A 56,507-nucleotide genomic window follows, 5' to 3' on the forward strand; every position below is an offset into this window, starting at 1 on the left:
CGGCGTCGACGCCGATCGTCGCGGTGATCGACGGCGACGGGTCGCTGGATCCGCGGGAACTTCCCAAGCTCGTCGAGGAACTGGACCGCGGCGCCGACATGGCGGTGGGCCGTCGTCGCCCACTACCGGGGGTCGGCTGGCCGTGGCACGCCCGCCTCGGCACGCAGGTGGTGTGCTGGCGACTGCGCACTCGGCACGGCATCGAGGTGCACGACATTGCGCCCATGCGGGTAGCTCGCCGGGATGCCGTCGTCGGGCTGGGTGTAGAAGATCGCAGATCAGGGTATCCGCTGGAATTGTTGGTCCGAGCAGCTGCCGCGGGTTGGACAGTTGCTGAGCACGACGTCGCGTATGGATCACGTACGGGGGGCAAGTCGAAGGTGAGTGGGTCGGTGCGCGGCAGTGTCCTTGCAATACTTGATTTTTGGCGGGTGATTTCGTGACGGGGGAGTTGTCCGTTGCGGTGCTGGTCGTCGCGAAGGCGCCGGTGCCAGGGCTGGCGAAGACGCGCTTGGCGGCCACCATTGGCAACGCGGCGGCCGCCGACGTCGCCGCGGCTGCGCTGCTTGACACGTTGGACGCCGTCGCGTCCGCTCCCGTCGCCGCACGGGTGGTCGCCATGACAGGTGACCTGGCTGCCGCGAGCCGCAGTGCTGAAATCCGTTCGCGACTGGCCGATTTCACGGTCCTCGAACAACGGGGTGACGGCTTCGCCGAGCGTCTCGTCAACGCCCACGCCGATGCCGCGGTGGCGACCGGCGGGCTGCCCGTGGTGCAGATCGGCATGGACACCCCGCAGGTGACCTCGGAGCTGCTGGCCGAGTGCGGCACCGCGCTGCTGTCCACCGACGCCGTGCTTGGCATGGCCACCGACGGCGGGTGGTGGGTGCTTGGGCTGACCGATCCCGGTGGCGCCGAGTGCCTGCGGGACGTGCCGATGTCCACCGCCGAGACCGGCGCCGTAACGCTTGCCGCCCTTCGTGACACAGGACTCACCGTGGGATTGGTATCAGAATTGGCAGACGTCGACACCGTCGACGACGTCGAAGCGGTTCGTCGGGCGTGCCCGCCGGACAGTCGATTCAGTCGGGTGAAGCTGACCGTGGAGGTGGGACGTGCTGGGTAACCTGTATGACGAGGCGTTGACGGGCGAGCGATGTTGGATTCGCCACGACGACGGCAGCATTCAAGGGCTTCCCGTGCACAGCTGGCTGCCAGGCGGCAAACGGCTCGACAAGGCCTTCGACGCGGCGGTGCTCGACATGTGTGACGGGCCGACGATCGACTTGGGTTGCGGGCCTGGACGTTTCGTCGCCCACCTGACCAAGCTGGGCATCCCGGCGCTTGGCGTTGACCAGTCGCAGACCGCCGTGGAGCTGGCGCGCCGCAGCGGCGCTCCTGCCTTGCGGCGCGACGTCTTCGACCGGCTGCCCGGCATGGGCCGGTGGGGGACGGTGCTCCTGGCCGACGGCAACGTGGGCCTTGGCGGCGACCCGTCGCGGGTGCTCCGGCGGGCCGGTGAGCTGATGCGCACCGGGGGGCGTTGCGTCGCCGAATTCGACCCGAACATCAGCGGTGTGCAGTCTCGCTGGGTCCGGCTCGAGTCGGCAACCACCGTCGGGCCGTGGTTCCCGTGGGCGTCGGTCGGCGTCGACTGCGCCAAGCGGCTGGCCGAGGAGGTCGGGCTCGCGGTCAAGGAGGTTCTGCCGATTGGGCAACGGGTGCTGGCCAGCCTCGCCGCCGCATAGTCGCCTCGTCCGCGAGCGGGCGTGTCTGCGGCCGACACGCCGCTTCAGAAGAGGAGTTCGTGCACGCTCGGCGCGGGTCTGGCTACCAGTTCGTCAGAATCAGGTGGTTCAGCGCCAGCGCGCCAATCACGTTGAGGCCCAACCACCATCGCTGGGACCGCGGCGGCAGCAGCGCCCCGGCGGCGGTCAACCAGATGGTGTATGGCAGCCAGATTCGCTCCACCTCTGCCTTGCTGAGCATGCTCAGGTCGGCGCAGACGGTGGCCAGCAGCGCGCCGAGGATCAGCAGGTGGACGCCGGAGCGGCCCTTGACGAGCGTCAGGTCGAAGGCGCGTGACACCCCCGCCACGGTGCCGAGACCGACCGCGCACACCACCGAGGCGAAGTTGGCCCACGCCCAGTATTGGAACGGCCGATTCATCGCGATGCCCTGCCAATACCGTTCCTGCACCAGGACGTAACCGTCGAACCACCAGAACCCCGCCAGTGCGAAGACCCCGACGACGGCCAGCGCGGCGACCACGGCGGGGATGAGGGCCCGCAGCGCGGAGCGGACGTCCTTGGCGGCGATCAGCACGGCCACCGCAGGCAGGGAGATCAGGCCGAGTCCGTAGTTGAGGAAGATGCCCCAGCCCAGCAGCAGCCCAGCGCCGGCACCTGCCAGCAGGGACAGCCGCGTCGTGCCGCGGACGGCGAGCGCCAGCAGTGCCAGTCCCCACGCCGCCACCCCGGCGAAGTACCCGTCGGCCGACACCGCGATCCAGATGGCCGTCGGCGCCACGGCGACGAATGGTGCCGCGCTGCGGGCGATCTCCGCACCGGACAGTGCCCGCACCGCCACCACGATCGCTGCGGACGCACTCGAGCCGACGAGGAGGCACAGCAGTCCGGCCCATGCACCGCCGCTGAGTCCGATGCGGTCCAACCAGACGAAGGTCAGCAGGGCGCCGGGCGGGTGGCCGGAGACGTGCGTGATCCACGAATCAGGTTGGAAGTCGAGAATTCTCGACGAGAAGGATCGAAGTGCGTACGGAATGTCGGTGACCGACGGCACCTGGCGCAGGTACTCGTTCGACGTCTCGAGGCGGCGGGCGAAGCCGAGCGACCAGCCGTCGACCATCGCGAGTGCGAACGCCCATGCACACGCCGTCGCCCACGTCACCAACGGCACCGCCCGCCACGGCAGCCGCCGAGCCACCGCGGGTCCCCACAGTGTGGTCCCTAGGCCGATTGCGATCGCGGGGATGGTGCCCCACCCCACGTGAGCGTCCCACCACCCGAAGATCGGTGCGGCCTGGGCGAACATCTCGATCTGGCGCGGCGTGCTGTTGATCAGCGGCGTGACGATCCCCAGATTCAGATGGGGGACCGCGAACGCCGCGGCCACCAGCACGACGGCCAAGACGGCGGCGACGATCTCGCGGCGAGCTGACTTCACGCCTACCCACCCTAGGCGTGGTGGCTGTCGGGTTGCCGTGACGTCTCTCTGACGGCGGCCCCGCTAACTCAGCTGTCGCGCCACTTCACCATCTGTTCGATGGTCGTGAAGTCGTACCCGTCGGCGTCGGGGTGGATCTCGGTGGTGAACAGCGTGACGCCTGCGTCGCGGTAGGCGTCGGCACTCGCGGCGTCCTCCCAGACCGAGGAACGTTCGACGTCGGAGTCCTTGCGGCCGTTGGCTTCGGCCAACTCCCCGACGACGTCGCTGGCCTTGCGGAACCTTTCGACGGGCAGGAAGCTGTGCCAGATGTCGGCGTGCTTGGCGACCGCGGGGATGGTGCGCTTGACGCCCGATCCGCCGATCAGAATCGGGATGTCGCGAACCGGCGCGGGGTTCAGCGCACGCAACCGGCGCTCGATGCGGTCGAGGCTCTCGTCGAAGAGGTCGAAGCGCGACCTCACCGTGCCGAAGTCGTAACCGTATGTGGTGTAGTCCTTTTCATACCAGCCAGCGCCAAGGCCCAGGACCAGGCGGCCGCCGCTGATGTGGTCGACGGTGCGGGCCATGTCGGCGAGCAGGTCCGGATTGCGGTAGCCGACGCCGGTGACCAGCAGGCCGATTTCCGCGTGCGAGGTGATCTCGCCCCAGGAGGCCAGGGCCGTCCAGCCCTCGAAGTTCGGGATGTCCGGCTGCACCTGCGACAGCACCGGCGAGCCGTCGACCCTGCCGTCGAAGGCCGGGGCGTGGAAGTGGTCGTAGCCGAAGATGACGTCGACGCCGATGTTCTCGGCGCGCAGCACGGCCTCCCGCCAACTGCGGTAGTCGGGGGCTCCACCCGGCCAGAGTTGAACGCCTACGCGGGTGGGTCGGGTCATGCGCGCTCCTGGGACTGGACGACGGGTCACCCAGGGTCAATAGGGCTCGTAGACCGTTTATTCCAAGACCGTCACGATGCTCAGACGTTCCACGAGGAACAGGAAGGCCGTCGCGCAGGGCATCTTGGTGGGTGGCCATATTGGGTACCTAGTACCCCATGCGGCTCGCGACATTCAACATCCTGCACGGCAGAACGGTGGGTGACGGCGTCGTCGACGTGCAGAGGCTCCAAGACTGCGTGCGGGCCGTCGACGCCGACGTGCTGGCACTTCAGGAGGTCGACGTCGACCAGCCGCGCTCCAACCTGGTCGACCTGACCGCCGCCGCGGCCGAGGCGATGGGCGCGGTCACCCATCGGTTCGTCGCGGCGATCGCCGGCACGCCCGGCGCCACCTGGAGCGCCGCCACCGGTGACGAACAGCCGGGGGCGGCGGCGTACGGCATCTCGCTGCTGTCCCGGTTCCCCGCGACGTCGTGGCAGGTGGTGCGCATGCCGCGCCTCCCGGTCAAGGTGCCGGTGTATCTGCGTGACGCCAACCGAGTGATCATCGTCGACGAGGAGCCGCGTGCCGCGGTGATCGGATGTTTCGAGACTCCGCTTGGCCCGCTCACCGTCGCCAACACCCACCTGTCCTTCGTGCCGGGGTGGAACCGGCGCCAACTGCGACGGCTCGTCCGCGACCTGCGTGGCCTGCCGGGCCCGCACGTGCTCGCCGGTGATCTCAACCTCGGGCCGGCCGCGGTGCGGCGCTACTCGGGTATGCGCGCTCTCGCCACGGCGCCGACCTTTCCCCATGACGCGCCGAGCCGGCAGCTCGACCATCTGTTGACCGACGACGACGGCCTGATCGCGACGGGAGCCCTGGCGCCGGAGATGCCGATCTCCGATCACCGGCCGCTGATCGTGGAGATCGAGCGCCGGTAGCTGCCGGTGCGCTCGGGCGATGACCGGACGGACCGAGCTGGCACCCGCACCCATAGGTGTTTGGGACCGTTCGACCGGGGTAGGACGCCAGAGCAGTCGCAACATTTCAGGAGCCATTCAGGAGCCCAGGTGCGGACGGACTTTCGACAGCAGCTCGAGTCGTTGCAGGCCGACCTCGGCGCGATGTGCGCACTGGCCGGTGATGCGGTCGGTCGGGCCACCCGCGGACTGCTCGAGGTCGACGCCGAGACGGCCCGCGAGGTGGCCGACGACAACGAGCGGCTTCGTTTGCTGCACAACACGGTGGAGCGTCGCACCCTCGGAATCCTGGCGAAGCAGGCGCCGGTGGCCGGTGACCTCCGCAGGGTGGTGACCGCGATCCGCGTCGCGGCCGACGCCGACCGCATGGGGGGACTCGCCGCCCACGTCGCCAAGGTCAGCCTGCGCCGTCATCCGGCATCGGCGATACCACGGGAGCTACACGCCCGGTTCGACGAAATGGGCTCCACGGCAGTGGGTCTCGCCGAGTGCTGCCGCGACATCCTGACCACGGGCGACTGCTCGCAGGCACTTCGGGTCAGAGCCGAGGACCGTGTGATGGAGACGATGCACCGGGAGTTGTTCGGAGAGGTGATGAGTCCTGGTTGGTCTCATGGTGCCGTCGTCGCCTCCGACGTCGTCCTCCTCGGGCGGTTCTACGGCCGGTTCGCCGACCACGCTGACGAGATCGCGCGACGGATGGTGTTCCAAGCCAGCGGTGCGGCGCTCGCCCGCGAACCGGCCATCTGACGCCGCGTCGCTACCGTTCACTAGCGGGCGGGGGTCGACGCTGGTCGGCTGCTCTAGGTTCCGGTTCGGGTGGTCTGCACCGGCGCGGGTCGGCCATCGGCGATCAACCCTTCGCCGAGGTCGTAGTCGTCGTCGGCATTGCACGTCAGCACGCCGACGGTCTTGCCTGCTGCTTCGTACCAAACCGTGAACCCGTCGTCGTGGTCGACGACCCGGCTGGCGTCGTAGCCGTCGCCCCAGGCGTGGTACTTGACCGCGGTGTCGCCGATCGTCGACCAGAAGCCAGGCACGGCGTGCCAAGTGGCCGTGACGCCTGCCGCCTGAGCGCCCGCGACGTCGCCGTGGTCGACGGCGTCCTGCCAGTGCTCGACGGCGACGTGTCGACCAGCGGCGGTGTTGAAGGCGAATGCGACGTCGCCGGCGGCGTACACGTCGGGAGCCGAGGTCCGCATGTCCGCCCCGACGACGATGCGGGAGTCCCGCACGTTGAGTCCGGCGGCGGAGGCGATCTCGCTGTGCGGTGTGACACCGGTCGCGGCGAGCACCAGATCGCAGTCGACTGTCACGCCGTCGTCCAGTCGCACACCCGACTCGTCGACCGACGTCACCGACGTTCCCGACACGTACCGCACGCCCGTTGCCGTCACCAGGTCGAGCAGGCGGCGGCCCGCCTCCGCGCCGAGACGCTTCTCCTGCGGCACGTCGTCGGGGGCCACCAACGTGACCGACAGTCCACGCATGGCCAGCGACGCCGCGGCCTCGCATCCGATGAAGCCAGCTCCGATCACGACGGCCGACTTCGCGTCGGCGGCGGCGTCGCGGAGCCGACGCGCGTCGGCCAGTGCGCGCAGCAGGAGCGCCCGCTCACCGCCGGGCACCGGCAGTGGCGACGGTCCGGCACCGCAGGCAAGCACCAAGGCGCCGTAGGGAATTCGCTCCCCGTCGACGGTGACCATGTGCGCGTCGACGTCAATCTCGGTCACGGGCTTGCCGTGGCGAAGGTCGACGTCACGGTCGACGAACCACTCCGGCGGGTGGAGGAACAGTTCGTCGCCGTCCGCCACCTCATCCAGGTCACCGCGTAGGAAGTCCTTGCTCAGCGGCGGGCGCTCGTACGGCAGGTCGGGGTCGGCGCTCAGCACCAGTACCGGTCCTTCGCCACCGTTGCGGCGATACGACCCGGCGGCGCTGATGCCCGCTGGACCACTTCCGACGACGACCAATCCCGCTGCGCTCATCCTGGGCTCATACCCACTCCCTGGCGCCACACACTCACCGCAGGCGGCGCTGCGGTCTGCGGCCAGCCGGTTGTCGTGGCTCTGGCAGCGACGGGGCGTGTTCCTGCAATCGCACCGTGGTGGGCTCCTCGCTGCTCAGGTCGAGCTCGGCGCCGGCGTGACGAATGGTCAGGCGAGCGCCGTCGCTGCCGTCGCACGGGGACAGTCCGTAGACCACGTCGCCGTGGTTGGCGTCGACGGTGACCCGAAGTCCTCGCCACCGGATGCGAAACCGCAGCCGGGTGATTTGCTCGGGCAGGTGTGGGTCGAGTTCGAGCACGCCGTCGTCGTCGCGCAGGCCGCCGAAGCCGGCGACGAGCGCCGTCCACGCTCCCGCGAGCGACGCCATGTGCAGGCCGTCGCGGGTGTTGTCGTGCAGGTTGCGTAGATCGATCAACGCCGCTTCGTAGGCGTAGTCGTGGGCCAGCTCGAGATGTCCGACCTCGGCGCACAACACGGCCTGGGTGGACGCCGACAGCGACGAGTCGCGCACCATGCGCGGCTCGTAGTAGTCGACGTTGCGGGCCTTCTGTTCGGGGGTGAACGCGTGGCTCTGCCAGTGCATCGCCAGCACGAGGTCGGCCTGCTTGATCACCTGCGCCGGGTAGAGCCGGACATAGGGTTCGTGCAGGAGCAGCGGATACGACGTGTTGTCGTCGAAGTCCCACTCGCGCAACGTGGTAAACCCCTCACACTGCTGGTGGACGCCAAGGCCTTCGTCGACTGGCACGTGCACGGCGTCGGCAGCGTCTCGCCAGGCTGCGGTCTCCTCGGTGGTGACGCCAAGGGCGCGGGCGCGCTCGGAATGGCGACCGCACGCCGCCGCCGCGATGCGCAGGTTGTCCGCGGCCATCAAGTTGGTGAAGACGTTGTCCCGCACCACCGCCGTGTACTCGTCGGGCCCCGTCACCCCGTCGAGGTGCCAGCGGCCGTGGCGGTCGTGGTGCCCGAGCGACACCCATAGCCGCGCCGTCTCGATCAGCACTTCGAGTCCGCAGTCCTCCTCGAGCGACTGGTCCCCGGTGACGACGCGATAGCGCTCGAACGCGACGGCGATGTCGGCGTTGACGTGCCATGCCGCGGTCCCGGCCGGCCAGTACGCCGAGCACTCCTGCCCGCGGATGGTGCGCCAGGGAAAGCTGGCGCCGGCCAGGTCCAGTTCAGCGGCCCTGGCCCGGGCCAGGTCGAGGGTCGTCGCCCGCCAGCGCAGGGCGTCGGCGGCGGCGTGTGGATGGGTGTAGGTCAGCACCGGCAGCACGAAACCCTCGGTGTCCCAGAAGGCGTGCCCGTCATAGCCCGTTCCGGTGAGTCCCTTTCCCGGAATGGCTCGCCGCTCGGCCCGCGCGCTGGCCTGCAGCACGTGGAACAGCCCGAAACGCACCGCCTGCTGAATCTCCGGATCACCCTCCACTTCGACGTCGGCGTTGTCCCAGAAGTCGTCGAGGTACGCGCGTTGGGCGTCGAGCAGGCCCTGCCAGCCGGTGTACCTCGCCCCGGTGAGTGCTCCGGCGACCTGGTCGTGCAGCGCGGGCCGGGAGCGCAGGCTGGACCAGCCGTACGCCAGATACTTGACGACGCGCAGTTTCTGACCGGGACGCAGGCCGCAGATCACCGTCGTGCGGGCCAGGTCGTCCCAGCACTCGGTGTGGGTTTCGACGCGGCCGGGGACGTCGACGTCGTGGTCCATGGCGGCGGCCATCGTCAGTTCGCTTTGCCGGGTGCGGTGGATGAGGACGGCGCGCCCGCCGTCGCAGTCGTGCGAGACGGGTTCCAGTGGCCTCTCCAGCAGCGCCGCCGCCCGCGGATCCTCCGACGTCTCGGGCTGATCCTCGTTGGCCACCAGTTCCGATTGGATTGTCACCCTGGTGAATTCGTCGACCGCCTCGACGACGTATTCGACGGCGGCGACGCCGCGTTGGGCGAGGGACACCAACCGGGTGCTGGTCACGTCGATCAGCCGCCCGGCCGGTGAACGCCAACGGACGCTGCGAGTCAGCGTTCCTGCGCGGAAGTCGAGGGTTCGTTCGTGGTGCTGCAACTCGCCGTATCGGACGTCGAACGGCTCGTCGTCGACCATCAGCCGCAGGATCTTGCCGTTGGTGACGTCGACGAGGGTCTGGCCCTCCTCGGGGTAGCCGAAGCCCGCCTCGGCGTACGGCAGCGGTCGAATCTCGAAGAACGAGTTGAGGTAGGTCCCCGGTGCGCCGTGGGGTTCGCCTTCGTCGAGGTTCCCGCGAAGACCGATGTGGCCGTTGGACAATGCGAACAGGGACTCGGACTGGGCGAGGACGTCGAGGTTCAGCGACGTCTCGCGAAGGCACCACGGTTCCACCGGATAGGTGGCGTCGACCGTCATCGATCACCGAGCAGGTCGGCGAGATCGGTGACGACGACGTCGGCGCCGTGTTCGCGCAGGGCGTCGGCCTGCCCGACCCGGTCGACGCCGACGACCAAGCCGAACCGACCCGCGCGTCCCGCCTCGACGCCGGAGAGCGCGTCCTCGAACACCGCCGCCGCCGCTGGCTCGACGCCAAGTCGGCGGGCCCCCTCCAAATACGAGTCAGGTGCGGGCTTTCCGGCGATCTTCTGCTCCCGGATCGTGACGCCGTCGACGCGCTGGTCGACGAACTTCGCCAGCCCGGTCAGCTCGAGCACCTCACGGGTATTGGCCGACGACGAGACCACCGCGACCGGAAGGCCTTGTTCGGCAACGGCTTCCAGGTATCGGCGCGACCCTTCGAACACCGTGATGCCGTCGGTCTTCATGGTCTTGCGGAATGCGGCGTTCTTGCGGTTGCCGAGGCCAGTCACGGTCTCGGCGCCGGTCTCGGCCTTGTCGCCGTCGTCCGGATCGCCCTCCGGCAGGGTGATGTCGCGACTCCGTAGGAATGACCGCACGCCGTCGGACCTTGTCTTGCCGTCGACGTAACGCAGATAGTCGGCGTCGGCGTCGAACGGCACGAAGTTCGAGCCGAAGCGCGACCTGAGGAAGTCGTCGAACATCGCCTTCCAGGCCCGGCGGTGGACGCTCGCGGTGTCGGTCAGCACCCCGTCGAGGTCGAACAGGCAGGCGTGGACACCGTCGGGCAGGCCTAACACATGGCACCTTCTTCGCTCGTCGACTCCGGTCGCGGCACCGGCTTTGGGACCACGAGGGAATCGGGTACCCAATTTGGGCGGATTGCTTTCAAGTTGGTGACACGGCACTCTCGGCAGTGCGTTGCCAGTTACTCCCGACACGGGGAGGCATAGCCTCTCGGGAGTAGTCGCAAAGTTGGTCGGGCGGGGCCCGCAGATTTCGGAGGTTCGACAGTGAAGCTCGCGCTCAGTGACGACGAAGCCGCGTTCCGCGACGAGTTGCGGGAGTTCTTCACCACCAAGATTCCGGCGGACATTCGGGCCAGGGTCCGCGACGGTGAGCTCAAGCTGCCCGACGACGTGGTGACCACGCAGCGGATCATGAACGAACACGGTCTGGCCGTACCCAACTGGCCCGTCGAGTGGGGCGGAAAGGACTGGACGCCCCTGCAGCGACAGATCTGGTCCGACGAGATGCGGCTGGCGTGCGTACCGGAGCCGTTGGCGTTCAACGCCAGCATGGTCGGGCCGGTGATCGCCAGGTTCGGGTCCCAGGAGCTCAAGGAACGCTTCCTCCCGCCGACCGCCAACGTGGACATCTGGTGGTGCCAGGGGTTCTCGGAGCCGGAGGCCGGTTCGGATCTGGCGTCGGTGCGCACCACGGCCGTCCGTGACGGTGACTCGTATGTGATCAACGGTCAGAAGACGTGGACCACCCTCGGGCAGCATGCGGACTGGATCTTCGTCCTCGCACGTACCGACCCGACCGCGCCGAAGCGCCAGGCGGGCATCTCGTTCCTGCTGGCAGAGATGTCGACCCCGGGCATCACGCTGCGCCCGATCAAGCTGATCGACGGCGGTTACGAGGTCAACGAGGTCTTCTTCGAGGACGTCCGCGTGCCCGCCGATCAGCTCGTCGGGGAGGAGAACAGCGGCTGGACCTATGCCAAGTTCCTGCTGAGCAACGAACGCACCGGGATCGCCAGGATCGGGACGACGAAGGTGTGGCTGGCGCAGGTGAAGGAGCATGCCGCGCAAACGCTCACCGAAGACGGCACGCTGCTGCAGGATCCGCTGTTCGCGGCGCGGGTGGCCGAGATCGAGAACGAGTTGCTGGCGCTGGAGATCACGCAGTTGCGGGTCAGCGGTTCCGAGGCGGACGGCAAGCCCAATCCGGCGTCGTCGATCCTCAAGCTGAAGGGCAGCCAACTGCAGCAGGCGGTGACCGAATTGCTCGTCGACGTCGCCGGACCCGATGCGCTGCCGTTCGACGCCGGGGACGGCATCGGCTCGCCGCCGTGGGCGCAGCATGCCGCCCCGAAGTACTTGAACTACCGCAAGGTGTCGATCTACGGCGGCACGAACGAAGTGCAACGCACGATCGTCGCGTCGACGATTCTGGGACTGTGAGGACGCCATGGACTTCGATCTGACCGACGAGCAGGACCTGCTGCGCAACATCACCAGCGAGGTGCTGACGCGCAACTACGACGTCGAGAAGCGCCTGAAGGTGATCGACACCGATCTCGGCTGGAGCCGCGAGGTCTGGGGGCAGCTGGCCGAGATGGGCATTCTCGGACTCGGTTTCGACCCAGACGAGTCGGGTCAGATCGAGCTGACGGTGGTTCTCACTGAGATCGGCAGGCGCCTCGCGCCGGAGCCGGTTGCCGCGGCCGCGCTCATTCCTGGCGGCGTGATCGCCGAACTGGGCGACGACGCGCAGCGGAAGATGCTCGACGACGTGGCCGAGGGTCAGACGCTGCTGGCGCTGGCTCATCACGAGCCGGGCATGCGGGGTGTCACGATGAGGGTCGCGACTCGGGCTGAGCGCCAAGGTGATTCGTGGACGCTCACGGGCCGGAAGAACCCCGTCCTTGCCGGCGACTGCGCCGACGTGTTCGTCGTCAGTGCCGCGCTGCCCGACGGCGGGGGCGTCGGACTGTTCGTCGTGGGTGCCGATGCGGTGAGCCGCACCGCGTTTCGTACGTTCGACGGCCAGCGGGCCGCGCAGCTCGACCTGGAGGCGGCACCGGCCGAACCACTCGGTACCGGCGGTGACGCCGCCCAGGGTCTTCAGAACGCACTCATCCGGCACCAGTCGGCGCTGTGCTCCGAAGCCGTCGGCGCGATGGCGGAGGCCTTGCGGCTCACCACGGAATACTTGACCACCCGCAAGCAGTTCGGGGTGCCGCTGAGCACCTTCCAGACGCTGACCCAGCGTGCCGCCGACATGTACGTATCCCTCGAATTGGCTCGCAGCATGAGCCTTTACGCGGCGATGTCGATTGCCGACGGCGTCTTCGACCCCGTGATCGCGGCACGCGCCAAGCTGCAGATCAGCCGGTCGGGCCGACACATCGCCGAGGAAGCGATTCAGCTGCACGGCGGGATTGGCGTCACCTCCGAATATCCGGTGGGTCACTACGCCGCCCGGCTCACCGCGATCAACCAGACGCTGGGCTCGGCCGACGACCAGCTGCGGGTGCTCGCCCGCGGCCTGGACACCTACGGCACCGTGTCGCTATAGCGCCGCTCAGGTGTGGGCGGGCGTATTGGCGAACTGATCGGTGATCGCCTGACAGAACGCGGGCAGGTCGTCGGGGGAGCGGCTGGTGATGATGTTGCCGTCCATGCACACCTGCTGGTCGACGACGATGGCGCCTGCGTTGCGCAGGTCGGTCCGGATGCTGGGGTACGAGGTGAGCGTGCGACCCCGTACCACGTCGGCCTCCACCAACGTCCACGGTCCGTGACAGATGGCCGCGACCGGCTTGCCCGAGTTGACGAAGTCGCGGACGAAGGCGACCGCGGATTCGTCGATGCGCAGCTTGTCGGGGTTGACGGTGCCGCCGGGCAGGACGAGTCCGTCGAACTCGGCGACGTCGGCTCCGGAGACCTCGCGGTCCACCGTGAACGTGCCGGCCGGTTCCAGGTCGTGGTTGCGCGCTTCGATCTCGCCGGACTTCACCGACAACAGGACGACCCGTCCACCGGCGTCTTCGACGGCAGCACGGGGTTCTTCGAGTTCGACCTTCTCGACACCGTCCGCGGCCAGGAAGGCGATCGTGCGGCCTCGTAATTCGTTGGGCATGGGTAGTCCTTTCCTCTCGTCGTGTCCTCTGGGCTGACTACCCACCGGGGGTGCGTCAAACCCGCGAGGGCGGGATTTTGCCGCGGTATGGACGGGCACTGCGCGGGTAACCAACGGTGAGAACTGGTCAACCCGAGGAGAACAGGAGTGTGTGATGCCGAAGACGACCGAGACGGGCAAGGCAAAGAACAGCGAACTGCCCAGCACCCTGAAGAAGTCCGACGACAAGGCCAAGCGCACGTTCGCCAAGGCCCACGATGCCGCGGAGCAAGAGTACGGCGGGGGTGAACGAGCGCACCGTGTCGCCTACAGCGCGCTCAAGCACAGCTACGAGAAGGTCGGCGACCACTGGGAAGAGAAGGACAAGCGCGGGCCATCGGATGACCGCGCCAAGAGTGGCGGCCCGAATGCCAAGGGCGACACCGCCGAGGGCGTGAACGCCAACGCCAGCAAGAAGCACCTCACCGAGGTGGCCCGTCGGCTGGACATTCCAGGCCGTTCGACGATGACCAAGGACGACCTCGTCGAGGCGATCGAGAAGGCGAATCGGCGGGAGACTCGGCGCAACCGCTGAGGGGGCGGCACCCCCCGGGTTGGCCACGCGTGAAGCGGGGAATGACGACGGACTGTGCGTCTTCTCGAAAGGTAACCAAACTCCGTGGCCCTGGTGCTGCTCCTCGTGATCGCGACCGTCCTCCTCGCCCCGCTCGCCGAACGGATGACGGTTCCGTACCCCGTCGTCATGTTGATGTTCGGGTTGCTGGTCGCCGTCGTGCCCGGAGTGGAGGTGCCTACGGTCGACGGCGACTGGATCTTGCCGCTGGTGCTTCCGCCGCTGCTCTTCGCGGCGGCGCGCCGGACGTCATGGCGTCAGTTCCTCGACAACCGGCGCGCCATCGGCCTGCTGGCGGTCGCGTTGGTGGCGGTCACGGCATTCGCGGTCGGAATGGTCGCCGTTGCGGTGGTGCCGGGGCTTCCGTTGATCGCGGCGGTCGCACTCGGAGCCGCGGTGGCCCCGCCGGATCCGGTCGCCGCCACCGCCGTCGCCCGAAAACTGCGGCTGCCCAGGCGACTTCAGACGATCCTGGAGGGAGAGGGGCTCTCCAACGACGCCACGTCCCTGGTGTTGTACGAAGTCGCGGTGGCGGCGACGATGACCGGCGCGCTCTCCCCGGCGAAGGCGGCCGGGTCGTTGGGTCTCGCCGTCGTGGTCGGGATCGCGGTGGGTCTGCTGATCGCGGTCGCCGTCCGCTGGCTGTTGACCCGGCTGCCCGCCCATCCCGCGGGTAGCGGACTCGTCCTGGTCTTGCCATTCGCCGCATACGCCGCCGCCGACGCCGCCCACGGCAGCGGTGTGCTCGCCGTCGTGACGGTGGCCCTTGGGTTGAGCAGGTACGGCGACGTGGAATCCGCCCAGACCCGGCTGGTGTCCGGCACCACTTGGGAGATCGTCGAACTGCTGCTGACCGGTGCCGCATTTGCGTTCGTGGGCTTGGAGATTCGCAACGTGGCTGGCAGCTTGTCCGGCCCGCTGGACGTGGCGATCTGGCAGGCCCTTGCCGTCACCGCGGTCGTCGTCGTCATCCGGTTCGCCTGGATCTTCCCGGTGGCGTCGGTCGACGAACGGTTGCGGCGGCGCAAGGGCGTTGAAGGCGAACCGGTCGGCTGGCGGGAGATGACGGTCGCCTCCTGGGCGGGGATGCGTGGTGTGGTCACGCTGGCCGCGGTCCTCGCGCTGCCCGCCGGAACACCGGCCTTTCCCGAACGCGACCGACTGATCTTCATCGCCTTCGTGGTGATCGTCTTCACGATGGTGGTCCAGGGGCTCACGCTACCGCTGGTGGTGAAGCGGCTCGGCGTGATCGCCTCTGACGACGAGAAGAACGATGCGACACAGGATCTCATTCGCCGGGCCAGGGATGCCGGTTTTCGGCGGCTCGACGAGCTGCGCACCGACGGGAGCCTGGATTCCGAGACCATCGGGCAGGCGGAGGACAACGCCGACCGGATGTGGCACTCGATCGGGTTCACCCCCGGCGAGCACTCCGCCCAGGAGAGTGCCCGCAACGCCGACACCTTGAATTCCGTGAAGGACCAGATCCTGTCGGCCGCGCGGGAGGAGATCAGTTCGGCGCGTGCGGAATCCGGCGTCGACCCAGTCGTGGTGGACGGGGTGCTCAAGCGGCTCGACGCGCGCGGAACTCAACCCGAGTAGCTCACCGTCAGGCGGGGGAGGGCTGGGGTTCGTCGGACCCCGAGTCGACCAGCGGCCCGTCCTCGTCGTCGAGCGCTTGAGTGCGCGCGCCGGGGTCGTCGGCGGCCAGCACCCGCACGAAGCTGTTGAAGAACGCGATGGCGGGTACTGCGAGAAGTGCGCCGATGATGCCCGCGAGCACTCCGCCTGCGGTGAGCCCGAGCACGACGGCCAACGGATGGATCGACACCGCCCTGCCCATCACCAACGGTTGCAGCACGTGCGCTTCGAGCTGCATGACCGCGACGATGACGCCAAAGGTGATGAGCGCGTAGATGACTCCCTTGGCCAGCAGTGCCACGATCACGGCGAGGAAACCGGTGACCAAGGCCCCGACCACGGGGATGAACGCACCGAGGAAGATCAGGGAGGCCAGCGGCAGCGCGAGGGGGATGCCCATGATGGCGAGCCCGCTGCCGATCGCGACCGCGTCGACGAAGGCGACGAGCGAGGTGGCGCGGGCGTACCCGGCCAGCGAATGGAAACCGGCGGCGCCCGCCTCGTGGACCCTGGCCCGGTGCTCCTCTGGCACGACTCGCGTGACGAACTGCCAGATGCTGCGCCCGCCGAGCAGAAAGAAGATGAGGGCGAACAGCAGAAGGAATGCGCCGGCAAGGATTTCGACGATGGTGCCTGCGGTGGACAGCGCCCCGCTGGTCAGCTGGGCTTGATGGGTGCGCAGTGCCTCGGTGAAGGTGTCCACGGCCCGGTTGAGTTGGTCGCGGCTGAGTTCGGCGGGTCCGTTGATGAGCCAGTCCCGGGTGCTCTCGATACTTCGGGTGACTTGCTCGACGAGTTGCGGTGCGCCTTCGATGAATTGGTTGACGACGAAGGCGAGGATGCCGCCGAAGACGGCGAGACCGAAGACGAGGACGAAGGCGACGGCGCCGCCGCGGGCGGCGCCGTGACGGTCAAGGAAGTCGACTGCGGGAAGGGCGAGGGCGGTGAGGATGAGCGCCAATGCGACGGGTACGACCACGACACCGAAGAGTCGAAGGACTTCCAGGAGGACGTACGCGGCGGCGAGGAGGAGAAGGAGGCGCCACGCCCACGCCGCGGACGCACGGACGAGGGGACTGACCCATTTGTCGGTGTGGTCCGCAGCGAGGGGCACGGCGGCGTTACTGCGCTAGAACCAAACTTTTCGGCCACCGACCGGGCGGCCGACGGCACCGAGGATGAACAGAATGATGCCGATTACCAGGAGGATCCAGCCGATGGTGATCAGCAGGGGCAGCGGCAGCAAGTAGCCGGCGACGAGAAGGATGATTCCGAGGACGATCATGCTCAGTCCGATCAGTAGAAGCGAGTGAAACTGTCGGAGAAGGAATTGCCACATTCGTCAAAACCAAACCCCTGGAGCCTCACGAGTTCTTAATAAAGGACTCTTCGCCTGTTTCGCCCGGTCAGTAAAGGATCTTCCGCATGTTTTCCTCGGCGTAGTACTCGTTGAGCTGCTGGTCGGTCAGGTCGGGCTTGATGGCCTTGGCCAGCTGCGCGACCGTGGGCACGGCGGTGGGGTTCCACGTCTCCGGCTTCCAGGCGTCCGAGCGGAGAAAGGCCTTCGCGCAGTGGAAGAAGACTTCGTCGACGTCGATCTCCAGTGCCAGGATCGGACGCTTGCCGTCGACGGTCATGGCGTCGAAGTACGCGGCGTCGGCCATGATTCGCGCGGTGCCGTTGATCCGAAGGGTGTCGCCGCGGCCGGGGATCAGGAACACCGTGCCGACGCGGGGTCGCTGCAGCACGTTGACGAAGCCGTCGACGCGCTTGTTGCCCGGCCGCTCCGGGATCGCGATCGTGGTGTCGTCGACGATGTGCACGAAGCCCGGCGGGTCACCCTTGGGTGAGACGTCGACTCGGCCGTCGGCGTCGGTGGTGGCGACGAAGCCCAGCGGCGAATGGGCGAGCCAATCCTGCTGGGCTTCGGACAGCCGGTCCTTCACCTTGTTGGCGGTGGCCGGTGCGGGAAACCCGACTATGGCGCGCAGATCCTCGACGGTGGTGACTTCACGGGACATGCACCAATCATCCACCGGTGTCGAATCGTTTTGTGAGTTCCCGTCGGTCGAGCTTGCCGATGCCGCGCCGTGGTAGCTCGTCGACGACGTGCACCTCTCGCGGGGCGGCCGTGCCGTCAAGGGTCTGTTCGACGTGAGCCCGCAGCTCGGCCACCGTCGGCGACGCACCGGTGGCGGCCAGCACGACCGCGGCGGCGACGCGCTGGCCCAGCCGCTCGTCGGTCACCCCGAACACGGCACAGTCCGCGATGGCGGGATGCGTCAAGAGGGCTGCCTCGACCAATTGCGGCAGGACGGTCAGCCCGCCGGTGCCGATGGCGTCGTCGACCCGTCCCAGGATGCGCAGCGTCCCCGAATCGTCAACGACGCCAATGTCATCGGTGCGGAACCAGCCGGGTTCGGCGAACGGATCGGGATCGGTCGGATGCCGGTAGCCCTTTGCCAGGGTGGCTCCGCCGAGGATCACGCGGCCGTCGTCGACGCGCAGCTGCACGCCGTCCAGCGGCACGCCGTCGTACACGCAGCCGCCCGCCGTCTCGCTCATGCCGTAGGTCCGCACCACCCGGATACCGGCGGCGGCCGCCGCGTCGCCGACGGTCGCGGGCATCGGGCCGCCTCCGATGAGGACGGCGTCGAGTTCGGCCAGTGCCGCGGTGGCGGCCGGATCGCCGAGCGCCTTGGCCAATTGCACGGCGACCAACGACGTGTAACGCGGCCCGGAGCCCAATGCCGCCACGGCAGAGGGTAATTCGTCGACGTCGAAGCTCGGGTCGACGGCGACGGGAACCGTACCGGCCAGCAGGCTGCGAATCATCACCTGCAAGCCGGCGACGTGGTGGGCGGGCAGAGCCAGCAACCACGTGCCTGGGCCGCCGATTCTGTCGTGAGTGGCCGACGCGCTTGCGATCAGTGCGCGGGCCGTGAGCATGGCGCCCTTCGGCACGCCGGTCGTGCCAGAGGTGGACACCACCAGGGCCACGTCGTCGTCGATGTCCTCTCCGATCCCGAGCGACGACGTCAGCAACTCCGCCGACCGAACGTCCGCGGGAACCGGGAGGATCGCCGATTCGCGACCGTCGAGTACCCCTTCCAGCACCGCGAGCAGTGGCTCGGGCGAGGGGATCGGCGGAACGACGACTGCACGCAGCGGAGCTATGCGGATCCCTCGCCGTCTTCGGTGATCGCGGCGTCGTTGTCCCGGGGGTCGTCGAGCGGCCAGCCCTTGGCGGCCAGACGTTCTCGGATCCGTTCGACGTCTTCTTCCTGCGGCAGTTCGTCGGTCATCTGCGTGATGAACACGCCGATGTCGATCCGATCGAACTCGCCACGATCCATGAGTCCCTGCGCCACGGCCTTGACCTCTTCGTTGGAGAGGCGTCGGTTCAGCAGCGACATGAGGGGCACCCGATCCGGGCCGGGCACGCCCTCGGGGTAACCCGCCGTGATCCAGGCCACGATCTTTGCGACGAATGCGTTCACGTGTCGACTCCCCGTTGATGCCGCGGCGAGGACCCGACCGCGGCGATGTGTCGATGGTAGTTCCGTGCCGAGGCGATGTCGTTGCGCCGGGGCACCGACCGAAGTTTTCGGCCCCGAAGGCGAACGCGCCCCACCCATTGGATGAACACTGGATGAACAGCAATACGGGTTCGTCAAACTCCCAGGTAAGACAGGTGATTGTGAGCTTCACCGGCTGGTCAAAACATCCTGCGAAGCACCACAATCGCAGGCATGGACACAACCATGATCATCTTGGTGCTGTTGATTGCCACCGCGTTGGCGTTCGACTTCACCAACGGCTTCCACGACACGGGCAACGCGATGGCGACGTCGATCGCCACCAACGCCCTGAAGCCGAAGACCGCCGTCATTCTCGCGGGCATCCTGAACCTGGTCGGCGCCTTCCTCTCGGTCGAGGTCGCGATCACGGTGACCACTTCGGTTCTCAAGATTCAGGACGGTAAGACGGGGTCGCTGCTGGCAGGCATCGACCCGTCGACCGGCCTCACCATCATCTTCTCGGGCCTCATCGGCGGCATCCTCTGGAACCTGCTGACGTGGCTCTTCGGAATCCCGTCGAGCTCGTCGCACGCCCTGTTCGGCGGTCTCATCGGCGCCGGCCTCGCCGCGCTGGGCTTGGCGGGCGTCAACTGGAGTGGCGTGTTCGGCAAGGTGATCCTGCCCGCGCTCGCCGCGCCGTTCATCGCGGGACTCGTCGCCGCGTGCGGAACCTGGATGGTCTACCGCCTGACCCGCAACGTCGCGAAGAAGCGCCGCGAGGACGGCTTCCGCTGGGGCCAGATCGCCACCGCGTCGCTCGTCGCCCTCTCGCACGGCACCAACGACGCGCAGAAGACCATGGGCGTCATCGCCCTTGCCCTCATCACCACCGGTCACCTCACCGGAAACGTGAAGGAAGACGGCCTCCCGTTCTGGGTCATCGCCTCGTGTGCACTGGCCATCGGCCTCGGCACCTACATCGGTGGCTGGCGCGTCATCCGCACGCTCGGAAAGGGCCTCGTCGAGATCGAATCTCCCCAGGGGCTGGCCGCGGAGGCGTCGTCAGCGGCGATCATCCTGAGCTCCAGCGCCGCGGGCATGGCGCTCTCCACGACGCACGTCGCGACGGGCTCCATCCTCGGCAGCGGTGTCGGCAAGCCCGGTGCGCAGGTCCGCTGGGCCGTGGCGGGACGGATGGCGGCCGCCTGGCTGATCACCCTGCCCGCCGCCGCACTCGTCGGCGCGCTCTCGTTCTGGCTGTCCAACGTCGTGAAGAACGCCTCCGGCTCGGATCTGGCCGGTGACGGCCTCATCTTCGTCATCCTCGTCGGCCTGTCCGGCTTCATGTACTGGCGCGCCCAGCAGCAGAAGGTCGACCACAACAACGTCAACGCGGACTGGGACGACACCAGCAACTCCGTGGTGCCCGTCGACGAGCGCAAGTCCAAGGTCGTCGACCAGCCCACGGCCTCGGTCTGATCCGGCACGAGACATAGGGAACTGAAAATGACTTATCTGGAAGCAATTCTCAAGGTGCTGGCCGTCGGGCTGGTCCTCGGCGCAGGTCTGCCGGCAGTCTTCGCGATCGGACTGGTCGCCTTCTCGAAGGGGTCGGGCGGAGTCGCCAACGACGGCACCACCACCGCACCGAATCCGGCGCTGAAGTTCGCCGGTCTGCTGCTGTTCACGCTCGTCGCAGCCGTGATCGTGATCGCCATTCTCTACATCACCAAGGGCACCATCCAGCACCACTTCGGCTTCAACCCCGTCCCCTTCATCCCGAAATAGGACACACATGCCCGAGAACAGCACGCCCATGGAAAACGTCGTCAACTGGCTCGTCGCCGGCTACCCGGAGGGCGTGCCGCCCAAGGACTACTTCCCACTGCTGGCCCTGCTGAAGCGTTCGCTCACCGAGGACGAGGTCGTCCAGGCCGCGCAGTCGATACTGCGGTCGACCGACGGTGACACGGTGACCGAGGCCGAGATCCACGCCGCGGTCCAAGGCGTGATCGACAAGGAGCCCAACCCCGAGGAGATCCACCAGGTCGCGTCGCGACTCGCCTCCGTCGGCTGGCCGCTGGCGACCGCATCGCGCTGAAAAGCCTTGCAGCACACGTCCCCTCGACTCTTCTCCAGTCGGGGGGACGTTCAGTTTCTTGGGTCTCGGCGCAGGGGGTGGGTTTCCGGCACCTGGACGAAGATCAGGGTGACGCCGTCCGGATCGTCGACGTGCATCTCGTGCAACCCCCAGGGCTCCTCGGCGGCGGCCCTGGCGATCGCCACGCCACGGTGCTCGAGTTCGGCCTGGGTGGCGTAGACGTCGCGGACCTGCAGCCACAGCGCGCCAGGAAACGGCGGTGCCCCCGCGGACGGCGTGCCGTGACCATTTCCCGGGTCGCTTCGCTCCTGCCCTCCGTGGCCGGCGAGCTCGATCAGCGACTGTCCCGCGTAGAACACCGTGCCCGAACCGTACTCACGGGCGACGGCAAGACCGACGTCGTCGCGGTAGAACGCCAGCGACCGCTCGTAGTCGGCGGGCCGGAACAACACGCGACTCGCCAGGATCTCCATGCCACGGTTCTAACACGAGGCCGACGAGCCGCCGAGTTCTGCACATGGGCTGCGCTCGAGGCACCAGTCGCGACCGTGGCGCAGAAATGGGCGCTAGGTGGGTTGCACGCTCTGGCGCTTCATCACCGCGTCCACCGCGGCGGGCGCGAAGCTGTTCACCGCATGCGCCGTGACGGCCATGCGCGGGGCGATGCGAACCGGCCTGCGCCGGACGGCGGTGACCATCCAGTCCGCGGCCTCGTCGGCCGACAAACCCGGCAACCCGTCGTAGGCCCGGGTCGGGGCGATCATCGGCGTCTTGACCAAGGGATAGAACAGCGTCGTCGAATGCACGCCCTCGTTGCCCCATTCGGTCTCGACCACGCGGCTGACGGCGGTCAGCGCCGCCTTCGACGCGTTGTAGACCGCGAACAGCGGCGACGACTCGTTGAGCACACCCCACGTCGAGACGTTCACGATGTGCCCGTCGTGCCGCTCGCGCATGCCGGGCCCGAAGCCGCGGATCAACCGCAGCGGTGAGTAGTAGTTCAACGCCATCGTCCGCTCGACGTCGTGCCACCGGTCCAGCGATTCGGCCAGCGGGCGCCGAATCGACCGGCCTGCGTTGTTGACCAGGACGTCGACCCCGCCGAACCGCTCGTCGACGTCGGCCACCAAGGCGTCCACGGCGTCGAGGTCGGACAGGTCGCACGCGATCGCGGTCGCGTCGCCACCGGCCGCCTCGACCCGTTCGACGACGGAGTCGAGCAGGTCCTTCCTGCGGGCCACGACGATCACCCGCGCGCCATCGGCGGCGAGCTTCAGTGCTCCAGCTTCACCGATTCCCGACGAGGCTCCGGTGATCAGAATCCGCTTGCCTGCCGGGTCGACTTCGTGCCGGGGCCCGAACAACTGGGCGGCCAACGGTGGCCGCATGCTGGCGAGCAGCAGTGTGTCGGCGAGGCGGCGTAGCGGGTTCTTACTCACGTCGAGAGCTTAGGGTGCGACGAACCGGCCCAGATTCGCGACCGCCAGCGTCTGCTCCTCGCCGAATTCCTCGAAGGTCATGGCGGGGACGAAGCCGAGCCGTCGCGCGAGGTTCAGCGATCGGGTGTTGGCGCTCTGGGTGACGACGATGACCGGTTCGTCGCGGAGTTCGGCGGCCGCCGTCCGCAGCAGGGCGCTGGCCGCTCGATAGGCCAGGCCGCGACCCCAGAACCGGCGGTCGAGGGTGTAGGCCAGCTCGAGTTCCTCACCGGACGGTCCTAGGTGGCCGGGGTGGTGAAGGCCTCGACGGGTCAGCGACACCGTGCCGATGAACGCGTCGGTCGCCTTGTCGGCGATCAGGTAGGAGCCCGCCGAGTTCGTCGCCGCCGAGACGCCTGCTTCGTCGAGATCGCGGGTGACGGTGAGCCGGGGCTGGGGTCCGCCGAGGTGAGCGTGGACGTCGGGGTCGACGAGGTGCTCGATGATCGATCGGCGGTCGTCGTCGCGGGCCTTGCGCAGTACGACGTCGCCTGCGTCGATCCGCAGCACGGTAAGCGTGGTCATGCGTCCTGCCGGGGTGCCGGCCGAAGGACGCAGCGTGCGTAGCCGATCCAGCAGACGATCGTCGAGACCAGCCCGATCCCGAGCAGTGTGAGCGGCGCCGCCGCCACCTCGACGGCTACCGACCCGCTACCGGGAACGTGACGGTCGACGGCCCGCATGACGAGGAATGGCAGGATCGCCACCGCGAACGTGGCCATGGCTCCGACGACGGTCAGGCCGAAGGCGCTGCGCACCGCGCCGTAGACCATCGCTCCCGCCGCGGGGAGCACCAGCAGCGCCAGCGGAAGCGGCCGCAGTCCGGCGTCGACGTCACCCGTGGCGGTCCAGGCGCCCCATCCGGCCATGTCGGCCGACCCGCCCACCGCCTCCGCGGAGTACCACGGGAGGGCGATGGCCACGGCGATGGCCAGTAGGCCGAGGGTGCCGATCGCCCACCTGGTGAGTGTGGCTTCGATGAGCTGTCCCCTCCCGAGTTCGGCGCGCCAACGATCGTCACCGAACGTTAGCGCGCCCGAACCGGGCGGTCGCAGCTAGCCGACACCCTCCAGGACGTCGGTCTCGGTGTTGCCGATGTTGGCGACGATCTCGGGCCGCCGCGCCACCCGGAACCGATACCAGGCAACCGCCGCGATCATCGTGGCCAGGAACAGGTAGGGGATGACGTTCAACGGCCACGCAGGCACCGGCCAGACGTTGGCGAAGAACACGTAGGACATGGCGAGCACGACGACGACGGCGCAGGTCCACACCAGGCCGTTGGGCATGCCTTCGCGTCGCGTGTAGACGACGCAGGCGATGGCAACCAAGGCATACGCGACCATGTAGCCGTACGTGCCGTAGGTGTCGACCCACACGACGATCTGCATCGGGTCGACGCCGGTCGCGAGCAGCACCAGGTTGAGCGCGATGGCCGTCGGACCTGCGATCAGCAGGACCCGATGCGGTGTCAGGTGACGCTCGTGGGTACGGCCAAAGTGGTCGGCGACGACACCCTCCTTGCCCATCACGTAGACGATGCGTCCCACCACGTTCAGCGGGGCGACGACGACGGCGAAGAAGGAGGCTCCGACGCCGAAGGTGAGGATCGGGGCGAACCACGACGGCATGCCGATGAGCGTCGCGATGTCCTCGAGTGGGCTGGCGCTCTCGGCGAGGCCGTCGCCGAGGACGGCGATCTGGGTGTAGGCCGCGAACACGTAGAGGATGCCGACGGTGACGGCGCTCCACATGATGGCCCGCGGAATCGTGGTGTACGGATTCTTGGCCTCGCGGCCGAGGGCGTCGGCCGAGGAGAACCCGACGAAGCCGAGGATGCCGAGCACCATTCCCGCCGCAACGCCCTGCAACGGTGCGCCCTCGAGGCTGAACTGCGCGGGGTCCCACGCGTTGGGTCCGGCCCAGATGAGGGCGAGCACCAGCAGGACGACGATGATCGTGACCGATACCAACTCCAACACCAGGGAGACGCGCGCCGAGAGCCGGATGCCGCGGATCGTGAACAGCGTCGCGAGGCCGCCGAGCACCACCGCAAGCCCCAGCTGCCAACCGATTCCGGTGGCGGGCACTCCGAGCAGGACCAGGAACTGATTCATGTAGGACACCGCGCCGCCGAGCGAACCGGCCGTGATTCCCCAGCAGCCGACGACCAGTGCGACGCCGGCGAGATAGGCGCCGGTGGGGCCGAGCCCCTTGGCGACGTAGGTGTACAGCGACCCCGCCGACGCGTGCTTGCGCGCGAAGACCACGACGCAGTAGCCGACTGCCAGGATGACCAGCGTCGCGAGCAGGAACGACAGCACGGTGCCGTTGCCGGCGCCGAGGTAGATGGCCGCGGCGGTGAAGGCGATGACCGCACTCGGCGCGATGTTCGCGATCGCTTGGGCCGAGACCTCCGGCGCGGACATCACGCCGCGACGCAGTCCGGCGTCGGTCGGTGCCTGGGTCGACGACCCGGTGGGTGTGGGTGGTGCAGACATGGGGTCTCCGTTGGACGGCTGGGTCAGGGAACGTACTGGGTAAGCGGTTGGATCAGGGGATGAGCAGCGTGCGCAACGCTTCCCCGGTCTCGAGGTCGGCGAACGCCTCGGCGGCCTCGGCCAGCGGACGGTGCGCGGAGATCAGCGGGTCGAGTTTGAGCTGACCGTCCATGTACCGGTCGACCAACGCGGGGATGTCGATCGACGGGCGGACCGACCCGTAGTTCGACCCAAGGATGCGTTGGTCGGCTTCGGCCAGGACCAGAGGCTCGAACGACGCCTTGGCGCCGGTGGGCGGAAGGCCGACGATCACCGCGGCGCCGCCGAGGCCAAGCATGCGGATCGCCTGCTCGGTGGTCGACGTGCGGCCGATGGCGTCGAAGGCGTAGTCGACGCCGTCGGGAAGCAACTCGAAGAGCTGCTCGACGACGTCGCCGTCACTCGCGTCGACGCGGTCGGTGGCACCGAATTGCATTGCCAATTGGGTCTTTGCGGGCAGGACGTCGACCGCGATGATCCGCTCGGCGCCTGCCAACCGGGCGCCCTGGACGACGTTGAGGCCGACGCCGCCGCAGCCGATCACGACGACCGTCGAGCCGGGTTCGACGGCCGCGGTGTTGAGGACGGCGCCGACACCGGTCGCGACCGCGCAGCCGACGACGGCGATCACGTCGAGCGGCGCGTCGTCACGCACCTTGATCGCGCCGGACGCGGGGACCACGACCTCCTCGGCGAAGGAGGAGACGCCGAGGTAGTGGTGGAGCATTTCGCCGTCCTTGGACAGACGTGAGGTGCCGTCGTACAGCACGCCCTTGGGGGCGACGACGGTGGCGGCCTTGTGGCAGCGGGCCTCGTGGCCCGATCGGCAGTATCGACATTCCCCACACGGCGGCACCCAGCTGAGCACCACGTGGTCGCCGACGGCCAGCGAGTTGACGCCCTCGCCGAGTTCGACGACGACGCCGGAACCCTCGTGGCCCATCACCAGGGGCGCTGGCGCGTCCCACTCGCCGCGCTTGACGTGCAGGTCGGAGTGGCAAACCCCGGCGGCGGCGATCTTGACGCGGACTTCGCCGGCCTTGGGGGCGGCGAGATCGACGTCGGCGACCTCGATGGCCGTTTCGGGATCGCGGAAGACGATGGCTTTCATGCAGCTCCAGGGTCGGTGGTGGTCGGATCCGGGTGATCGTATGCATGACGACCCCGCGGAAGCACTGTGAATGTTTGTGGATATGACGGCGTGGGTTCGGCATTTCGTACACTCGCCGGATGGCCCGGGACCTGACCTCCGTCGCCCGCATATTGGGCGGGGAGTTGTGCCTCGACGGTCGGGTGGACGCGTCGACGCCGGTGGACGCCGCCGTGCGGCTCGACGAGTTCGCCGTCGTCGGCAATCCGTCGTACGCCACCCTGGTGGTCGCTTCGGTACGGGCGATCGAGGCGACGATCCTGGCGGGCGGCGAGCGCGCCACGGCCCTGACGCACGCGGTTCTCGTCGTCGGGGGAGACCAAGCCGAGCTTCGTGAGCTGTTGTCCGCCAAGGGTTTCTGCGCGATCGTCGTGGCCGAAGCCGACGAGGAGCTGCTTCACGCTCGGCTCGTCGCGCTGCTGGCGGCCGACCAAGCGGCCGAGGACCGGCTGGTCACCACCGGCACCAAGGTGCTCACCCAGGTGGCCCGTCGCGGCGGTGCCCAGGCCGTTGTCGCCCAGCTCGCCCATCGCATCGACGGCTGGGCGGTCCTGCTCGACGCCCACGGACAGACCATCACCACCGCCGGCGCCGGGGGCCTGCATGTCAAGGACGCCGTGACGGTGGCGTTCCACCGGCCGGTGCGGCTACGGCACCGCGGCCTGCAGGTGCACGTGGTCGGCTCCGACGAGGACGTGACGGGCTACCTCGTCATCTCCTCGCGCAACGCCTCCACCAGTCGTAGCCGTGACCTGGCGTCGCAGGCCGCCGCGCTGCTCGACTTGGTGCTGCGCACTCACGACTACACCGGCACCGAGCGGCTGGGTCGCGAAGTCATGGTGGGCACGCTGCTCGTGGGCGGCGACCCTGCCGTGGCGTTGCTTCGCCGGTGGGGTGTGCACGAGCTGTCGTTGACCGCCTTCGTGCTGACGGCGCGGTCGAGGTCGCTCGACCTGGAGCGACTGGTGATCCGCTGGCTCGACGAACTCGGTGCCGTGCACATGGTGACCGTGGAGCGCGGCACGGTCCTCGGCTTCGTCCGCGACGAGCAGACGGACGCTCTCGCGGAGCGGGTGCAGAACTCCGGCGTTGCCCCACGGCTGCCGCTGCGGCTGGGCCTTGGCACCCCGGCACCGACCGACGTGCTGACCCGCAGCGTGGCCGAGGCCCGCCAGGCGCACGAGGTGGCAGTCGCCGACGGCCGCGACGTGGTCCGCTATCGGGCGCTGCCGACGGTCGCCTACGTGCTCGACCGGCTCGACCCGGTCGACGGCGGCCGGCTGGCGGCGGTGCTTGACCCACTTCGCGACGGGGACGGCTCTCACGGCGACCTCACCGTCACGTTGCGAACGTTCTTGGCGCAGAACGGAGTATGGGGGATGGCGGCCGAGCGCCTCGGTGTGCACCGGCAGACGCTGACCAACCGGATTCGTCGGGTCGAGGATTTGACCGGGTTGTCGATGGCGAGTCCGGACGATCGCGCCGCCGCGTGGCTGGCCCTGCGCGCGCTCGAACGCTGACCCCCTTGCGTTTTCGGCGCGCTGATCCGCGGTGGGCGCGGATGAGCGCGCCGAAATCACTCAGGAGGTGAGCTTGTGGGCGGCGGACTCGATGCGCTCCTCCGACAGAAGCACCGTCAGCGCCGCATCGCCGAGCGGGATGAAGCTGTCCTCGCTGGCCACCCTCGCCAGCGCGCCCGCGTAGCCGTTGTCGACTAGTGCGGCGAGCACGCCTTCGGAGACCCCGCCGGAGGCCCTCGTCTCGTCGACCACCAGCGTGCGGCCGGTGGCGTTGGCTTCCCGCACGACGTCGGCGACGGGAAGCGGTGCGAGCCAACGCATGTCGACCACCCTCGTCGAGATGCCGTCGCGCTCGAGGCGGCGCGCGACCCGCAGGCTCATCGGCACTCCGTTTCCGAACGTCACGATCGTCAGGTCGGACCCGTCGCCGTAGGTGCGGGCGCTGCCGATCGCCACGGACTCCGACGGGTACGGCGCCAACCATTGGTCGTCGCCGCCGTCGTGAAGATCCCGAACGTGGTACAGCGCAATTGGTTCCAGGTAGACGCACAGGGCGCCCGCGGTGTGGGCCGCTGCGGCGCAGGTGCGCATCATGGCCGCGGCGTCGTCGGGCCGAGACGGGGAGGCGATCACGATGCCCGGGATGTCGCGCAGCGCGCCGACGGCGTTGTCGTTGTGGAAGTGCCCGCCGAAGCCCTTCTGGTAGCCGTAACCGGCGACGCGGACCACCATCGGGTTTCGATACTGCCGGTCGGAGAAGAACTGGAGTGTGGCTCCCTCGCCGCGGATTTGGTCGGCGGCGTTGTGCAGGTATGCCAGGTACTGAATCTCGGGGATGGGCAGCAGGCCGGCGAGCCCGGCGCCGAGCGCCAGCCCGAGGATGGCCTGCTCGTCGAGAACGGTGTCGAATACCCGTGCCGGACCGAACTTCTGCGCAAGTCCGCGGGTGACGCCGTAGACGCCACCCTTGCGTGCGACGTCTTCGCCGAAGACCAACGCCCCCGGGTGCTCGGTCAAGACGTCGGCCAACGCGCGGTTCACGGACTGCGCGACGGTCAGCGGTTCGCCGCCGCCGGTCGTGTCGTCACTGGGTGGTCGCGCGGCGACGGCGTCGGCCAACGCGTCGTGCAACGGCCGCATCACTGCTGCGGCGCTGGACAATTGGGGAAGCTCGGCGACCTCCTCGGCGATGCCGATGACCTCCGAGCGCTTGGCCTCGTAGCAGTCGAGGATCTCGGCGGGGGACAGGCCGGCGTGCTCGATCAGCAACGCGGCAGTTCTCAGCACCGGGTCACGTTCGTAGTCTCCGGCGATCTCGGCCGGGGTGCGGTAGGCCGCCTCGACGTCGGAACCGGCGTGGCCCATCAGCCGCACGGTGCGCAGGTGCAGGAACGCCGGCTTGCGGTGCTTGCGCACCCAGTCGACGGCACGGGCCGCGACGGTATGAGCATCGACGAGGTCGGAGCCGTCGGCGGCGAAGTACTCCAGGCTGGCCCGGTTGCCGAAGCTGGCGGCGATCCATCCGGTCGGGGTCTTGGTGCTGATGCCGATGCCGTTGTCCTCGCAGACGAACAGCAGGGGCAGTGGAAGTCCTTGGTAGGCGGCATGAGTCGCGGTGTTGACGGCGCCGACGGCCGTCGAGTGATTCGCCGACGCGTCGCCGATGCTGCACACCGTGACGGCGTCCCGCGGCCACGGCGTGTCGATCCCGAGCTTCGTGGCCCGGCCGATCGAGAAGGCCACCCCGACCGCGCGCGGCAGGTGCGACGCGATCGTCGAGGTCTGCGGGATGACGTTGAGGTCGCGTCGGCCGAACACCTTGTGCCGTCCGCCGCTGATCGGCTCGTCGGTCGCCGCGCACAGCCCGAGCAGCACGTCGCGCAGCGGGTCGCTGCCGTCGACCTGTCGGGCGCGCTGCAGGAAGAAGCCGCCCGAACGGTAGTGCAGCAGAGCGGGATCGGTGTATCGCAGGGCCGCGGCCACGGCGGCGTTGCCCTCGTGCCCAGACGAACCGATGGTGTAGAAGCCCTTGCCGCGGGACCGCAGCCAGCGGGCAGCCAGGTCGAGGTGCCTGCTGCCGAGTTGCGAGTCGAACAGGTCGAGGACGCCTTGGACCGTCAGGGTCGACGTCGCCACGATGGGCGCGCTTCGGTCCGCCCGGGTTGCCCCGGTGGACAGCGCACCCACCGCCTCGACGAAGTACTCGTCGATCTTCTCGGCCATGGCGTCCCCTTTAGAAGTGGCGCGGGAAGCTCGACCAGTCGGGGTCGCGCTTCTCGAGGAACGCATCGCGGCCCTCGACCGCCTCGTCGGTCATGTACGCCAGGCGCGTCGCCTCACCGGCGAAGACCTGCTGGCCGACCAGTCCGTCGTCGAGCAGGTTGAACGCGAACTTGAGCATCCTGATGGCCTGCGGCGACTTGCCGTTGATCTCGTCCGCCCATTGCAGCGCAACGGTTTCCAGTTCGGCGTGGTCGACGACCTCGTTCACCGCTCCCATCGCCTTCATCTGTTCGGCGGTGTACGGCCTGCCGAGGAAGAAGATCTCGCGGGCGAACTTCTGCCCCGTCTGCCTGGCGAGGTACGCGCTGCCGTAGCCGGCGTCGAAGCTGCCTACGTCGGCGTCGGTCTGCTTGAAGCGGGCGTGCTCCCGGCTGGCCAACGTCAGGTCGCACACCACGTGCAGGCTGTGCCCACCGCCGGCGGCCCAGCCGTTGACCAAGCAGATCACCGGCTTCGGCATGAAGCGGATCAGCCGCTGAACCTCGAGGATGTGCAGCCGGCCCGCCTGCGCGGGGTCCACGGTGTCGGCCGTCTCGCCGGCCGCGTATTGGTAGCCGGTGCGGCCGCGGATGCGTTGGTCGCCGCCGGAGCAGAAGGCCCAGCCGCCGTCCTTCTCCGACGGGCCGTTGCCGGTCAGCAGGATGACGCCGACGTCGTTGCTCATCCTGGCGTGGTCGAGCACGCGGTACAGCTCGTCGACGGTGTGGGGGCGGAACGCGTTGCGTACCTCCGGCCGGTCGAACGCGATGCGCACCGTTGGCTTGGGGACACCGTCGACCACGTGGCGGTGATAGGTGATGTCGGTCAGCTCGAAGCCCCTGACGGGCTGCCACACGGTCGGGTCGAACGGATTGTCAGAACTCACCCGGTTGACTGTAGCCAGGGCTACATCGGGTCGAACCGGAACACCGCGCAACGCCCGGCGAGCGCTTCGAACTCGTCCGGATTGGGGCCGGTGACCAGCCCGGAGCGGGTCATGAAGCTGACGCCGGTCGGGACGAGGACGGGAAACTGCCGCAGCAGCGGCCGGGCCTCGTCGGCCGACAACTCCACGACGCGCACCCGTTCGTCCTTGCGGCCCTGCGTCAACGTCGCCTCACCCGCGGCCCGCAGGTTCTTCACCCAGTCAGCCTTCGGGAAACCGCCGACGACGTAACGCTTCCCGTCGACGGTGAACGGGGTGACCGGTGTGGGGCGAGGAGTGCCGGAGTTGCGCCCGATCACGCTGAGGACCATCGGGCCCTCGCGCATCAGGCCCACCCGCATCGCGGCCATCATGACCTTGTTCATCGGTTTGAGCCACCAGGGCGGCCGAATGTCGTCGTCGCCGGGCATGCCCGAAATCCTAGACCGCGAGACCGGCGCTCTCGATGGCCTCGATCAGGCCGGTCGGACGCTGGTTCGTCGGCATCGGGTCGACGAGGGCAAAGCGACAGCCCACGGCGATGGCGCCGCCGTCGGCCTCCTCGCTGTCGCCGACCATGAGTGCGTCCTCGGCGGCGACGCCCACGCGTGTCAGCGCGGTCTGGAAGATCTCTGCGGTGGGCTTCACGGCGCCCACCTCGTAGGACAGCACGAACTCGTCGACGTCGTCGGCGATGCCGAGCCGGGCGAACGCGGGTCTGATGTCGAACGCGATGTTGGACACCACCGCGGTCCGGATGCCCTGGCGGTGCAGTCCGGCGAGCACGGTGGCGGTGTCCGGGTACGGCGTCCAGCTGGCCGGGTCGACGACCTTGTCATAGAGCCGTTTCGCATGGTCGTCGGCCACCCCGGATTCGCGCAGCACGTGCAGGTAGGCCTCGCGATGCAGATGCGGTTCGAGGTCGCGGTTCGTCCAGGCCCGGTGGGCGTCTTCGTCCATGTCGACGGATGCGCCCGTTGGCGCGGTCAGGCGCCGCATCAGCTCGGCTTGGACGTGGCCGTCGACTGCCTTCTCGTCGACCTGGATTCCGGCAAACCAGCTGTCGTCCTCCTCGAGGCGGAAGAGGGTTCCGGAGAAGTCGAAGAGCACGGCGCGGGTGATGGTCACGGCATCATTGTGCCTTGACCCGTCACCGGCGCCGAGCGTGAAGAAATGTGCGAGAAATGCGGGGACCGTCGCGCACTACTTCACTTTCGCGCAGGGTCAGACGTACCGGTTCCGACCCGCCATGGCGCCGGCGACGATCTGCACGACGTAGACCGCAAGGAACATCGCGAACGGGATGGTCCAGCCGTCTGAGACGTCGTGCAGCAGTCCGAACAGGAACGGCCCGAGGCCGGCGAACAGGTAGCCGAATCCCTGTGCCATTCCGGACAGTTGGGCGGTGTCCTCTGCGTTGCGCGCCCGCAGCGCGATGACCGTGAGGGCGATGGAGAACGCGCTCATACCGACGCCGATCAGCACGCTCCACACCCACGGCGCGGCGGCGGGCGCCACCAAGAGGCCGACCGCGCCGGCGAAGCCAAGGACGCCCAGTGCGACGATCCATCCGCTCTGGTGCGTCGCGCGCGCCGCCAGCGGGGAGATGATCAGCGCGACAGGAACCCCGATCAGCGACACCAGGCCGACGAGTATCCCGGCCTGCACCTTGCCGATGCCGTTGTCGATGAATATCTGTGGGAGCCAACCCATCACGATGTAGGCCAGGAACGCCTGGCAGCCGAAGAACAGCGTCACCGTCCAGGCCAACCGGCTGCGCAGCAGGGATCTCGGCTTGCCGGTGAGTTCGGTCGACACGGCCCACGAGCTTCGGTGTCGACGGGATGCGGGCAGCCACGCCAGCAGGGCGAGCAGCGCGATCGCCGCCCATGCCGCCAAGGCCAGCCGCCAGCCGCCCAGCGGTTCCTCGAGGCCGGGTGTGACGGCCGAACCGAGGGCGCCACCACCCTGCAACGCGGCGGTGTAGATGCCGGTCATCAGGCCGACCCTGGTGGGGAACGACCCCTTGATGACGACGGGAATGAGGACGTTGATCAGCGCGATGCCGGCGCACGCCAGCAACGTCGCCCCGATCACGACGTGTGGCCCGTCTACGGTGCGCAGCACCAAACCGGCGGTCAGTACCACCAGCGCCGCCGAGATGACGCGGCCGAGGCCGAACCGGCTCGACAACCGGGGCGCCGTCAGCCCGGCCGCGGCGAAGCACAGCCCGGGCATCGTCGTCAGCAGGCCGGCCCAGGTGGCGGACGTGCCCAGTTCCTCGCGCATGTCGCCGAGCAGCGGGGCGACGCTGGTGACGGCGGGCCGCAGGTTGAGGGCCACCAGGATCACCGCGACCGCGAGCAACGTTCCGCCCGCGAGGACGGGAACGCCGGCGAGTGGGATCGCGGCGGACTGGTTGAGCTGAACCGCCACCTTGGGCCCGGAATGTTCGTCCTGCTCGTCGCCACGCACGCTGCTACATTGCCATACATCCCATGATTGGTTGAAAGGATGTCTCCGTGGCGTTGAGCACTGCCCGTCGCACGGGACTGGTCGACCAGGTCATCGACCAGCTTCGACAGTCGATCGCCAGCGGAGAATGGCCCGTCGGTCACCGCATCCCCAACGAGACGGTGCTCGTCGACTCGATCGGCGTCGGCCGCAACACGGTCCGGGAGGCCGTGCGCGCGCTGGCGCACGCCGGGCTCCTCGATGTTCGGCAGGGGGACGGGACCTACGTCCGGGCGACCAGTGAGGTCTCCGGGGCGCTGCGGCGGTTGTGTGGCGCGGAGCTTCGCGACGTGCTGGAGGTTCGCCGCGGCCTCGAAGTGGAGGGCGCGCGGCTCGCGGCGGCCCGTCACACCGACGCGGACGTCGCGGAGATGCGCGAGCTGCTGGCCCGTCGCGACGCTTGCCTCGCCGCCGGCGACACCGACGACTTCGCCCGTGCCGATACCGAATTCCACCTCGCCGTGGTCCGCAGCTCGCACAACGCCACGCTGACGGAGCTGTATCGCGGGCTGGTCGAAGCCGTCACCGCAAGCGTCGCGACCACCCACGAGGCGCCAGTCGAGATCGTCGACCACGGCGTGCTGCTCGACCACATCGCCGCAGGCGACGTCGACCAGGCTGCCCGGATGGCGGGCGAACTGCTCGACCGCATCCTCGACGGCCTGCCCGACTAACCCCTTCCCGCGAGCAGTCGCAAAGGGCCCTCAATTAGCGCAATTCAGGGCCATTTATGTCTGCTCGCGGGAGGAGGATTACCCGACGCGGCGGTCCGCACCCTCCCAGAACTGCGCGCGGACGGCCTTCTTGTCGGGCTTGCCAAGCGCGGTCACCGGCACCGAGTCGACGATCACGATCTGCTTCGGCGACTGCACCGACCCCTTGCGCTCCTTGACGGCGGCCTGGATCTCGGCGGTCATGGTGGCGATCGACGCGTCGTCGGTCGCCGCGTCCGGCCGCAGCACCACGACGGCGGTGACGGCCTCGCCCCACTTCTCGTCGGGTGTGCCGATCACGCACACCTGCGCCACCGAAGAGTGTTCGGCCACAACGTCTTCCACCTCCCGAGGGAAGACGTTGAACCCGCCGGTGACGATCATGTCCTTGGTGCGGTCGACGATGAACCAGAAGCCGTCCTCGTCCTCGCGGGCCAGGTCGCCCGTGTGCATCCAGCCGTCGCGGAACGTCTCGGCCGTCGCCTCTGGTTTGTTCAGGTAACCGCCCGCCAGCAGCGGACCCGACACGCAGATCTCGCCGACCTCGCCGCGGGGCACCGGTTGACCGTCCTCGCCGAGCAGCGCGGTCCGCGCGAACAGCGTCGGCCTGCCGCACGACGTGAGCCGCTTCTCGTCGTGGTCGCCCTTCGCCAGGTAGGTGATGACCATCGGCGCCTCGGACTGCCCGTAGTACTGCGCGAAGATCGGCCCAAAGCGGCTGAGCGCCTCCTTGAGTCGCACCGGATTCATCGCAGATGCGCCGTAGTAGACGGTCTCCAGCGACGACAGGTCCCTGGTGTGGGAGTCGGGGTGATCCATCAGCGCGTAGATCATCGACGGCACCAGCATCGTCGCGGTGATCTTCTGCTCCTCGATGGTCCGCAGCACCTCGGCCGGGTCGAACTTGGCCAGCACCACCATCTCCCCGCCCTTGACGATCGTCGGCAGGAAGAAGGCCGCGCCGGCATGCGACAGCGGCGTGCACATCAGGAACTTCGGATTCTCCGGCCATTCCCACTCGGCGAGCTGGATCGTCGACATCGTGGTGGTCGCCTGCGACGTCATCATCACGCCCTTGGGCTTGCCGGTCGTGCCGCCGGTGAAGGCCAGCCCGGTGACCGTGTCGGGGGCCAGGTCGGCGGCGACCAGCGGCTGCGGCGGGTACTTGGCGGCCTCGGCGCTGAGGTCCACCGCGACGTCGGCCAGCTCGGCAGGCACTGGCCCGATCGTCAGCACCTGCTTGAGCGACGGCACCTTCTCGAGCAGCCCGACCGCGCGTTCGACGAACATCGGATTCGGGTCGACGATCAGCGACGTGACCCCGGCGTCGGTCAGCACGTAGGCGTGATCGTCGAGCGAACCCAGAGGGTGTAGTGCCACGCGGCGGTATCCCTGCGTCTGCCCCGCACCGACGATCATCAGCACCTCGGGCCGGTTGAGGGCCAGCAGTCCGACGACCGCGCCGGTACCCGCACCGAGTGACTCGAACGCCTGAACGTACTGGCTGATGCGGTCGGCGAGCTCTCCGCCGGTCAGCGTGGTGTCGCCGAGGAACAGCACGGGCTTGTCGCGGTGACGCTTCAGTGCGCCGACGGTGAGGTGGCCGGAGTGGATCGGATGCCGCAGCATTGCATCGCTCATGGGTCCAGATTAGAACGTGTTACAGAAATCGTGGCAAGGGGCGCGGATTCCGGCTTCACTGGAGGGCGTGAACCAGCGGCTGCGCACCACCATCCTGGAGCTGGCCCGCGAGCGTGGACCGGACAAGACCATCTGCCCGTCCGATGCGGCCAGGGCGATCGGCGGCGACGAGTGGCGTGACCTGATGGACGACGCCCGTGACGTCGCGCGGTCGCTGGCCAGGGAGGGTCTGGTCGACGTCACCCAGAAGGGCGACGCGCTCGACCCGGACGCTGCGTGGCGCGGTCCGATCCGCATCCGCATCAGGTAGCCCCTCGAATCGGGTAGTGCACTACTCGCGCCTGCCGGTGTCTGAAGTCAATAGCGTCGACGACACCTGTACTGGCACATGCCCTTCGAGGGCATTCGAGGAGGACTGAATCATGATCCGACAACTCGCGACCACGGCCGCTCTCGCGGCACTCCCGGCGACGGTGCTGACCGTCCCGGCGTCGGCGGAACCCCTGCCCTATGGTCCGGACACCTGCATCCAGGGCTTCGTCTGGCGCGACGGTCGGTCTGGAGACCACGTGTGCGTCACCCCCGACGTGCGGAGTCAGACGGCGGCGCAGAACGCCGCCGCCGCCTCGAACCGGGAGCCGGGCGGCGGCACGTACGGGCCGAACACGTGCAAGCAGGGCTTCGTCTGGCGGGACGCCTGGGGCGGGGACCAGGTGTGCGTCGTGCCTGCGGTGCGCGACCAGGCCGCCACCGACAACGCCGCGGCGGCCTCGCGCAGGCAGACCAGCGTGCCCCAACCCGTACCGCCACCCCCGCCTCCGCCGCCGCCCGCGCCGAAGCAAGGCCCCGGGGTGTCCTGGCAGCCGAGGCTCGGCGGACTGACCGCGCACATCACCGACCGCAGCGGTGTCGCGTCGCAGTGCACCTACACCTCGGATTTCTACCAGCGCAGCTTCTTCCTGCCCGCCAATGCGACGTTCGACTTGGTGATCGTGCCTGCGATTCCGAAGTTCCAGAACTGGAACGTCACGGTGAAGTGCGACAACGGCACGACGACCAACACCAGCGAGTTCTTCTAGCGCGACCCCGCGGAGGACGGAGTTTCGACGAATTCTCCCATCGCCTCTGCGAGGATGTCGGGATGCCCGCTGACCTGGCTTTTTTCGGTACCGTCCTGACCGTCGACGACGCCATGCACACCGCGGGTGCGCTCGCCGTCGCCGACGGGCGCATCGTCGCCGTGGGTGACCGGGCCGCCGTCGAGAGCTGGGTCGGACCCGACACCGAGGTCGTCGAGCTCGGTGACGGTTGCGTCATGCCGGGCCTGATCGAAGCGCACGGGCACCCGCTGATGGAGGCGATCGTGCTGGCCGACCGCATCGTCGACGTCCGACCGGTCACGATGGGCGACGCGGATCGGGTCCTGTCCGCGATCCGGGACGAGGTCGCGGCCCGCGGCGAGTCGGGGGCATACCTCAACGGGTGGGATCCGTTGCTTCAGGTCGGGTTGCCCGAGCCGACGCTGGCCTGGCTCGACGAGATGGCGCCCGACACGCCGCTGGTAATCGTGCACAACTCGGGCCACAAGGCGTTCTTCAACTCGGTGACCGCCCGCAACCTGGGGCTGAACCGCGACACCCCCGATCCGAAGGGCGCAAAGTTCGGGCGCGACGCCGCGGGCGAGCTGGACGGCACCGCCGAGGAGACGGGCGCGGTGTTCCCGCTGATCGGCGGCGCGATCGACCCGGCCGGGTACCCGGCGATGCTGCTCGCCGAATGCGCGCGGCTGAACAAGGCAGGTCTGACGACGTGTTCGGAGATGGCGTTCGACCCGATGTTCCGGCCCGCGTTGGACGCTCTGCACGACGACCTGACCGTGCGGCTGCGCACGTACGAGATGTCGACCGCGGCGATGTCGACCACCGAGGTGCTCGACAACGGCGACGACGTCGTCCGGCAGGTCGGCATCAAGATCTGGGTCGACGGGTCACCGTGGATCGGCAACGTCGATTTGTCCTTTCCGTATCTCGACACCGCCGCGACCCGGTCGATCGGGGTGACGCCTGGTTCCTGCGGGCACGCCAACTACACCCGCGAGCAGCTCACCGAAATCGTCGGCGCCTACTTTCCGCTGGGGTGGCAGATGGCCTGCCACGTGCAGGGCGACGCCGGAGTCGACACCATCCTCGACGTGTACTCCCAAGCGCTGCAAGCTCATCCGCGTGAGGACCACCGATTGCGGCTAGAGCACGTCGGCGCCATCTCGAACGAACAGCTGCAGCGTGCCAACGACCTTGGCGTCACGTGCAGCATCTTCGTCGACCAGATCCACTACTGGGGAGACGTCCTCGTCGACGGTCTGTTCGGGCCCGAGCACGGCTCGCGGTGGATGCCTGCCGGCTCCGCCGTTGCCACCGGAATGCGCATCTCGCTGCACAACGATCCGCCCGTCACTCCTGAGGAGCCGCTGCGCAACATCAGCGTCGCGGCCACCCGGGTGGCTCCGAGCGGCCGGGTGCTCGGGCCGGAGGAGCGGCTGACGGTCGACCAGGCGATCCGGGCCCAGACGCTGGATGCGGCGTGGCAGCTGTTCTCCGACGACGTCATCGGCTCGTTGGAGGTCGGCAAGTACGCCGACCTGGTGGTGCTCTCGGCCGATCCGCGTTCGGTGCCGCCGGCGACGATCGCCGACCTGGACGTTCGCGCCACGTACCTGGCGGGGCGGCGCGTTTATTCGAAATCTGACTAGCCGCTGGTTCCGTCATGGCACGCTGGCGCACATGTCAGAGTTGCCAACACCTCGCTTCCTCGACGAACGCACCGCTCACTGGGCCAAGACCAAGCCCGACGACGAAGCCGTCACCTTCAAGGACCGCACCTGGACGTGGTCGCAGTGGTACGACCGCATCCGCCACCTGGCGGGCGCCCTGACCGAGCTGGGCGTCAAGCGCGGTGACGTGGTCGCGTTCCTCGACAAGAACCACCCGGCGTGTGTGGAAACCACCTTGGCGGCAGCGTCTTTGGGTGCGGCGACCGCGATCGTGAACTTTCGGCTCGCCGCCGACGAGCTGGACTACGTGCTCAACGATTCGGGCGCCAAGGTGCTGATCGTCGGAGCGGAGCTCAAGCCGGGCGTCGAGAAGATCAGGGACAAGCTGACGGCAGTGGAGAAGGTCGTCGAGGTGACCGCCGACGGGGGCGACGGTGACGAGTACGAGGCGATGCTGGCCGCGGCGAGCCCCGTCGAACGGTCGGCGGACGTCGAACCCGACGACGTCGCGATCATCATGTACTCCTCCGGCACCACCGGCCGACCCAAGGGCGTGTCGCTGACGCAGGCCAACCTGATTGCGCACACCGAGAGCGCGTTCGCAGGCTGGGAGCTCGACGAGGGCGACAAGAACCTGGTCGCGATGCCGCTGTTCCATGTCGGCGGGTCGTCGTACATGCAGCTGGGTCTGCATACGGGGGTGGCCAGCTACATGACGCGCGACGTCGACGGTGCGCAGCTGGCCGGCGGAATCTTCGCCGGGGCGAACCGGACCTTCCTGGTGCCTGCGGTGTTGGCCAAGGTGCTGGAGTCCGGCGACGACGCGGTCAAGTTGTTCAGCGCGCTCAAGACCTACGGTTACGGCGCGTCGCCGATGCCGTTGCCGTTGCTGCGCAAGGCGCTCGAGGCGTGGCCGGACACCGACTTCATCCAGGCGTACGGGCTGACCGAGGTGGGCGGCGTCATCAGCCTGCTGGCACCGCAGGATCACCGCAACGGCAACGAGGAGCGGATGGGCAGCGCCGGTCGGGTCGTCCCCGGTGCCGAGGTGCGCGTCGTGGATCCCGACAGCCTGGAGGACGTCGAACAGGGTCAGCAGGGCGAATTGTGGTTCAAGTCAAGGCAGTTGATGAAGGGCTACCACAACAAGCCCGACGCCACCAAGGAGGCGATCACCGACGACGGATGGTTCCGCACCGGTGACATCGGCAGGGTCGACGACGAGGGCTACATCTTCGTCGAGGACCGCCTCAAGGACATGATCATCACCGGCGGCGAGAACGTGTACTCGATCGAGGTCGAACGGGTGATCGCCGAGCATCCCGCCGTCGCCGAGGTCGCCGTCATCGGCGTGCCCGACGAGAGGTGGGGCGAATCGGTCAAGGCCGTGGTCTCACTCGAGGGTGAGGTCACGGAAGCGGAGATCATCGCCTACGCCAGGGAGCGGCTGGCCGCGTACAAGTGCCCCAAGACCGTCGACGTCGTCGACGAGCTACCCCGCAATCCCACGGGCAAGATTCTGAAGAAGGATCTGCGCCAACCACATTGGGAGAAGGCGGGCCGCAAGGTCTAGAGGGTCTAGGGCGAGACGGCTGCGCTGCGCGCCCACGGGGCGAGCCGACGATAGGGATCGCCTTCGCGGATCTCCAGCAGTGCGGCCAGCTCGCCCTCGAGTGCGGCCTTGGCCCGCTCACGCACCGTGGCGGTCCACTTCTCGGTGACCGCGCCCTTGGGTCGGGTGGTGTCGATCGGCGTGCCGAAGCGCAGATACGTGCGTTGTGGCCGCGGGATCATGGTCGGTCCGATGCCGCGAACCAGCGGCATCCCCATGTCCGTGGTGCCGGTCAGGCGTTCGGCGAGGGGCTTGGACCACCGCGCCCAGCGGCCGTCGCTGGTGGTGAGCACGTGGTAGGCGTCGTCGCCGCCGACCAGCGCCGCGGGGATGATCGGGTAGCCGTGCTCCACCGCGAGCCGGGCAAATCCGTTGCGGCCCTGCCACATCAGCGTGTACAGCTGGTCGCGGGCTTTGCTGACCTCCCGGCCACCGCCGGGGAACACGAGGATCGGCTCGCCGGCAGCCATGAGTTCGCGCGCCGTCTCCGGCGTCCCGACCACCGCCCCCGCGGCGGCGAAGAGGTCTGCAGGCACGCCCTTGACGTTGCCGAACCGGCGGTCGGCCAGCGGCCGCACCCGGATGCCGATCTGGCGTCGCACCACGTATGGGATCAGCAGGGCTTCGGTGCCCGCCTGGGTGTGGTTGCCGACGAGGAGGAAGCGGCCGTCGGTCGGGAGGTTGTCCAGCCCGTCGAGGTAGGGCTTGGAGGCCGAGACGAGGGGATCGATGCGGTCCGCGACGTTCTCGATCCACCGCTGGTACGTCGACACCTCGATGAGTGGCATCACCCGAGTGTAGGTTTCGATCCGTGGACGAAGAGGGTGTCGGCGAGCGCAGAACACCGCCCAGTCTGGACGATCTGCTGCAGCGCCTGCACGTCGTGTCGCTGCCGATGCGAGTTCGCTTCCGCGGCATCGACGTTCGCGAGGTTGCCTTGATAGAGGGCCCTGCCGGCTGGGGTGAGTTCGGCGCCTTCCTCGAGTACGAGCCCGCCGAGGCGGCGTATTGGTTGGCCTCGGCGGTCGAGGCGGCCTGGATCGCACCGCCAACGCCCCTGCGGCAGTGGATCCCGATCAACGCCACCGTCCCCGCGGTACCGGTGGCCCGGGTGCCAGAGGTGTTGGCCCGCTTCCCCGGAGCGCGCACCGCCAAGGTCAAGGTCGCCGAGCGGGGGCAGACCCTCGCCGAGGACGTCGCCAGGGTCAACGCCGTCCGCGAGCGGGTGCCGCTGGTCCGGGTCGACGCCAACGGCGGGTGGACGGTCGCCGAGGCGGTGGCCGCCTGCGCGGCCCTCACCGCCGACGGCCCGCTGGAGTACGTCGAGCAACCCTGCGCGACCGTCGCCGAGCTGGCCGAGGTGCGGGCACTGGTCGACGTTCCGGTGGCCGCAGACGAGAGCATCCGCAAGGCCGAGGACCCGCTGCACGTCGTGAACTCCGGCGCCGCCGACGTGGCCGTGGTGAAGGTCGCCCCGCTCGGTGGCGTGGCGCCGCTGCTGCACATCGCCAGCCAGATCGACGTTCCGATCGTGGTGTCCAGCGCGCTCGACTCGGCAGTCGGCATGTCGAGGGGTCTCCTTGCCGCGGCGTGCCTGCCCGAGCTGCGGTACGCCTGCGGGCTCGGCACTGGCGGTCTTTTCGTCGAGGACGTCGTCGACCCCGCGCCCCCCGTGGACGGTCAGCTGCCGGTCGGGGCCGTGGCGCCCGACCCGGCGCGGCTGTCCGGGCTGGCCGTGCCGCCCGACCGGCGACGGTGGTGGGTCGAGCGGATCGCGGCCTGCTACCCGCTGCTGTCGCAAGAGCTTCGCCTAGAGGAGAACTGATGCAGATCGCGATCGTGCTCTACCCCGGCTTCACCGCGCTGGACTTCATCGGCCCCTACGAATCGCTGCGGTGGCTGCCCGACGCAGAGGTGCGCTTCGTCTGGCACCAGCCCGGACCCGTCGCCGCCGACTCCGCCGTGCTGCTGGTCGGCGCGACGCATTCGTTCGACGAGACCCCATCGCCCGACGTGATCTTGGTGCCCGGCGGTTTCAGCACCTTCGAGCACGCCCGCGACGAGGTGCTGCTCAGCTGGCTGCGCACGGCCCGTGCGACCGCGACGTGGACCGCGTCGGTGTGTTCCGGCTCGGTGATCCTGGCGTCGGCCGGGTTGCTCGAGGGCAAGCGCGCGACGTCGCATTGGGCGGCGGTGCCGACGCTGCGGGCCTTCGGCGTCACCCCGGTCGGCGACGAGCGCATCGTCCACTCTGGAGAGGGCCTCGTCACGTGTGCGGGCGTGTCGGCGGGCATCGACCTCGGCCTATGGTTGGCGGCCCAGATCGGTGGCGAGGACCGCGCCAAGGCCATTCAGCTGTCCATGGAGTACGACCCGCAGCCGCCCTTCGACTCGGGGCACATGTCGAAGGCGTCGGCGAAGACCAGGGCCACCGCCACCGCGATGATGGGCCGCGACCTGATGAAGCCCGCCCAGCTGAAGGCCACGACGCTGCTGCTGTGGGAGCAGGCGATCCGCGCCGCCCGGGCTCGCGGCAAGAAACGCGGCGACGCGACGCCGTCGGCCCGTTGAGCGGAGCCACCCCGACGCCGACTTCTGCGCCAGGGCTCCCGATCGCATAATGCCGCGACCCAGGCGCAGAACTCGGCGGTCGGCGAAGCGGCCTTGGGACACCCCATCCCGCCCCAAGTAGGGTCGGCCGGGTGAATCTGGCGTACGACGACCGCGGCTCGGGTGAGCCCGTCCTGTTCATTTCCGGCCGCGGGGGAGCGGGCCGGACGTGGCATCTCCATCAGGTTCCCGCCTTCCAGCGGGCCGGCTATCGCATCATCACGTTCGACAATCGCGGCATCGGCGCCACGGAGAACGCACAGGGCTTCACCACCGAACAGGTGGTGTTCGACACCGCGAAGATGATCGAGAAGCTCGACGCGGGCCCGGTTCGGGTCGTCGGCGTGTCGATGGGGTCGTTCATCGCCCAAGAGCTGATGCTGGCCAGGCCCGACCTGGTGTCCGCCGCGGTGTTGATGGCGACCCGCGGCCGCGAGGATCGCACCAGGGAGTTCTTCAGCGCCGCCGAATACGAGTTCCTGCAGGCAGGTGTCGAACTGCCGCCCAAGTTCGAGGCGAAACTGCGGCTGCTGGAGAGTTTCTCGCCCAAGACGCTGAACGACGAGGCCGCCGTGCGCGACTGGATCGAGATGTTCACGATGTGGCCGGCGAAGTCGACTCCTGGCTTGCGCAGCCAGCTGAGAATCCGACCGGAGGGCAACCGGCTGCCTGCTTACCGGAACATTACGGCGCCGGCCCTGGTGATCGGTTTCGCCGACGACGTGGTGCTGCCGCCGCACCTCGGCCGTGAGGTCGCCGACGCCCTGCCCAACGGCCGCTACCTGCAGATACCCGATACCGGGCACCTCGGATTCATCGAGCGTCCCGACGTCGTCAACGCCGCCATGCTCGAATTCTTCGCCGCGGGGGTATGACAGGCTGTCAGAGTGAACCCGTCGACGATCCAGGCACGCATCGTCGTCGACGAATTGATCCGCGGCGGTGTCCGAGACGTCGTGCTGTGTCCTGGTTCGCGCAACGCCCCGTTGGCGTTCGCCCTGCATGACGCGGATCGCGCCGGACGGCTGCGGCTGCACGTGCGCATCGACGAGCGCACCGCGGGGTTCCTGGCGATCGGGTTGGCTGCCTCCGGCTCGCCGGTGTGCGTGGCGATGACCTCGGGCACCGCGGTCGCCAACCTCGGCCCGGCGGTCGTCGAGGCCAACTACGCCCGCGTGCCGCTGGTCGTGCTCAGTGCCAACCGGCCCTATGACCTCCTCGGCACGGGCGCCAACCAGACGATGGAACAGCTCGGCTACTTCGGCACCCAGGTGCGGGCCACCATCAGCCTCGGATTGGCCGAGGGTGCCACCGAGACGATGGCGGCACTGAACGCCCAGTGGCGGTCCGCGACATGTCGAGTGTTGGTGGCGGCCAAGGGTTCTCGTAGTGCCAACGCGGGGCCCGTGCAGTTCGACGTCCCGCTGCGCGAGCCGCTGGTACCTGGTGTGGACGAGGCGGGCGAGTACGCGCCGGCGGGCAGGCCCGACGGGCGGCCGTGGACGTACACGCCACCGGTGACGTTCGACCAACCGTTGGACGTCGACGTCACCCCCGACACGGTCGTGATCGCCGGACACGGTGCAGGCGTCCATCCCAACCTGGCCGGACTGCCGACGGTCGCGGAACCCACCGCACCGCCGACGGAGAACGCGCTGCACCCGTTGGCGCTCCCGTCGCTGAAGCCCGAGCAGGTCATCATGTTGGGCCGCCCCACACTGCACCGCGGGGTGTCGGCGCTGCTTGCCGACTCGTCGGTGCCCGTGTTCGCACTGACCACCGGCCCGCGGTGGCCCGACGTGTCGGGCAACTCGCAGGCGACGGGGACGCGCGCGGTCGTCACGGGGACGCCCGACGAGGGCTGGCTACGCCGGTGCGCGGACGCCAACGCCCACGCCGTCGCGACGGTGCGCACCCAGCTCAGGGCTCACCCCCTGACCACCGGTCTGCACGTCGCGGCTGCCGTCGCCGACGGGCTGCGCCCAGGTGACCAGCTGGTGCTCGGCGCCTCCAACCCGGTGCGCGACGCGGCGCTGGTCGGGCTGGACGCCCACGGCATCAAGGTCCGCTCCAACCGTGGCGTCGCGGGCATCGACGGCACGGTGTCGACGGCGATCGGGGCGGCACTGGCGCATGATCGCGCCGGTGGGGGCCGCACGGTTGCCCTCATCGGTGACCTGACGTTCGTCCACGACAGCTCCGGACTGTTGATCGGCCCCACCGAACCGATTCCCGAGAACCTGACGATCGTGGTGTCCAACGACAACGGCGGCGGCATCTTCGAGTTGCTCGAACAGGGCGACCAGAGGTTCTCCGACGTGTCCTCGCGCGTCTTCGGGACCCCGCACGACGTCGACGTCGGCGCACTGTGCCGCGCCTATCACGTCGAGTGCAGGCAAGTGGAGCTGGACGGTCTTGCCGCCGAGCTCGACCAACGCGTCGACGGCATGCGCGTTCTGGAGGTGAAGGCCGACCGCTCGTCGCTACGGGCGCTGCACGCATCGATCAGAGCAGCGCTGTGAGGACGGCGGTCGACCAGCTGGTTCGGTACCTGAAGGCGTTGTGGCAGGGCCTGATTCCGCATCTGTACGGCGATGCCAGCGAGACGCGGGCGCAGCGCATCATCCGCCGGGTGCGGATAGGGGTCGTGATCGTCGCCTGCTTGGTGACGTTGCAGTCGGTCCTGCTGGTGCTCGGCGCGTGGCGCAACGACCGCCAGATCGAGGCTGACATGGGCGTGGCGGCCGCGGAGGTTCTCGACGCGGGCCCGCGCCGGTCGACCATCGAATTCGTCACCCCCGACCGCGTCACCTACCGGCCCGAACTCGGCGTGCTGTACCCGTCGGAGTTGGACACCGGCATGCGGATCTACGTCGAGTACGACAGGTCGAATCCCGATCTCGTTCGCGTGCAAGATCGCAACGCGTCACTGGCGATCATTCCCGCCGCGTCGATCGCGGTGCTCGGCTGGTTGGCTGCCGCGGCAATCCTCAGTGGGCTGGCGGTCCTACAGCGTCGGCTGGACCGTCAGGACTCCATGACCTTGGTCAGCCAGTCGTCGTCGTAGATGTCGAGCTTTTCACCGGCGTTGAGGTCGAAAACCGTTGGTGTGCCGGTGTTCAGCGGGTCGACCTCGTAGAGGAATTCGAAGTTCGTCGACTCCATGTCGGCCAGCTCCGACGAGCTCTTCTCGGTGGCGCCGGATTCGAGTTGGCGTACCTGGAAGCCGGGGACGTCTGCCGCGCGGGCGAAGTCGGCGATCTTCGAGTCGTCCGGTCCCGTTCCGCCGGGCTCCTGATGTGCCCAGAGTTGTTCGACGAAGTGCTGGAACTGCCTTCCGGTAGTGGCGACTTCCCCGCCCGGGGTGGCCGCCACGAACATGGCGTTGGCCACCCGGGCGGAGTGGCCGTCGGTGTCGGGGGAGTCGAGGAACGTCATCGGCCGATAGGTGACCGCGAGCTGACCCGTGCCGATGTAGTACGCGAACTGGTCGCCGAACTCGTGCTGTAGATCAGCACAGTGGGTGCACTGTGGCTCGGTGTAGATCTCCAGCTGCACGGGTGCGTCGTCCAGACCGGCGCGGATGCCGAACGAATCGTCGGTCACCGCAACGCGCGGTGGGTTCGGATCGCCCTGGGCGGTGCCGCTGACTGCGCGGGTACATCCGCTCACCGCGCCGACGAGTGCGACGGCAGCCACAACGACGACGACGAGCTTGCTTCGCATTCACGCATTATGAGGTAGTTGACAGTCTTCGCGCGTCGTATCCCCGCGCGCAACCTCCAGTACAACCGGAGCTGTCAGCCTTCTGGGGTGCGCGTTGCAATCGTCGCGGAGTCCTTCCTCCCGAATGTCAACGGAGTCAGCAACTCGGTACTCCGGGTGATCGAGCATCTCCGCAGGACGGGCCACGAGGCGCTCGTCATCGCTCCGGACACCCCGCACGGTCAGCCGCCCGCCGACCGGGTCCACGACGGCGTTCGCATCCACCGGGTGCCGTCGAAGATGTTCCCCAAGGTCACCTCGTTACCCCTTGGGGTGCCGCGGCCGCGGATGGTCGGCGTGCTGCGCGGTTTCCAACCGGACGTGGTCCATCTGGCATCGCCTGCGTTGCTCGGATACGGCGGACTGTTGGCTGCCCGGCACTTGGACGTGCCGACGGTGGCCGTGTTCCAAACGGACGTCGCGGGTTTCGCCCAGAGCTACGGCGCTGGGGTGATGTCACGGGCGGCGTGGGCGTGGACCCGTCACCTCCACGGCAAGGCCGACCGGACGCTCGCACCGTCCACGTCGGCGATCGAGAACCTCGTCGCGCATCACGTTCCGCGCGTGCACCATTGGGGTCGAGGGGTCGACGTCACGGGCTTCGCGCCGTCGGCACGCGACGATGCGCTGCGGTCGGCGTGGTCGCCCGCAGGCAAGCCGATCGTCGGCTTCGTCGGACGGTTGGCACCGGAGAAGCACGTCGAGCGGCTCGCGGTCTTGGCCAGACGTGACGACCTTCAGCTGGTCGTCGTCGGTGACGGCGTCGACCGGGGAAAGCTCGAAACGCTCATGCCGTCAGCGCTTTTCACCGGTGCGCTCTACGGTCGGGAGTTGGCCACCGCGTACGCCAGCATGGACGTATTCGTTCACGCCGGCGAGCACGAGACGTTCTGCCAGGCCGTCCAGGAGGCGATGGCGTCGGGCGTCCCCGTCGTCGCCCCCGATGCCGGCGGCCCGCGTGACTTGGTGACGCCGATGCACACCGGGCTGCTGTTGGGGGTCGACGAATTCTCCGACCGGCTGTCCGGTGCCGTCGACCATCTCCTCTCCGAGCGGCAGCGCTATTCGATCGCGGCCAGGCGCAGCGTATTGACTCGCACCTGGCCCGCGGTCTGCGATCAGCTCCTCGGCCACTACGAGGAGGTGCTCGGCCGGCGCGGCGCCAAGGCGGCCTGACAGACGCCGACCTCCGCTTGACGATCGGCTCCCGGAACTGCTTGCGTATCCGCACCGGGCCCGTCCACCACGCGGGCCGCCGACAGGTGGGATACCGATGACGACGTCCAGTCCAGGCTCGACGCCGGCCCACGACGGCGTGCAGGGGTCGGTGGTCGTCTGTGCGGTCGCCATCGTGGCGGGTGCCTTCATCGGATTCGTCGGTGGCGCGTTCCGCTGGTGTCTGGAGCGTGCCGACGCCCTGCGAATCGATCTGTCCGACTGGGCACATCGGCTGGCCGGGCCGGGCTGGCTCGTCCCGATCATCACCACCGCCGTCGGTGCCGCCCTCGCCGCGTTGGTGGTGCGGTGGCAGCCATTGGCCTCGGGCAGCGGCATCCCGCACGTCGAGGCGGTGTACCGCGGCGACGCCGCACAGCCGGAGTTGCGGTTGCTTCCCGCCAAGTTCGTCGGCGGGGTGTTGGCGATCGGCTCGGGTCTGGTCCTCGGCCGGGAGGGACCGACCGTGCACATGGGCGCCGCGATCGGCGCCGCCGTCGCACGGTGTGCCCGCATCGGGGACGCGACGGTCCGGATGTTGCAGACGGCGGTGGGTGGCGCCGGCCTGGCCGTGGCCTTCAACGCTCCGATCGGCGGCGTCCTCTTCACCCTCGAGGAGGTGACGAAGGGCTTCCGGCTGCAGACCGTCCTCGCGACGGCCTTCGCAGCCGCCACCGGTGTCGGCTGTGCACGGCTCGTCGTCGGCGATCACCCCGACTTCGCCGTCCCCGAGGTGAATTCGCCGGGCCTGGGGTGGTTGCCGCTCTTCGTCGTCTTCGGCTTGGCAACGGGGTGTCTCGGTGTCTTCTACAACCGACTGGTGTTGGGCTTCGTCGACCACGTGAGGCTGGTGCCCCGGATACCGACGGTCGCGAAGGCCGCCGTCATCGGGGCGGTGATCGGCCTGCTGATGTTCGTGCAACCGTTGGCCACGGGCGGCGGTGACGACCTGACCCAGTCGATCCTCGGCGGACGGAGTCTGGAGCTCTCCGTCATCGTCGGCTTCCTGGCGTTGCGGTTCCTTGCCGGTCCGCTGTCCTACGCCGCGGCCGTCCCCGGAGGGTTGTTCGCGCCGCTGCTGGCCGTCGGAACGCTGTGGGGCGTGCTGTTCTCCGGCTGCTTCGACGCCGTCTGGCCGGGAAGCCATGCGTCTCTGGCGGTTCCGATGGCGATCGTCGGGATGTCGGCGTTCTTCGCCGCCACGGTCCGGGCACCGGTGACGGGGATCGTGCTCGTCGTGGAGATGACGGCCACGACGTCGGTGCTGGTGCCGATGCTGGCGGCGACCGCCGCAGCCGTGCTGGCGGCCGAGCTGCTGGGGTCGCCGCCGATCTACGACAGCCTGCGCGAGCGGATGCCTGCCGAACCCGGCAAGGATTTGGTATAGCTCACCCCTGCGCGAGTTCGGCGACCGGCTGCCATTCCTCCCACGTCTTGATGCGGCTCTCGTAGTCGGCCTTGGCCAGCTGAATCGGCAAGCTGCCGAAGAAGACTCGCAACGGCGGCTTCTCGGCGTCGACGACCTTCAGGATCGCCGCGGCCGACGCCTTCGGGTCACCGGACGCCGAGGTCCGCTGCGCGCGGGCCTTCCTGGCGGCCTCGTGTACCTCGGCGTAGTCGGCGATCTCCTCGGCGTGCTTGGCCGACGATCCCGCCCAGTCGGTGGAGAAGCCGCCCGGCTCGACGAGCGTCACGTGGACGCCGAACGGCTCGACCTCCTGCGCCAGGGACTGCGAGAAGCCCTCCAGCGCCCACTTGGAGGCGTGGTACATGCCGACGTTCTGGAACGCGGTGATGCCGCCGATCGAGGACACCTGAATGACGTGGCCGCTGCGCTGCGCCCGCAGGAACGGCAGGGCGGCCTGGGTGACCCACAGCGCACCGAACACGTTGGTTTCGATCTGGTCGCGCGCCTCGGCCTCGGAGAGCTCCTCGATGAAGCCGAACTGGCCGTAGCCCGCGTTGTTCACGACGACGTCGAGGCGCCCGAAGTGTTCGTGGGCCCGTTGCACGGCGGCGAAGTCGGCGGAGCGGTCGGTCACGTCCAACGCGATGGGCAGCAGTGCGTCGCCGTACTTCTCGGTCAGGTCGTCGAGCGTCGAGGTGTCGCGGGCGGTCGCGGCGACCTTGTCACCTCGCTCGAGGGCGGCGATCGCCCACTCCCGGCCGAAGCCTCGCGACGTACCGGTGATGAACCACACCTTCTCGGCCATGCCTTCTCTCCTTTTCTCCGCGAGCAGACGTATACGGCCCTGAATCTGCGCGATCGAGGGCCCTTTGCGTCTCCTCGCCCGGGGTCTCGACTCGTACCAACGTTTCATCCGGTTACCCATTCCCGGGACACGCACATTCACAGGTAGCGTCGGTGGCGTGAGCCGCGCGACGTTGGAGAAGAACCCCCAGGAAGTGGCGTCGATGTTCGACGGCGTCGCCCGTCGCTACGACATCACCAACACGGTGCTGTCGCTGGGGCAGGACCGCTACTGGCGGCGTGCGACGCGGGCCGCGCTGGACATCGGCCCCGGCGACGCGGTCCTCGACCTCGCGGCAGGGACGGCCGTGTCGACCGTCGAGCTCGGTCAGTCCGGGGCGTGGTGCGTGGCGGCGGACTTCTCGGTGGGCATGCTCGCCGCCGGCGCGGATCGCCAGGTGCCCAAGGTGGCCGGCGACGCGACGAAGCTGCCGTTCGCCGACGGCGTCTTCGACGCGGTGACCATCAGCTTCGGGCTGCGCAACATCGTCGACCACGTCGAGGGGCTTCGCGAGATGGCGCGGGTGACCCGCCCCGGCGGCCGGTTGGTCGTGTGCGAGTTCTCCACGCCGACGAACCCGTTGTTCGGCACGGCGTACAAGGAGTACCTGATGCGGGCGCTGCCGTCGGCGGCTCGCGCGGTGTCGAGCAATCCCGACGCCTACGTCTATCTCGCGGAGTCGATCCGGGCCTGGCCGGATCAGGCGGCGTTGGCGCGACGGATCGCCGACGCCGGTTGGTCGGCAGTGCGGTGGCGCAACCTCACCGGCGGCATCGTGGCCCTGCACGCTGCCACCAAGCCCTGACGGTTAGAGCTCACCTGAGGCCAGCATCGCCGCGAGTTGGGCGCGCGACCGAATACCGAGCTTGCGGTAGATCTGAGTCAGGTTCGCCTCGACGGTCTTGAGGCTGACGTAGAGCGTCGCCGCGACGTCGCGGTTCGTCATACCGGAGGTGGCCAGCTCGGCGATCCGCTGTTCGGACGCGGTGAGCGTGGGCTTCTGTGGGGCAGCGACCTTGGTCCGGCCGAGTTCGTCGCGGGCTCGGGCCGCCCACAGCGCCGCGCCGATCCGCTCGAACTCCCGTAGCGCCTCGGCGAAGGTGTCGGCGGCCGCCTGCTTCAACCGTTGCCGACGCTGCACCTGGCCGAGCACCAACAAGGTGCGGGCCCGTTCGAACGGCATCGGCAGCCGATCGTGCTGCGCGAGCGCGTCGGCGAGGGCACGCGCGGCCTCGTCGAGTTCGCCCTTGGCGGCCAACCACATCGCCCGCCCCCTGGCGCCGGTCGCCAGCAGCCACGGCCGGTCCAGTCGGCGACCGTCGTTCTCCAGCTGTTCGATCATCGGCTCGGCGTCGTCGGCGCGGCCGGTGGCGATGAGCGCCTCGATCGCATACGGCACGTAGTCGACGTTGCGCATCTCACCGCCGGGCAGCACCCCGAAGGCGTCGATCAGCGGCTGCAGCGTGGCCCGTGCCTCGGCGTGGTTGCCCACGGACAGTTCGACGAAGCCAAGAACCGTCAGGGCGCGGATCGCGAGCTGCGGCGTGCCGGTTTCCCTGGCGATCGCAAGCGCCGCGTTGGCGTCGTTGCGGGCGTCGGCTTCCAGCCCCCGGTGGGCGAGGACGGTGGCGCGGATCGCGAGTGCCACCCCTCGAAGGTTTTGCGTATCAATGTGTTCCGCGCGCTCGATGGCTTCCTCGGCGAGCACCTCCGCGGCGGCGAAGTCGCCGCGCCACACGTCGGCGAGCGCGGTGTGGGCGTCGAACATCATCACGTCGCTCTCGGCGCCGCGGGCCAGGCAGAGCTGCCGCACGGCGGCCGACTCGGCTCTCGCCGCCTCGAGTTCACCCGTCCACGCGTGCGTGATCGCCCTGACCGCGCAGGCCCGGAACTGCATGGGGACGTCCGCGTCGAGGTCCTCCAGTTCGAGGGCGCGTTGCAAGCTGGGTTCGTCGATGCCGTCGCCGCGCGTGCACTTGGTCAGAACCGACATCGCGAGCACTTGGCTGGTCAGCTCGGGCAGCGAGAGATTCCGGGCTCGTTCCAACGCCTCGTCGGTGCGTGCGACGGCTGCGTTCAGCTGTCCGGAGTACATCAGCGCAAACGACGACAGCAGCAGGATTCGCACGGTCAGAGCGAGGTCCTCTTCGGCGTCGTTGCACGCTCGGTCGAGCAACTCGATGGCCTCGACCAGGCTGTCGCTGTAAATGCGAATGGCGGCAAGCAGATTCAGCGCAAAGGCCCGAAGCGACCCCGGCGGAAGTTGGTCGACCGTCGGCACCAGCAGCTCGCCTGCACGTTGAGCCTCTCCGGCGCGGAAGTGGTGGTCGGCGCAGCGGATCCGACGGTCGGGGGTGTCGCCGCCGAGGTTGATGGCGAGGTCCAAGAGTTCGGCGGCGGCCGCCGGGGCTCCTCGCACGCGGGCGGAGTCTGCCGCGGTGTCGAGGGCCAGCAGGGTCGCGGGATCCGCGCTGGAGGCGGCAAGCGCCAGGTGGCGTGCGCGCATCTCCGGTTGTTCGACGATCCCGGCCAGGGCGCGGTGCATCTGGCGGCGGCGGGCGGGTCCCACCACGCTGTAGACGCCGCGGGCGAGTAGCGGATGGGCGAACCTCACCCGGTTGCCCGCGATGTGCACGATGCCGTCGGTCTCGGGTACTTCGAGGAGTTCGACGACGCGTTGCGGGGTCTGTTCGGTGACGTCGGCCAGCAGGTCGACCGTCGGCGTGCCGACGCTGGCCGCGGCCAGCAGGACGGTCTGGGTGTTCTCGCCGAACTGGTCGAGTCGGGAGCGGACCAGGTCGGCCAACGACCCAGGAAGCGCCGCGTCGGCCAGGCTCGACTGCCCGTCGATCGCCCGCGCCAGCTCGAGCGCATAGAACGGGTTGCCTCCGGAGAGCTCACTGATTCGGCCGATCGTCGGCCGGGAGAACGAGCGGCCCAGCTTGCTGGATATGACTTGTCGCAGACCGCTAACACTCAACGGCCCCACCAAGATTCGCTCTACGCCGTCGAGCCGGCTGAGCTTGAGCCAGTCGGTGCCGTGCAGTCCGTCGTCCCCTGTTCGTTCCGTGGCGAGCACCCCGACGGCGCCCTTGAGCCGACGGCTGGCGAACGCGACGACCGCCTGGCTCGAGGAGTCGAGCCACTGCACGTCGTCGAGTGCCACGATGACGGGCGCGTCGGCGGCGAGCCGGTCCAGCAGCGTCAGGAACGCCGAGGCGACCACCCGTTCGTCGGTGACCGGACCGGTTCCGTCACCTTCGAGCAGCACGCGGTCGATTGCCACCCGTTGTAGATGGGGCAGCGTGTCGAGCACCGCGGCGCTGACGGGCTCGAGCAGGTCGGCGAGTACCGCGTAGGTCAGCCCGGACTCGGCTTGGCCACCGCGGGCCGACAACACCTGAAAACCGTTGTCCCTGGCCTGTTCCAGCGCACCGAGCCACAGCGTGGTCTTGCCGATGCCTGCTTCGCCGCCGATGACGAGCGCCGACGGTCGTGTCGCCGTGGACTCCAGAAATGCAGTCACCGCACGCGTCTCGGCCGTCCGTAAGCGCACCACCTATTGGGCCCCCCGTCGTCGGAATTCGCCCCTGGTCGCCTGTAGCCGCTTTGGGCAAACGGCAAACCGATTATTGCTTACGTCACCGTAGATTTAACACGTAAGCGGTACAAACCCGCAGCGGCAACTTTGGCAAACACGTTGCACTCTGCTCAGTTGAACGGCTTCCGGTCGTCGATCAGGCGCGATCCAGCCCCGGCCGTGCGCCATGCCCTGGCAACCCAATCCGCGTCGTCGTCGGTCACCAGATTGCCCATGACGCGGACGGCGACCCCCATGAGGAACGACGAGCGCATCGCGACCGGGCCGACGGTCGGCAGGAAGCGGGGAATCGTCAGCAACAGAGCGAGCCGGCGCGCGACCGAGAATCCGTGGGCGTAGTGCCGGTGCAGTTCGGCGGGCCACGCCTGCGTCAGATCGCCGGTGCCGAGCATCTCGGCGGCTAGTCGGCCGGTCTCCAGTCCGTAGTCGATGCCCTCGCCGTTGAGGGGGTTGACGCACGCCGCGGCGTCTCCGATCAGCATCCAGTTTGGCCCGGCGACACCGGAGACCGCGCCGCCCATCGGCAACAGCGCCGACAGTGCCGCCCGCGGTTCGGCAGAGAAGCCCCACTCGTCACGCCGCAGGTTCGTGTAGTGCGAGAGGAGCGGACGCAGGGCGGCGTCGGCGGGCCGCTTCGCCGAGGCAAGGGCGCCGACGCCGATGTTCACCTCGCCGTCCCCGAGGGGGAAGATCCAGCCGTACCCGGGTAGGACCTCGCCGGCGGGGGAGCGGAGTTCGAGGTGCGAGGTGATCCACGGTTCGTTGGTGCGTGGGCTCGCGACGTAGCCGCGGATCGCGACGCCGTAGACGGTCTCCTTGTGCCATTCGCGGCCGAGCACGCGGCCCAGCGTCGAGCGGACACCGTCGGCGACGATCAGCTCTCGGCACCCGACCGCGGTGCCGTCCTCGAGAGTCACCGACGTTGCTCGGCCAGCTGAGTCATGTTCCACCCCAATGGCTTTGGCTCCGAGCAGCATCTGCGCCCCGTCGTCGACCGCGACCTGACGGATGCGCTCGTCGAGCTCGGTCCGTGGGACGGCACTGCTGGTGGGCGGGAACGACGGGCCCGGCCACTCGATCTCCACGTCTGCGCCGAAGCCCGACATCCGCAGCCCGCGATGGCGAACCCTGCCGCCCAGCCAGGGACCGAGACCGAGCAACTCGAGTTCGGCGATCGCGCGAGGGGTGAGGCCGTCGCCGCACGCCTTGTCCCGTGGGAAGTGTTGACCGTCGATCACCAGCACGTCGCGGCCGCTGCGGACTGCCCACGCGGCGGCTGCAGAACCGGCAGGTCCAGCGCCAATCACCACCACGTCATGTTTGAGGTCCACACCTCCCAGTATGTTGTAGCAATGAAGACACCAGCGACCGTGGTCGCCGGCGTGGAGTTCGGGGACGCAATCTTCGCGGCGAGTGTTCGCGACGGGGTGGCGCGCATCGAAGAACTCATGGCCACCGAGCTGGGCAAGGCCGACGAGCTCATGGCCGAGGCCGTTCAGCACCTCTTCCAAGCCGGCGGCAAGCGGTTCCGTCCGCTGTTCACCGTGCTCTCGGCACAACTGGGTCCCGAGCCCGACGCGTGGCAGGTCACCGTTGCCGGTGCCGTCATCGAGGCGGTGCACCTCGCGACGCTCTACCACGACGACGTGATGGACGAGGCGCAGGTGCGCCGCGGTGCCGACAGCGCGAACGCGAGGTGGGGCAACAACATCGCGATCCTGGCCGGTGACTATCTCTTCGCGACGGCCTCGCGCCTCGTCGCCCAACTCGGTCCCGACGCCGTCCTCGTCATCGCCGACACGTTCGCGCAACTGGTCACCGGCCAGATGCGCGAGACGCGCGGAGTGGTCGAGGGCGCGGACTCCGTCGAGCACTACCTCAAGGTCGTGTACGAAAAGACGGCCTGCCTGATCGCGGCGTCCGGCACGTTCGGTGCGACGTTCTCCGGAGCCGACGACGAGCAGATCCAGCGGCTCGGCAGGCTCGGCGGCATCGTCGGCACGGCCTTCCAGATCTCCGACGACATCATCGACATCGACAGCGATCCCGACGAGTCGGGCAAGCTGCCCGGCACCGATCTTCGGGAAGGCGTGCACACCCTGCCCGTGCTGTTCGCGTTGCAAGAGAGCGGGCCGGACGCCGACCGCCTTCGTCACCTGCTCAAGGGTCCCGTGGAGGACGACGCGGACGTGGCCGAGGCGTTGGCGCTGTTGCGTTCGTCACGAGGAATCGTGCGAGCGAAGGAAACCGTCGCCGACTACGCCGCGCAAGCCCGCGACGAGCTGGCCAAACTCCCCGACGTGCCTGGCCGGCTGGCGCTGGCCAACCTGGTCGACTACACGATCAACCGACACGGCTGATTGGAACCAGACACCGGCCCCCGTGCGTTGGTTCAGCGAACGACTCCCAAGGTTTGAGTAGTCGGTGGTTTGAGTAGGAGGGCCAATGACTTGGCATCCGCACGCGAACCGGTTCAAGACGTTCTTGTTGCTCGCCGTCTTCTCCGGGCTGATCGTGTTCGTGGGCGCGCTGTTCGGCAGATCCATCATGTTCCTCGCCGTGCTGTTCGCGGTCGGCATGAACGTGTGGGTCTACTTCAACAGTGACAAGTTGGCGCTGAAGGCGATGCACGCCCAGCCGGTCAACGAAATGCAGGCTCCCGCGATGTACCGCATCGTCCGCGAGTTGGCGACGACGGCGCACCAGCCGATGCCGCGGCTGTACGTCAGCGACACCGCCGCGCCCAACGCCTTCGCGACGGGTCGCAATCCCCGCAACGCGGCGGTCTGCTGCACCACCGGCATCCTGGACATCCTCGAGGAGCGCGAGCTGCGGGCC

The 56,507-nt window shown here is 68.6% G+C and carries 56 protein-coding genes (1 of these 56 running past the window's edge); 28 read left to right on the forward strand and 28 right to left on the reverse strand.

Annotated features, from left to right (window positions below; genetic code table 11):
* From B1790_RS11445 to B1790_RS11455, 3 genes are all read left to right on the forward strand, one after another.
* On the forward strand, positions 1 to 443 hold a 443-nt coding region (locus B1790_RS11445), incomplete at its 5' end, for a glycosyltransferase (protein ID WP_079923337.1).
* A complete protein-coding gene (locus B1790_RS11450; RefSeq protein WP_233165067.1) occupies positions 440 to 1,126 on the forward strand; it encodes a DUF2064 domain-containing protein in 687 nt (228 codons plus the stop codon). The genes B1790_RS11445 and B1790_RS11450, both read left to right, overlap by 4 nt.
* Positions 1,116 to 1,748 carry a methyltransferase domain-containing protein gene (locus B1790_RS11455; protein ID WP_079923338.1) on the forward strand — a complete coding sequence of 211 codons (633 nt, stop codon included), beginning with the start codon at positions 1,116 to 1,118 and terminating at the stop codon, positions 1,746 to 1,748. Before B1790_RS11450 ends, B1790_RS11455 begins: the two co-directional genes overlap by 11 nt.
* Before the next feature lie 82 nt (positions 1,749 to 1,830).
* Here B1790_RS11455 and B1790_RS11460 read toward each other — a convergent pair whose 3' ends face one another.
* A complete protein-coding gene (locus B1790_RS11460) occupies positions 1,831 to 3,186 on the reverse strand; it encodes a hypothetical protein (protein ID WP_079923339.1) in 1,356 nt (451 codons plus the stop codon).
* A gap of 68 nt (positions 3,187 to 3,254) precedes the next feature.
* The gene (locus B1790_RS11465; protein WP_079923340.1) at positions 3,255 to 4,064 is read right to left on the reverse strand and encodes an LLM class F420-dependent oxidoreductase; all 810 of its coding nucleotides are present in this window, start codon (positions 4,062 to 4,064) and stop codon (positions 3,255 to 3,257) included.
* A gap of 158 nt (positions 4,065 to 4,222) precedes the next feature.
* Between B1790_RS11465 and B1790_RS11470 the strand changes: the two genes are divergently transcribed.
* Complete coding sequence (locus tag B1790_RS11470) at positions 4,223 to 4,990, forward strand: endonuclease/exonuclease/phosphatase family protein (RefSeq protein ID WP_079923341.1); 768 nt, start codon at positions 4,223 to 4,225, stop codon at positions 4,988 to 4,990.
* A gap of 129 nt (positions 4,991 to 5,119) precedes the next feature.
* Complete coding sequence (gene phoU / locus B1790_RS11475) at positions 5,120 to 5,779, forward strand: phosphate signaling complex protein PhoU (RefSeq protein WP_079923342.1); 660 nt, start codon at positions 5,120 to 5,122, stop codon at positions 5,777 to 5,779.
* 53 nt (positions 5,780 to 5,832) lie between these two features.
* Here the strand turns inward: phoU and B1790_RS11480 are convergent, their stop codons facing one another.
* From B1790_RS11480 to B1790_RS11490, 3 genes are read right to left on the reverse strand one after another with little or no spacing between them, the layout of a single operon-like run.
* A complete protein-coding gene (locus tag B1790_RS11480; RefSeq protein ID WP_079923343.1) occupies positions 5,833 to 7,017 on the reverse strand; it encodes an NAD(P)/FAD-dependent oxidoreductase in 1,185 nt (394 codons plus the stop codon).
* A gap of 34 nt (positions 7,018 to 7,051) precedes the next feature.
* Positions 7,052 to 9,412 (reverse strand): glycoside hydrolase family 65 protein, encoded by a 2,361-nt coding sequence (locus B1790_RS11485; RefSeq protein ID WP_079923344.1) that lies wholly within the window; start codon positions 9,410 to 9,412, stop codon positions 7,052 to 7,054.
* A complete protein-coding gene (locus B1790_RS11490; protein ID WP_079923345.1) occupies positions 9,409 to 10,155 on the reverse strand; it encodes a beta-phosphoglucomutase family hydrolase in 747 nt (248 codons plus the stop codon). Before B1790_RS11490 ends, B1790_RS11485 begins: the two co-directional genes overlap by 4 nt.
* A gap of 213 nt (positions 10,156 to 10,368) precedes the next feature.
* On the opposite strand from B1790_RS11490, the gene B1790_RS11495 reads away from it, so the two are divergent.
* Together B1790_RS11495 and B1790_RS11500 are read left to right on the forward strand one after the other, a co-directional pair.
* Positions 10,369 to 11,544 carry an acyl-CoA dehydrogenase family protein gene (locus B1790_RS11495; RefSeq protein WP_079923346.1) on the forward strand — a complete coding sequence of 392 codons (1,176 nt, stop codon included), beginning with the start codon at positions 10,369 to 10,371 and terminating at the stop codon, positions 11,542 to 11,544.
* A 7-nt stretch (positions 11,545 to 11,551) separates the two neighbouring features.
* Positions 11,552 to 12,661, forward strand: a complete 1,110-nt coding sequence (locus tag B1790_RS11500; RefSeq protein WP_079923347.1) for an acyl-CoA dehydrogenase family protein — start codon at positions 11,552 to 11,554, stop codon at positions 12,659 to 12,661.
* Positions 12,662 to 12,667: 6 nt separating this feature from the next.
* Here the strand turns inward: B1790_RS11500 and B1790_RS11505 are convergent, their stop codons facing one another.
* Entirely contained in the window at positions 12,668 to 13,225 is a 558-nt protein-coding gene (locus B1790_RS11505; RefSeq protein WP_079923348.1) for a type 1 glutamine amidotransferase domain-containing protein, read from the reverse strand.
* A 154-nt stretch (positions 13,226 to 13,379) separates the two neighbouring features.
* Here B1790_RS11505 and B1790_RS11510 point away from each other — a divergent pair, with 154 nt between their 5' ends.
* Together B1790_RS11510 and B1790_RS11515 are read left to right on the forward strand one after the other, a co-directional pair.
* Positions 13,380 to 13,799 carry a ChaB family protein gene (locus B1790_RS11510; protein ID WP_079923349.1) on the forward strand — a complete coding sequence of 140 codons (420 nt, stop codon included), beginning with the start codon at positions 13,380 to 13,382 and terminating at the stop codon, positions 13,797 to 13,799.
* An 84-nt stretch (positions 13,800 to 13,883) separates the two neighbouring features.
* Entirely contained in the window at positions 13,884 to 15,440 is a 1,557-nt protein-coding gene (locus B1790_RS11515; protein ID WP_079923350.1) for a Na+/H+ antiporter, read from the forward strand.
* Between the two features lie 7 nt (positions 15,441 to 15,447).
* Here B1790_RS11515 and B1790_RS11520 read toward each other — a convergent pair whose 3' ends face one another.
* From B1790_RS11520 to B1790_RS11540, 5 genes are all read right to left on the reverse strand, one after another.
* A complete protein-coding gene (locus B1790_RS11520) occupies positions 15,448 to 16,593 on the reverse strand; it encodes an AI-2E family transporter (RefSeq protein ID WP_079923351.1) in 1,146 nt (381 codons plus the stop codon).
* 15 nt (positions 16,594 to 16,608) lie between these two features.
* Complete coding sequence (locus B1790_RS34995) at positions 16,609 to 16,764, reverse strand: DUF6131 family protein (protein WP_185934646.1); 156 nt, start codon at positions 16,762 to 16,764, stop codon at positions 16,609 to 16,611.
* Between the two features lie 121 nt (positions 16,765 to 16,885).
* Complete coding sequence (locus tag B1790_RS11530) at positions 16,886 to 17,500, reverse strand: pyridoxamine 5'-phosphate oxidase family protein (RefSeq protein ID WP_079923352.1); 615 nt, start codon at positions 17,498 to 17,500, stop codon at positions 16,886 to 16,888.
* A gap of 7 nt (positions 17,501 to 17,507) precedes the next feature.
* Positions 17,508 to 18,605, reverse strand: coding sequence for an o-succinylbenzoate--CoA ligase (gene menE / locus B1790_RS11535; RefSeq protein ID WP_079923423.1), 1,098 nt, complete (start codon positions 18,603 to 18,605; stop codon positions 17,508 to 17,510).
* Between the two features lie 47 nt (positions 18,606 to 18,652).
* On the reverse strand, positions 18,653 to 18,979 hold the full coding sequence (locus B1790_RS11540) for a DUF3349 domain-containing protein (RefSeq protein WP_079923424.1): 327 nt from the start codon (positions 18,977 to 18,979) through the stop codon (positions 18,653 to 18,655).
* Positions 18,980 to 19,231: 252 nt separating this feature from the next.
* Between B1790_RS11540 and B1790_RS11545 the strand changes: the two genes are divergently transcribed.
* The 3 genes from B1790_RS11545 to B1790_RS11555 are packed head-to-tail and all read left to right on the forward strand — an operon-like array spanning position 19,232 to position 21,101.
* On the forward strand, positions 19,232 to 20,479 hold the full coding sequence (locus tag B1790_RS11545; protein ID WP_079923353.1) for an inorganic phosphate transporter: 1,248 nt from the start codon (positions 19,232 to 19,234) through the stop codon (positions 20,477 to 20,479).
* Between the two features lie 27 nt (positions 20,480 to 20,506).
* Positions 20,507 to 20,788, forward strand: coding sequence for a hypothetical protein (locus B1790_RS11550; RefSeq protein WP_079923354.1), 282 nt, complete (start codon positions 20,507 to 20,509; stop codon positions 20,786 to 20,788).
* 7 nt (positions 20,789 to 20,795) lie between these two features.
* Complete coding sequence (locus tag B1790_RS11555) at positions 20,796 to 21,101, forward strand: DUF3349 domain-containing protein (protein WP_079923355.1); 306 nt, start codon at positions 20,796 to 20,798, stop codon at positions 21,099 to 21,101.
* A gap of 50 nt (positions 21,102 to 21,151) precedes the next feature.
* Here B1790_RS11555 and B1790_RS11560 read toward each other — a convergent pair whose 3' ends face one another.
* The 6 genes from B1790_RS11560 to B1790_RS11585 all read right to left on the reverse strand — a co-directional run bounded on the left by B1790_RS11560 (position 21,152) and on the right by B1790_RS11585 (position 26,230).
* Positions 21,152 to 21,574, reverse strand: coding sequence for a VOC family protein (locus tag B1790_RS11560; RefSeq protein WP_079923356.1), 423 nt, complete (start codon positions 21,572 to 21,574; stop codon positions 21,152 to 21,154).
* A 93-nt stretch (positions 21,575 to 21,667) separates the two neighbouring features.
* Positions 21,668 to 22,540: an SDR family oxidoreductase gene (locus tag B1790_RS11565; RefSeq protein ID WP_079923357.1), complete on the reverse strand. Its 873-nt coding sequence runs from the start codon at positions 22,538 to 22,540 to the stop codon at positions 21,668 to 21,670.
* A 9-nt stretch (positions 22,541 to 22,549) separates the two neighbouring features.
* Positions 22,550 to 23,104: a GNAT family N-acetyltransferase gene (locus tag B1790_RS11570; protein ID WP_079923358.1), complete on the reverse strand. Its 555-nt coding sequence runs from the start codon at positions 23,102 to 23,104 to the stop codon at positions 22,550 to 22,552.
* Positions 23,101 to 23,502, reverse strand: coding sequence for a hypothetical protein (locus B1790_RS11575; protein WP_079923359.1), 402 nt, complete (start codon positions 23,500 to 23,502; stop codon positions 23,101 to 23,103). The genes B1790_RS11570 and B1790_RS11575 overlap by 4 nt, the downstream gene beginning before the upstream one ends.
* A 132-nt stretch (positions 23,503 to 23,634) precedes the next feature.
* On the reverse strand, positions 23,635 to 25,080 hold the full coding sequence (locus B1790_RS11580; RefSeq protein WP_079923360.1) for an APC family permease: 1,446 nt from the start codon (positions 25,078 to 25,080) through the stop codon (positions 23,635 to 23,637).
* A gap of 52 nt (positions 25,081 to 25,132) precedes the next feature.
* Complete coding sequence (locus B1790_RS11585; protein WP_079923361.1) at positions 25,133 to 26,230, reverse strand: alcohol dehydrogenase catalytic domain-containing protein; 1,098 nt, start codon at positions 26,228 to 26,230, stop codon at positions 25,133 to 25,135.
* Between the two features lie 119 nt (positions 26,231 to 26,349).
* On the opposite strand from B1790_RS11585, the gene B1790_RS11590 reads away from it, so the two are divergent.
* Complete coding sequence (locus B1790_RS11590; RefSeq protein WP_079923362.1) at positions 26,350 to 27,789, forward strand: CdaR family transcriptional regulator; 1,440 nt, start codon at positions 26,350 to 26,352, stop codon at positions 27,787 to 27,789.
* Positions 27,790 to 27,849: 60 nt separating this feature from the next.
* On the opposite strand, the gene B1790_RS11595 is transcribed toward B1790_RS11590, so the two are convergent.
* The 5 genes from B1790_RS11595 to B1790_RS11615 form a co-directional block, all read right to left on the reverse strand.
* Entirely contained in the window at positions 27,850 to 30,012 is a 2,163-nt protein-coding gene (locus B1790_RS11595) for a thiamine pyrophosphate-dependent enzyme (protein ID WP_079923363.1), read from the reverse strand.
* 10 nt (positions 30,013 to 30,022) lie between these two features.
* Positions 30,023 to 30,937, reverse strand: a complete 915-nt coding sequence (locus B1790_RS11600; protein ID WP_079923364.1) for a 1,4-dihydroxy-2-naphthoyl-CoA synthase — start codon at positions 30,935 to 30,937, stop codon at positions 30,023 to 30,025.
* Positions 30,938 to 30,957: 20 nt separating this feature from the next.
* Entirely contained in the window at positions 30,958 to 31,407 is a 450-nt protein-coding gene (locus B1790_RS11605) for a nitroreductase family deazaflavin-dependent oxidoreductase (RefSeq protein ID WP_079923365.1), read from the reverse strand.
* Positions 31,408 to 31,417: 10 nt separating this feature from the next.
* Positions 31,418 to 32,104, reverse strand: a complete 687-nt coding sequence (locus tag B1790_RS11610; RefSeq protein WP_079923366.1) for an HAD family hydrolase — start codon at positions 32,102 to 32,104, stop codon at positions 31,418 to 31,420.
* A 96-nt stretch (positions 32,105 to 32,200) separates the two neighbouring features.
* Positions 32,201 to 33,412, reverse strand: a complete 1,212-nt coding sequence (locus tag B1790_RS11615; protein ID WP_079923425.1) for an MFS transporter — start codon at positions 33,410 to 33,412, stop codon at positions 32,201 to 32,203.
* An 86-nt stretch (positions 33,413 to 33,498) separates the two neighbouring features.
* Between B1790_RS11615 and B1790_RS11620 the strand changes: the two genes are divergently transcribed.
* The gene (locus B1790_RS11620) at positions 33,499 to 34,164 is read left to right on the forward strand and encodes a FadR/GntR family transcriptional regulator (protein WP_079923367.1); all 666 of its coding nucleotides are present in this window, start codon (positions 33,499 to 33,501) and stop codon (positions 34,162 to 34,164) included.
* Positions 34,165 to 34,242: 78 nt separating this feature from the next.
* On the opposite strand, the gene fadD8 is transcribed toward B1790_RS11620, so the two are convergent.
* On the reverse strand, positions 34,243 to 35,844 hold the full coding sequence (gene fadD8, locus B1790_RS11625) for a fatty-acid--CoA ligase FadD8 (RefSeq protein WP_079923368.1): 1,602 nt from the start codon (positions 35,842 to 35,844) through the stop codon (positions 34,243 to 34,245).
* Positions 35,845 to 35,911: 67 nt separating this feature from the next.
* Here fadD8 and B1790_RS11630 point away from each other — a divergent pair, with 67 nt between their 5' ends.
* The 4 genes from B1790_RS11630 to B1790_RS11645 all read left to right on the forward strand — a co-directional run bounded on the left by B1790_RS11630 (position 35,912) and on the right by B1790_RS11645 (position 40,187).
* Positions 35,912 to 36,154: a DUF3253 domain-containing protein gene (locus B1790_RS11630; RefSeq protein WP_079923369.1), complete on the forward strand. Its 243-nt coding sequence runs from the start codon at positions 35,912 to 35,914 to the stop codon at positions 36,152 to 36,154.
* A gap of 112 nt (positions 36,155 to 36,266) precedes the next feature.
* Positions 36,267 to 36,923, forward strand: a complete 657-nt coding sequence (locus B1790_RS11635; protein ID WP_079923370.1) for a hypothetical protein — start codon at positions 36,267 to 36,269, stop codon at positions 36,921 to 36,923.
* A 62-nt stretch (positions 36,924 to 36,985) separates the two neighbouring features.
* Positions 36,986 to 38,593, forward strand: a complete 1,608-nt coding sequence (locus B1790_RS11640; RefSeq protein WP_079923371.1) for an amidohydrolase — start codon at positions 36,986 to 36,988, stop codon at positions 38,591 to 38,593.
* A 31-nt stretch (positions 38,594 to 38,624) separates the two neighbouring features.
* Positions 38,625 to 40,187: a long-chain-fatty-acid--CoA ligase gene (locus B1790_RS11645; RefSeq protein ID WP_079923372.1), complete on the forward strand. Its 1,563-nt coding sequence runs from the start codon at positions 38,625 to 38,627 to the stop codon at positions 40,185 to 40,187.
* A 5-nt stretch (positions 40,188 to 40,192) separates the two neighbouring features.
* Here B1790_RS11645 and B1790_RS11650 read toward each other — a convergent pair whose 3' ends face one another.
* A complete protein-coding gene (locus B1790_RS11650) occupies positions 40,193 to 41,014 on the reverse strand; it encodes a lysophospholipid acyltransferase family protein (RefSeq protein ID WP_079923373.1) in 822 nt (273 codons plus the stop codon).
* 23 nt (positions 41,015 to 41,037) lie between these two features.
* Between B1790_RS11650 and B1790_RS11655 the strand changes: the two genes are divergently transcribed.
* The 5 genes from B1790_RS11655 (at position 41,038) to B1790_RS11675 (ending at position 45,903) form a co-directional block, all read left to right on the forward strand.
* Positions 41,038 to 42,051, forward strand: coding sequence for an o-succinylbenzoate synthase (locus tag B1790_RS11655; protein ID WP_079923374.1), 1,014 nt, complete (start codon positions 41,038 to 41,040; stop codon positions 42,049 to 42,051).
* A complete protein-coding gene (locus B1790_RS11660) occupies positions 42,051 to 42,797 on the forward strand; it encodes a DJ-1/PfpI family protein (RefSeq protein WP_079923375.1) in 747 nt (248 codons plus the stop codon). Before B1790_RS11655 ends, B1790_RS11660 begins: the two co-directional genes overlap by 1 nt.
* A gap of 131 nt (positions 42,798 to 42,928) precedes the next feature.
* Complete coding sequence (locus B1790_RS11665; RefSeq protein WP_079923376.1) at positions 42,929 to 43,711, forward strand: alpha/beta fold hydrolase; 783 nt, start codon at positions 42,929 to 42,931, stop codon at positions 43,709 to 43,711.
* Between the two features lie 12 nt (positions 43,712 to 43,723).
* A complete protein-coding gene (gene menD / locus B1790_RS11670) occupies positions 43,724 to 45,358 on the forward strand; it encodes a 2-succinyl-5-enolpyruvyl-6-hydroxy-3-cyclohexene-1-carboxylic-acid synthase (RefSeq protein WP_079923377.1) in 1,635 nt (544 codons plus the stop codon).
* Positions 45,355 to 45,903 (forward strand): DUF3592 domain-containing protein, encoded by a 549-nt coding sequence (locus B1790_RS11675; protein ID WP_079923378.1) that lies wholly within the window; start codon positions 45,355 to 45,357, stop codon positions 45,901 to 45,903. Before menD ends, B1790_RS11675 begins: the two co-directional genes overlap by 4 nt.
* Here B1790_RS11675 and B1790_RS11680 read toward each other — a convergent pair.
* Positions 45,864 to 46,562 (reverse strand): thioredoxin domain-containing protein, encoded by a 699-nt coding sequence (locus tag B1790_RS11680; RefSeq protein WP_079923379.1) that lies wholly within the window; start codon positions 46,560 to 46,562, stop codon positions 45,864 to 45,866. The genes B1790_RS11675 and B1790_RS11680 overlap by 40 nt on opposite strands.
* Before the next feature lie 87 nt (positions 46,563 to 46,649).
* On the opposite strand from B1790_RS11680, the gene B1790_RS11685 reads away from it, so the two are divergent.
* Positions 46,650 to 47,777 (forward strand): glycosyltransferase family 1 protein, encoded by a 1,128-nt coding sequence (locus tag B1790_RS11685; protein ID WP_079923380.1) that lies wholly within the window; start codon positions 46,650 to 46,652, stop codon positions 47,775 to 47,777.
* 97 nt (positions 47,778 to 47,874) lie between these two features.
* Positions 47,875 to 49,203, forward strand: coding sequence for a ClC family H(+)/Cl(-) exchange transporter (locus B1790_RS11690; protein WP_079923381.1), 1,329 nt, complete (start codon positions 47,875 to 47,877; stop codon positions 49,201 to 49,203).
* Position 49,204: 1 nt separating this feature from the next.
* Here the strand turns inward: B1790_RS11690 and B1790_RS11695 are convergent, their stop codons facing one another.
* Positions 49,205 to 50,029 (reverse strand): SDR family oxidoreductase, encoded by an 825-nt coding sequence (locus B1790_RS11695; protein WP_079923382.1) that lies wholly within the window; start codon positions 50,027 to 50,029, stop codon positions 49,205 to 49,207.
* A gap of 157 nt (positions 50,030 to 50,186) precedes the next feature.
* On the opposite strand from B1790_RS11695, the gene B1790_RS11700 reads away from it, so the two are divergent.
* On the forward strand, positions 50,187 to 50,873 hold the full coding sequence (locus B1790_RS11700) for a demethylmenaquinone methyltransferase (RefSeq protein WP_079923383.1): 687 nt from the start codon (positions 50,187 to 50,189) through the stop codon (positions 50,871 to 50,873).
* Between the two features lie 3 nt (positions 50,874 to 50,876).
* Here B1790_RS11700 and B1790_RS11705 read toward each other — a convergent pair whose 3' ends face one another.
* Positions 50,877 to 53,627: a LuxR family transcriptional regulator gene (locus tag B1790_RS11705; RefSeq protein ID WP_079923384.1), complete on the reverse strand. Its 2,751-nt coding sequence runs from the start codon at positions 53,625 to 53,627 to the stop codon at positions 50,877 to 50,879.
* Positions 53,628 to 53,779: 152 nt separating this feature from the next.
* Entirely contained in the window at positions 53,780 to 55,000 is a 1,221-nt protein-coding gene (menJ, locus tag B1790_RS11710; RefSeq protein ID WP_079923385.1) for a menaquinone reductase, read from the reverse strand.
* Between the two features lie 21 nt (positions 55,001 to 55,021).
* Here menJ and grcC1 point away from each other — a divergent pair, with 21 nt between their 5' ends.
* Positions 55,022 to 56,029, forward strand: a complete 1,008-nt coding sequence (gene grcC1 / locus B1790_RS11715; RefSeq protein WP_198951982.1) for a nonaprenyl/(2E,6E)-farnesyl/geranylgeranyl diphosphat synthase — start codon at positions 55,022 to 55,024, stop codon at positions 56,027 to 56,029.
* An 85-nt stretch (positions 56,030 to 56,114) separates the two neighbouring features.
* A protein-coding gene (gene htpX, locus B1790_RS11720) for a zinc metalloprotease HtpX (protein ID WP_079923386.1) crosses the window boundary here: on the forward strand, positions 56,115 to 56,507 show its 5' portion. It continues 486 nt past the right edge of the window; 393 of the gene's 879 nt are visible here — the first part of the coding sequence; it begins with the start codon at positions 56,115 to 56,117; its stop codon lies beyond the right edge, outside the window.

The organism is Mycobacterium sp. AT1, assembly GCF_002043095.1.
GTDB lineage: Bacteria > Actinomycetota > Actinomycetes > Mycobacteriales > Mycobacteriaceae > Mycobacterium.

Excerpts from the sequence above, each read along its gene's own strand:
- B1790_RS11465 (WP_079923340.1), bottom strand. The coding sequence starts at position 4,064 with ATGACCCGACCCACCCGCGTAGGCGTTCAACTCTGGCCGGGTGGAGCC.
- B1790_RS11470 (WP_079923341.1), top strand. The coding sequence starts at position 4,223 with ATGCGGCTCGCGACATTCAACATCCTGCACGGCAGAACGGTGGGTGAC.
- B1790_RS11480 (WP_079923343.1), bottom strand. The coding sequence starts at position 7,017 with ATGAGCGCAGCGGGATTGGTCGTCGTCGGAAGTGGTCCAGCGGGCATC.
- B1790_RS11485 (WP_079923344.1), bottom strand. The coding sequence starts at position 9,412 with ATGACGGTCGACGCCACCTATCCGGTGGAACCGTGGTGCCTTCGCGAG.
- B1790_RS11500 (WP_079923347.1), top strand. The coding sequence starts at position 11,552 with ATGGACTTCGATCTGACCGACGAGCAGGACCTGCTGCGCAACATCACC.
- B1790_RS11505 (WP_079923348.1), bottom strand. The coding sequence starts at position 13,225 with ATGCCCAACGAATTACGAGGCCGCACGATCGCCTTCCTGGCCGCGGAC.
- B1790_RS11510 (WP_079923349.1), top strand. The coding sequence starts at position 13,380 with ATGCCGAAGACGACCGAGACGGGCAAGGCAAAGAACAGCGAACTGCCC.
- B1790_RS34995 (WP_185934646.1), bottom strand. The coding sequence starts at position 16,764 with ATGATCGTCCTCGGAATCATCCTTCTCGTCGCCGGCTACTTGCTGCCG.
- B1790_RS11530 (WP_079923352.1), bottom strand. The coding sequence starts at position 17,500 with ATGTCCCGTGAAGTCACCACCGTCGAGGATCTGCGCGCCATAGTCGGG.
- B1790_RS11545 (WP_079923353.1), top strand. The coding sequence starts at position 19,232 with ATGGACACAACCATGATCATCTTGGTGCTGTTGATTGCCACCGCGTTG.
- B1790_RS11550 (WP_079923354.1), top strand. The coding sequence starts at position 20,507 with ATGACTTATCTGGAAGCAATTCTCAAGGTGCTGGCCGTCGGGCTGGTC.
- B1790_RS11555 (WP_079923355.1), top strand. The coding sequence starts at position 20,796 with ATGCCCGAGAACAGCACGCCCATGGAAAACGTCGTCAACTGGCTCGTC.
- B1790_RS11560 (WP_079923356.1), bottom strand. The coding sequence starts at position 21,574 with ATGGAGATCCTGGCGAGTCGCGTGTTGTTCCGGCCCGCCGACTACGAG.
- B1790_RS11570 (WP_079923358.1), bottom strand. The coding sequence starts at position 23,104 with ATGACCACGCTTACCGTGCTGCGGATCGACGCAGGCGACGTCGTACTG.
- B1790_RS11580 (WP_079923360.1), bottom strand. The coding sequence starts at position 25,080 with ATGTCTGCACCACCCACACCCACCGGGTCGTCGACCCAGGCACCGACC.
- B1790_RS11585 (WP_079923361.1), bottom strand. The coding sequence starts at position 26,230 with ATGAAAGCCATCGTCTTCCGCGATCCCGAAACGGCCATCGAGGTCGCC.
- B1790_RS11590 (WP_079923362.1), top strand. The coding sequence starts at position 26,350 with ATGGCCCGGGACCTGACCTCCGTCGCCCGCATATTGGGCGGGGAGTTG.
- B1790_RS11595 (WP_079923363.1), bottom strand. The coding sequence starts at position 30,012 with ATGGCCGAGAAGATCGACGAGTACTTCGTCGAGGCGGTGGGTGCGCTG.
- B1790_RS11605 (WP_079923365.1), bottom strand. The coding sequence starts at position 31,407 with ATGCCCGGCGACGACGACATTCGGCCGCCCTGGTGGCTCAAACCGATG.
- fadD8 (WP_079923368.1), bottom strand. The coding sequence starts at position 35,844 with ATGAGCGATGCAATGCTGCGGCATCCGATCCACTCCGGCCACCTCACC.
- B1790_RS11635 (WP_079923370.1), top strand. The coding sequence starts at position 36,267 with ATGATCCGACAACTCGCGACCACGGCCGCTCTCGCGGCACTCCCGGCG.
- B1790_RS11640 (WP_079923371.1), top strand. The coding sequence starts at position 36,986 with ATGCCCGCTGACCTGGCTTTTTTCGGTACCGTCCTGACCGTCGACGAC.
- B1790_RS11645 (WP_079923372.1), top strand. The coding sequence starts at position 38,625 with ATGTCAGAGTTGCCAACACCTCGCTTCCTCGACGAACGCACCGCTCAC.
- B1790_RS11650 (WP_079923373.1), bottom strand. The coding sequence starts at position 41,014 with ATGCCACTCATCGAGGTGTCGACGTACCAGCGGTGGATCGAGAACGTC.
- B1790_RS11660 (WP_079923375.1), top strand. The coding sequence starts at position 42,051 with ATGCAGATCGCGATCGTGCTCTACCCCGGCTTCACCGCGCTGGACTTC.
- B1790_RS11680 (WP_079923379.1), bottom strand. The coding sequence starts at position 46,562 with ATGCGAAGCAAGCTCGTCGTCGTCGTTGTGGCTGCCGTCGCACTCGTC.
- B1790_RS11690 (WP_079923381.1), top strand. The coding sequence starts at position 47,875 with ATGACGACGTCCAGTCCAGGCTCGACGCCGGCCCACGACGGCGTGCAG.
- B1790_RS11695 (WP_079923382.1), bottom strand. The coding sequence starts at position 50,029 with ATGGCCGAGAAGGTGTGGTTCATCACCGGTACGTCGCGAGGCTTCGGC.
- grcC1 (WP_198951982.1), top strand. The coding sequence starts at position 55,022 with ATGAAGACACCAGCGACCGTGGTCGCCGGCGTGGAGTTCGGGGACGCA.